This is a genomic window from Nocardioides hungaricus (genome assembly GCF_054782915.1).
In genome coordinates this window covers 451483-497471 of record NZ_BAAGRO010000016.1, presented here as the reverse complement: position 1 = coordinate 497471, position 45989 = coordinate 451483, and the positions used below count along the sequence as shown (strand labels likewise).

Below are 45989 nucleotides of genomic sequence, written 5' to 3'. Positions count from 1 at the left end.
CCCTCCCAGGAGGCCCTGATACAGACCGCCTAGACAACGACTGTCTCACCAGCCTTGACATCTTCCGGCCGAGCGTGCTGGGAATCAGTCCCGGATCCCCTCGATAGACTTCGGCGTGGTGACACCGGCCGTCGTGAATCGCTGGGAATCAGTCCCGGATCCCCTCGATAGACTTCGCCCGGACAGTGACCCTGCGGACGTACGGCTGGGAATCAGTCCCGGATCCCCTCGATAGACTTCTTGGCAGGCAACACGGGCTACACCCGCCGCTGGGAATCAGTCCCGGATCCCCTCGATAGACTTCTCGGCGGCCAGGCCCTCGGCAAGAAGGTGCTGGGAATCAGTCCCGGATCCCCTCGATAGACTTCGGATCGCGGCTCAGGCGGCGTACGAGCGGCTGGGAATCAGTCCCGGATCCCCTCGATAGACTTCCGCGCAGGGTGTGGGTGGACCCGAAGGAGCTGGGAATCAGTCCCGGATCCCCTCGATAGACTTCGGTGCCCGCGGCAGGGGTGACGCCGAGCGCTGGGAATCAGTCCCGGATCCCCTCGATAGACTTCGGGCTCCGTCTCCTACACGATCTCCGTCGCTGGGAATCAGTCCCGGATCCCCTCGATAGACTTCCGGCGTCCCGCCAGCCGAGCTGCTTCCTGCTGGGAATCAGTCCCGGATCCCCTCGATAGACTTCAGGTGTCCGGAGACGTGGCGCCGGTCTCGCTGGGAATCAGTCCCGGATCCCCTCGATAGACTTCGAGCGGGCCATGGTCGGCTACGCAAGTTGCTGGGAATCAGTCCCGGATCCCCTCGATAGACTTCAGAGAACCAGGAAAAGGCATCCTGACCAGGGCAAACGTCACCGGTCAGGCTCAAGAATCTGGCGTCTATCGAGGGGATCCGGCCCAGCGGACCACCACACGGCGCCAAAACCCCGCATCAGAACAGGGTCAGCAGGTCTGGCGGCTCCGAGGGCTCTTCTTGCTCGGCGTTGAAGAACCTGAGCGCCTTCGACCACTGGCGGTCGGTGATCGATACGATCTCCACCCTCCCCTGCCGAGGGACCTGGTCGCGCATCTGCATGATCTCGGGAACCACACTCGTCCCCGTCGGCACGTAGCGGACGTAGACGCTGTACTGCTCTCGTGACCAGCCAAGGTCGATGAGGAGCTTTCGGTACTTGTTCGCCTTCGTACGCTGAACCTTGGTCTTCACCGGCAGGTCAAACATGACGACGCTCCACATGCCAGACTCGTCACTCTTCGCCATTAGCGTCGACCGCCTGCTTGGGACCGGACCATGCCAGCACCCGGAGTTTCTCGACGTCTCCCTCGACGTAGCGACCCACCTGCTGAGCAAGATCATCGAAGACCTTGGGGATCCGATGCCCTTCACCGGAGAACAGCTGCGAAGCAGCCGAGACCAAATCGGCCTTGACCGACGGGTGGCGGATGCTCGCGCCCTCGCCAAACCTAGCAACGACATGATCAATGGCCGGCCGGAACGGCTCAATCAGGTCGTCGACAAGGTTGAAGTAGTTGCCTCGACCGTGATGGAAGAAGCCGATCGGCGGGGATAGCCCTGCCGACAGCGAGGCGCGCACGCCGTAGCCGCGAAGGACCATGTAGCCATAGTTGAGCATCACGTTGACGTCATCGCCGGAGCCCTGATCGCGTCTGAACTCACCGAACAGCAGAGACCAGTAGAAGCGGGCCGCTTGCGCCTCAAGGTTGTCCGGGTCGCCCGAGCGAACTCTGGCCGCCAGCCCGCGCAGGTGCTCCGACCCGAGATCGTCACGCTCGGCCAACACGGCAGCTTGGCCACGAATCTTGGCTCGGATCAACTGCATCCAGGCGTTCTTCCTACGCGGCAGGCTCAGCTCCGCCTGGGCGATGTGCCGCGCGGCCACTCGCCCGTGCTCGGCCCAGGGATAGAAGCCGGCGAACGGCACGCCCTTCCAATCGCAGGCCAGAGTCGCAATGTCGTGCTTCGCCAAGTAGTGGAGTGCCGTGGTCGAGAACTGCGTGTCGCTCCCCAGGAGGAGAACAGCGACCTCTTCCGCTGGGACCTCCCGGCGGCTGCCGTCGCGACCGTCGAAGGTAACGCGTCCGCGGGCGCCTCCAACAACCCCTTGAAACGAGGTCGCATCAAGAACCCGCCAACCGCGCGCCACGGCGACTACCCGGCAGACCAGGAAACAGGGAGGTGAGCATTCGACACGAGTCGTGGGCGGCCAAGCGCATCGCGTCGGACAACGCTTGGCCTGGTCGAACTGAACAGCGCATTCACACTCGGGCGCCACGACTTGGTAGTGAGTATTGACCTGGCCACCGCGACCTGTCCCTCTGACGCGCCAGAGAGCTCGGCGAATCGGTCCAGACCTTCGCCGGCCAGTTGCAAGGGACGGAGATTCACGATGGTCGCAGTTTCAAAGCCGCTCACGATCCAGCGTCGGATGGGCTCCTCGAAGGTCGACATGAATGTGCCGATGGCATCCCGATCCAACGCCGCCGGGTCGATTAGGAGCTCATCGCCTGGGACTAGCCACCCGACGTACTCAAGTTGGGACAGATCCGCGCGGCCGATCGACGGATGAGCGTTGCGCATCGAGATCCAGGACTGATCGGGCTCCACTGCGAAGAGATCCTCGCGCCGGTGCTTGTAGAGATCGGCAGCGAAGACCCGCAGCATCCCCCATTTCGGTTTGCCCTTGTCGGTCCAGCGATAGATCCGGGCGTGGTGGATCGAGTCCCCGAGCTGTGCCCAACCCTCGCGGACCAGCAACGCCGCCTTGCGCTGGATCTCTTCCTTCGAGGCATCTCCGAAGAAGCTGATCTCGTCGTCCGGGGCAAGGTGACTGCCGTGGAGGCGAAGCCGACGCTCCGGGTTCTCCGGCAATCCTTCGACTGGATCGAAGCCGCGATCGCGGGTCAGCGCGTGCCACAGCGCAGGAGTCGACGCCGCATCGATCTCATCTCGCGTGCACGCCGCGGAGACGAGCCGTCTCACGAGGGGGCGCACCGTGTCCTCATGAACGCGACCGTCGCCGAGCCGAAGTCGCAGGTTCTCCATGACGACAACCCTGTCATCGGCGAACGCCTCGCCCAGAAGCTCGGCCAGCTTTCCCATGGATGCCCGCCACTCGACGAATCGCGCCTTCGCGGCCGCACTGTTGCCGGAATAGGTCTTCCAGTCATCCTGCTTCTCTCGCGGCTCGTAGTCACGTGACGATCGCAGGCTGTTGCGCTCGGCCAACGTTCGAGCGACAGACGCATCCAGGAGCGTCACCACGGCCGCGTCTACCGCGTGGTGACGTCGGTCGAGGCGAGTCTTTCCGCCACCGCCGATGAACGGGATCTTGTCGGCGATGCCGGCCGCCTGACGAGCACCAGCAGTCACCGCACCCTGGTAGACCGACACCTCGGTGCCCGACCCGAAGTGCGCGGCGACTCGACCGCGCAACTCATTGGCCATCCAGGCCACCGACTCCATCGACCGGCCGTCGATCTCCGGGTCGGCTTCCGTCCGCTCCAAGCGCTCCTTCACGTCAGCGACGAAAGGCGACCAAGTACGTGGACTGAGGCCCTTGTCCTTGGTCCAGAAACGCAGCCGCGCAACGGCCTCTTCCACCGTCACCTCTGGGCGCCTACTCCGAGTCGCCCACACGCCGAAAGGGACGTTGCCCTTGGAGCGGTTGCAGGAGATGCAGACGGCAGCAAGGTTCGAGCGCGTGTTGGTCGATCCGACCCCCTTGCGCGGAACGATGTGGTCCAGCTCGGAGTTCTTGAACGTGATCGTATCTCCGCAGTACAGGCACTGTCCTTTCTGCCGGGTGATCGCGTCGTATCGCCGTACGTCGGCCATCGTGGTGCGGCCGCCATCATTCTCACCGGCCTTTATTCGCTGACGCTGGAGCTCATTGGCCTCCATGCGACGCTGCATCTCCTTGTCGCGGCTGTCGACCGTCGCTGCGCTCACGAACGCCTCGCGGACGTGCTCGAGCGTCACCTGAGCCGGGACGCCCCACTCAGCCTCCGCTGCCTCCGTGAAGCGGCCGACGATCTTGAGCACTCGGTCGACAGCCGGGTTTCCAACGGGCGCGTTGATGGGCTCGGCCGGCGGGGTCCAGTCCTCAGGCACATCGAAGAGTGCTCGACGCGCTACATAGAGGTCGCCATCGTGACCGAGCAGGAAGTCGATGATCTGCCGCATGGTGCCCAGCGAGTACGCCGCCCGGCCCGCCGGAAGGTCCAGGCTGTCGAGCGAGCCCAGCGCTTCCTCGTCAAGCCCGAAGATGACCTCACGCGCCGACGAACCGGCCGGGCTCTTGTCATCCTCGAACCCATCCGCCAGGAGCAGGATCAAAGCGTCCCGAGCGTCGCGATCTGCCGCATCCCACCACACCCGGAGCGGAGAGAGCGGCTTCTTGACCTCCCGCATCCGGGCATTGGTGACCATGGTCGGAGGTCGCTGAGGCAAGCGCTCCTGCCCGTCATGCAGCACGGCGGTGCCAGTAAGCGCACCGCGGGCCAGGTCGACAACCTTGGCGATGTCGGACCACGTCGGCTGGTCCCTCGGCTTCAGGTTCACGAGGTGTTCGTAGGCGCGCGTGCGCTCAACCAAGGTGAGCGGACGGACGCCATTCCCATCCTTCGCTCTGACGTTGGCGAGAGTCGTCAGTATGGTGAACCGCTGGAACGTATCCGTCGCCTTGGGAGCTCGCAGCTCACCGTTCAGTGGGTCCTTGCCGATCCGCTTGATCCACGATCCTCTCGGCGACTCGGCCTGGAACGTGACATCGATGATCTCCCGGAGCCGCTCGTTGGACAGTCCCTGCGTCCGCGCCCAGGCATGGATCTCGTTGGCGTTGTCCTGCTGCATCAGTTTGCCGCCGAGATAGCTGTCCGATGTGCGATCGTCACGGCGCTTCGCCGTCTTTCCCATCCGAAGCGCACGCCGGTTGTTGTGGTCGATCGCGGCGATCGCCAACTCCGCGACGGTCACGTCGTCAGCGAACGTCCGGCCGACTGCCTCCTCAACACGAGCTCTGTAGGCCACGAACTGTTCGCTTGGAGCCCCTGCGCGGTAGAAGGCATTGGCAGAGTGGTAGGGGTTGCGCCACCCACGATGACGGGCAAGGTGACGGAGCGCGCATACCAGTGTCTGGCCCAACTCGCGCTCATCGACGATCTCATTCGCCGACAGTCGAGCCCGCGCCCGCCATGGTGAATAAGGGTCGGAACTCCGACTGGGCTCGGACCAGCCCCACTCCTTGAACTTGTCCTCAAGATACTGCAATCGCCGGCGCCGGCGCCGCACCAGACGTCGCGTGCGCCGCGCCATCCCCGACGCAGCAAGCCTAGTCGTGTTGGTCTTCGGCTCTAGTACGCCGGAGTCGTGGAGATGGGAGATGGCGACCAGGATCTCCGTCGGTCGACCCAAGGCGTCGTACTCGATGGCAGCAAGACCCACCGAATGGGTGCCGACATCGATGCCGATCCTGTAGCAGCGCGGATCGCGCGGCGCGGTCTTAGCCATGCTCGAAGACTGGCAGAGACCCCCGACGTTCGCCGGAAAACTTCGCATGTACTCGGCAAGAGCCACCGCGGCAGGACCTCAGCGCGAACTTGGCCGGGACCGATGAACATCAACCGGCCAAACGCCCCCGCAGGTCAACGGGCGGCATTCCGAGTCTCCCGGGATGCGGGCTAGACATGCTTGGACGGGAAAGGCCCTCCGAACTGCGTTCTACAGATCGGAGGGCCTCGTCGTCGGCGACCCCGACGGGACTCGAACCCGCGGCCTCCGCCGTGACAGGGCGGCGCGCTAACCAACTGCGCTACGGGGCCAGGTGCCTCCATGCGGAAGCGGTGGAACTCTAGCCGACACACCACTCGGTTACACAATCGGCGGTGTCTCGCACCCCCAACGGGATTCGAACCCGTGCTACCGCCGTGAAAGGGCGGGGTCCTGGGCCGCTAGACGATGGGGGCCGGACGTGCACCGAGAAGCATAGGGTCCGGCCGACGGGCGCTCCAAAGCCGGCCGGGAGGGGCGGACGCGGTTTTCGTGGGCCGGTGAGGGCTCCTGTAGGGTGTGCGTCGCTCGGGCAGGTAGCTCAGTTGGTACGAGCGTCCGCCTGAAAAGTGGAAGGTCGGCGGTTCGACCCCGCCCCTGCCCACCGAGCACGATTCGGCCTCTGGTCTGCGGCTGCGCAGATCGGGGGCCGTTTCTCTCTGCGACTCTCTCTGTGACGGGAGGCTCGCTGGCAGGGCAGAAGACCATACCCGAGGCCACGCCCCCCTCGCGCCGTGCGGAATGTCGCCGAGCGACGACTTTCGGATTTGTCGTAGAGCGACTACATTTGGATCTGTCGCAGCGCGACGACATTGCCATCCAAAGGGAGACCACCGTGAAGGCCACCACCGTCCGCGATCTGGGCGCCCACGTGCGCTCCGCTCGCCGCGCCCAGGGGATGACCCAGGCCGGGCTCGCCGAGCGACTCAACGTCAGTCGCGACTGGGTCGTGCGGCTCGAACAGGGCCACCCTCGCTTGGAGGCTCAGCGCGTCCTCGACGCCCTCGTCGTGCTCGGCCTCAACCTCGACGTGACCGCCCCGGCGGCGGCGCCCCGAAGGACCGGGAAGCCTCCGGAGGCGGTGAGGGCCGCGAAGACCGCCCGGGCGAAGTCAGGTGCCTCCACCTCGAAGAGGCCCGGAGCCGCTCGCGCATCGAAGAACGCATCGCCGAAGAAGGACCCCTTCGACGTCGTCTTCCGGGGTCGCTGATGGCCCGCGTGCGGGAACTGCGCGTCTACCTCGACGGGATCCCGATCGGCACCGCGACGCAGACCCCTCAGGGCGCGCTCTCCTTCGTCTACGACGAGGACTACCGCCTCGACCCGGAGGCGACGCCCTTGTCGTTGTCGATGCCGCTGGCGCGGGCCGAGCACGGCACCAAGGCGGTGCGGGCGTACCTGGACGGCCTCCTGCCCGACAGCCCATCGGCTCGCCAGCGGTGGGCGCGCCAGTACAACGTGTCGCCCGGCAACCCGTTCGCGCTCCTGCTGCACGTCGGCCGCGACGCCGCCGGCGCCGTCCAGGTCCTTCCACCGGAGGTTGCGGCCGGCGACACCCTGGCGCGCGACGGCGACATCGAGTGGCTCACGGACGACGACTTCGCGGCCATGGCACACGACCTTGCCGAGAACGGCGAGAGCTGGGACCCGGGCCGCTTCGGCGGCCGCTGGAGCCTCGCGGGCGCTCAACCGAAGATGGCGCTGCACCGCGACCCCGACACGAGCCGGTGGGGCATCCCGCGTGACGCGACGCCGACCACCCACATCATCAAGCCCGCGATCGAGGGCTTCGCCCAGCACCACATCAACGAAGCGCTGTGCCTGCGCGCCGCGCACGAAGCCGGACTCTCGGCCGCAGAGGTGGGCCTCGTCGAGGTGGCAGACGTCCAGGCGGTGATCTCGCACCGCTACGACCGCTACCAGGAGGACGACGGGTACTGGGTGCGGGTCCACCAAGAAGACCTGTGCCAGGCGCTCGCGGTCCACCCGGAGCGGAAGTACCAGAGCGACGGAGGTCCCGGCGTAGGCGACGTCGCCGACCTCCTGGCCAGGCTGCCCATCGGCGACCGTGAGATCAGCGCGGAGCGGTTCTTCAAGTGCCTGGCCTTCAACGTCCTCGTCGGAGGCACCGATGCCCACGCGAAGAACTACTCCCTGATCCTCTCCGGGCCGCGGGCGCAGCTCGCTCCGTTGTACGACGTCGCCTCGGCAGCGCCGTACCAGCAGCACGAGCGCCTGTCCACGCCGATGAAGGTCGGGGATCACTGGAAGATGCTCGACGTCACCACGGGGGATTGGGCCAAGGTCGGCCGCCGCCTCGGGATCCATGCGGATCGGGCCGTCGCCTGGATCGAGGAGCTCCGCCGGGACCTCCCCGCCGCCTTCGCTCGAGCCGCGGGGTCCCTGCCCGACGACGCCGGAGCCGAAGCCGAACGGATGGCGAGCCGGATCGTCGAGCACGTCGAGGGGACATGGAAGCCCGACCTGACCAGGAACCCTTCGCAGGTGCTGGCCGGGACCTCGACTCCGGGGACGCGCGGCACCGGCACTCACTGAAGTCGCGCTCCGACGAACACCGGCGACCGCCGCTGCCTGGTCAGGCGCCCGGGTCAGGCGCCCGGGTCAGGCGCCCGGGTCAGGCGCCCGGGTCAGGCGCCCGGGTCAGGCGCCCGGGTCAGGCAGAGCGCTCCCGCGGCACCTCGAGGCGGGGTACGCCGCCGAGGCCGAGCCGGTAGCGGACGTGGTCGGCGTACTGCTCGAGGGTGCGGTAGAGCGTCTGGTGGGCGGACCAGGGCAGCGGCTCGGCGCCGTCGTACCAGCTCTCGCCGAAGGAGATCCACACCGGCGTCCACGCGACGGCGTCGTCCCAGGCGCCGCGCTCGGCCATCAGCATCCGGCGCCTGACCTGGAAGGCGCGGCGGGGTCCGTCCGCGCAGGTCGGCGCGGTCGCGATCGGCCAGAGCCGCAGGTCGAGGGACATCAGGTGCACCTCCAGCTGGGGCAGCACGCCGGGATCGACCAGGACGGTCGCGACGTTCTCGTGGGGCGCGCGCTCCATGCGCGCACGCTCCCCGCTCAGGTGGGGACACGTCAAGGAGCATCTGGGGTCAGAGCGCGCGGACGCGCAGGCAGCCCCGTCAGGACGGGCCGAACGCGAGCAGCGCCAGGACCGCGGCGACGACGGCCGCGACGTCGACGACCGCGTCCCCGGTCGGAGGGCGCGGCGGGCCGGTGAGCTCGGCGATCCGGTCGACGAACGGGTCGCGCTCGGGGCGGGTGCCTCCGCAGAGGTTGGCCTCCAGGGTCCGGCCGGCCGTCGACGCGAACACGACGTACGCCTGCCCGACCCGCATGCCCTCGAGACCGCAGGAGGCGCCCCAGCGGGCCGAGGTCACCTCGGCGGTCGTCGCGACGTCTCCCTCGAGCACCCGGTCGACGTCGAAGCGGTAGGTCACGGGATCGGTCGAGGAGACGACGCCGTCCTCGTCGGGCGGCGGCACGTCGGTCGCGGTGAGCGTGCCCGTGAACACGGTGTCGGCGTACTGGAGGAGCTGCCTCTCCCCCGAGATCGCACACGAGCAGGCGACGGACGATGTCGGGGTCAGGACCACGAGACCGAGGGCGGCGAGGAGGCCGGCGAGGGCGAGCCGGAGTGACGTCACGGCGGTACGACGCCGGCGCGACCCGACCGGTTCCGGCCCAACTCCCGGCCACCCTCGTGCGCCAGCTCCCGGCGGCGGGGTAGGAATGGAGCCATGAGCGCGGACGACGGCGACCTCGCCGCTCGCCTGTTCGCCCTGATCCCCGACGGGCTCTGGGTGTTCGACGACGAGGGCAGGACCACCTGGGCGAACGCCCGGATGGCCGAGATCCTCGGCCGCGCCCCGGAGGAGATGGCCGGGCTGTCGGTGTTCGACACCCTCGACGAGCAGGGCCGGGCCGACTTCCGGCGGGGGCTCGACGCGATGGTCGTCTCGGGCGAGCCGGGGGAGAACCTCGACTCCTACTTCGTCCGCCCGGACGGTACGGCGGTGTGGGGTCGCGTCAGCTACGCGCCGGTGATCGAGGGCGGCCGGCGTACCGGCTGGCTGCACCGGATCACCCCGGACACCGAGCGCAAGGAGCTGCTCGACGCGCTCGCGATCCGCGAGCACCAGCTCGCCACCGCCCAGCGGATCGCCCACATCGGCAGCTGGTCGTGGGACGTCGTCGACGACCGGATCGTCTGGTCCGACGAGCTCTGCTCGATCTTCGGGGTGCCGCAGGGCGTGCTCGTGACGTACGCCGACTACCTCGAGCACCTCCACCCCGACGATCGGCAGCTGGCGCGCGGCGTCATCGAGGACGCCGCCGAGCTGGGCACGGAGTACTCCTTCGACCACCGCATCGTCCGCCCCGACGGGGAGGTCCGCTGGATCCGCGGCCGGGGCATGATCGAGCGCGGCCCGGACGGTGCGCCCGTCCGGATGAGCGGCACGTCCCAGGACATCACCGAGATCCGCAACGCCGACGACCAGGCCCTCGACGCCAACCGGCGGCTCTACCTCCTCCAGCAGATGGCGATGGCCGCCAACCGCGCTGCCGGGCTCCGCGAGGCCCTGGTGATGGCCGGCGCCGGCGTACCGGAGCACACGACGTGGGCCGCGACCTGCGCCTACCTCTACGACGTCGAGGGCGAGCCCGAGGTCCTCGATCTGCGGGCCCCGGGGGTGAGCGTCGAGCACGACCGCGCGCTCGCGGAGGAGGCCCGCGACTCCGGCCGGGTCACGGTCGGTACGCCGTCCGAGCGGTCGGCCACGCACAGCCTGGTCGCGATGCCGGTGCACCTCGGCGGCGAGGTGGTCTGCGTCGTCGAGCTGATCGCCGATGAGGTGCCGCCGGACGAGAACTCCCACCAGCTGATGGCCCAGATCGCCCACCAGCTCGGTGTCGTCGCCGAACGCGAGCAGAGCGCGGCCCAGCTCGCGGAGGCGCGCGACGACGCGATGGAGGCGTCGCGGCTGAAGTCGGAGTTCCTGGCGACGATGAGCCACGAGATCCGCACGCCGATGAACGGCGTCATCGGCCTCACCGACCTGCTGCTGCGCACCAGCCTCGACGACCACCAGCGCAAGCTCGCGGAGAACCTCCAAGGCGCCGGCCTGACCCTGCTCGGGATCATCAACGACATCCTCGACCTGTCCAAGATCGAGGCCGGGAAGCTCGAGCTCGAGGCGGCCGACTTCGACGTCCGCGAGGTCCTCGACCAGGTCGCGGGCGTGCTCGGCGGGCCGGCCCACGAGAAGGGGCTCGAGCTGATCGTCGGCTGCGCGCCCGACGTACCGCACCTCGTGAGCGGCGACTCGGTGCGGTTCGGCCAGGTCGTGACCAACCTCGGCTCGAACGCCGTGAAGTTCACCGACAGCGGCGAGGTCGCGATCCAGGCCCGCCTGGACGCGCGGACGGCGACCGGCGCCGTGCTGCGCGTCGACGTCACCGACACCGGCGTCGGCATCGCGGCCGAGGAGAGCGAGCGGCTCTTCGACGCGTTCACGCAGGCCGACCCGTCCACGACGCGGCGGCACGGCGGCACCGGCCTCGGGCTCGCGATCTCGCGCCAGCTCGTCGACGCGCTCGGCGGCGAGATCTGGGTGACCAGCGAGCCGGGCAGGGGCAGCACGTTCTCCTTCACCGCCCGCTTCGCCTACGCCGACGGGGGTGGCGCGCCGACCGCGGGCCGGCGCGAGCTGCGCGGCCGCCGGGTGCTGGTCGTCGACGACAGCGCCACGAGCCGGGCGGTCCTCGGCGAGCAGCTCGAGCACTGGGCGATGCGGCCGGTCGCCGTGGCGGACGCCCGGGAGGGGCTGGCCACGCTGCGCGAGGCGGCCCGCTCGGGACAGCCGTTCGAGGTCGCGGTGCTCGACCTCGTCATGCCCGGCACTGACGGGCTCGAGCTGGCCCGCCGGATCCGCCGCGACCCGGCGCTCGCCGACGTCGCGCTCCTGCTGCTGCGCCCCGACCAGTCGGTCACCCGGGAGGAGGCCGAGGCCGCCGGGGTGCACGCGTCGCTGAGCAAGCCGGTGCGCCACGCCGAGCTGCGCGACGCGCTGCTGGCGCTGGTCGGCGCCGACGCCACGGGCCCCGAGCCGCGGCAGCGGAACAGGCCCGGGCTCGGCGTGCACGTGCTCGTCGTCGAGGACAACCGGGTCAACCAGCTGGTGGCGACCGGGATCCTGGAGAGCCTCGGCTGCACGGTCGACGTGGCGGACGACGGGATCGCGGCGGTCAACCTGCTGAGCCGCCCCCACGACTACGCCGTCGTGCTCATGGACTGCCGGATGCCGCGGCTCGACGGCTTCGACGCAACCCGGCGGGTACGCCGGCACGAGCCGATCGGCCGCCGGGTCCCGATCATCGCGATGACCGCATCCGCGCTGGAGGGCGAGCGGGAGCGCTGCCTGGCCGCCGGCATGGACGACTACCTCCCCAAGCCGGTCGACGCGGCCGAGCTGGAGCGGGTGCTGCGCGAGTGGGTGCAGCCGGCGGGTGGTCCGCCCTCGCCCGCACCCGAGCCCGTGTCCGAGCCGGCCGACGACGTCCTGGACATCGAGCGGACCGAGATGCTCGACGGGCTGGTCAAGGACGGCGTGAGCTTCTTCCAGCGCACGGCGACCTCGTTCATCAACCGGATCCCGGCCCAGCTCGTGGCGATCCGGGAGGCGATGGACCGCGACAACGCCAACTCGCTGCTGACCTCCGCGCACCTGGTGAAGGGCAGCGCGCTCAACCTCGGGCTCCCCCGCGTCGCCCGGTCGGCCCAGGCGCTGGAGTCGCTCGGCATCGCCGGGACCACCGAGGGCTCCGAGCCGCTGCTGGCCGAGCTCCATGCCGAGGTCGAGCTCGCCGTCGAGGCGCTCGAGCGTGCCACCGCCGAGCCCCGCTGACCTCCGCTTCGAGGTCGCCGGCCGCCGGCGACCGGTCGGCCTCGTCGTGCCCGGCTCCTCCCTGGCCGAGACGGTCGCGCCGTACGTCGCCGCGACCGGGCCGGGCGACCTGGCGCTGTCGTCGGGCCGCGACCGGCTGGTCGCGCGGTACGACGGGAGTGCGGCCTGGCTCGAGGTGACCGCGGGCGGCACGACGACGCGGCACCGGTCGCGGCGGTTCGCCCGGGCCGGCGGGCCGGTGCGCGAGGTCGGGCTCGCGCTGACCGGGACGCACCTGACCGTGCTCACCCGGGGACCCGGGCCGTGGCTCGCCCGCGGGCGGGTCGACCTGCGCGACCGGGTCGACACCCACGCCGAGGGCTGGCTCGCGGGGCTGACCGCGGACGCGCCCGTCACCGGGCGGTTCGGACAGCTCGGGCTGCGCGACCTGCGGGTCGTCGACGGCGCGCCGGACGGCCGGATCGTGCTGTCCGCGACCAGCGCCGGGCCGGGGTTCTTCGACACCGCGCACACCTCGCTGTGGGAGCTCGATCCGCGCGCGCTGACGCTGACCCACCTCTCCGACGTCTTCTTCCGTCGCCCCGACCGGCCCGGCGCGTACGGCGACCACGCGACCCACGTCCTCCGCGAGGGCGGCCGGTGGCTGGTGGCGACCAGCACCTGGGGCGACTTCGACGAGCGGCGGCGGCCGGTCGCGGCGACGATCGCGTCGACGGACGCGGACCTGCTGTCCGGCGTACACCTCCTCGACACGGCGCCGCTCGCGCTGCCGACCGACGGGCTGCGGTCGGTCGGGGTGTGGGACCCGCACCTGGCCCGCACCGAGGACGGGTGGCTGGTCGGCTACGTGAGCGCGACCCGCTACTTCCGCTTCCACCCGGTGCTCGCGGCCGGTCCGTCGCTGGACGCGCTGACGCTGCGCGCCGCGGGAGGAGGCACCCAGACCGAGGGCACCACGCTCGCGCGGCTCGCCGGGGAGTGGCGGGTGCTCGTGAGCGACGGCGCGGCCCGGCGGTACCCCGTGCTCGACCTCGATCTCCGCGAGACCGGCCGGCTCGCCGCGCCGTACCCCTCGAACATCCCGTGGCCGACGCTGGTCCGCGACGGCGACTCGTGGCTGCTGGTGACCTTCGACGGGCGGCGCAGCGGCGGCCCGCTCCCGGGATACGGGACGCACGGGGACGTGCTGTTCCTGCGCCCGGCCGCGGGTCCTATCGTGTGAAGCAGGGCACGGCGCCACCCCTGTCGTGCCCTCCGCCGCCACACCACCCCGTGGCCGACCACAGAGAGCAGGACCATCCATGTCCGACGCCATGACCGATGTCTTCGACCTGGGCTCCGAGCACGAGCAGGTCGTCTTCGCGAACGACCCCGCCACCGGCCTCAAGGCCGTGATCGCGATCCACTCGACCGCCCTCGGTCCCGCCCTCGGCGGCACCCGCTTCCACCCCTACGCCTCTACCGCCGACGCGGTGCGCGACGTCCTCAACCTCTCCCGCGCCATGTCCTACAAGGCCGCGCTCGCCGGGCTCGACCTCGGCGGCGGCAAGGCGGTCGTCATCGGCGACCCGGCGACCCAGAAGTCGGAGGCGCTGCTGCGCGCCTACGGCCGGCACGTGCAGTCGCTCGGCGGCCGCTACCTCACCGCCTGCGACGTCGGCACGGACTCGGTGGACATGGACCACATCGCGCGCGAGTGCTCGTTCGTCACCGGCCGCACCGTCGCGCACGGCGGGGCGGGCGACAGCTCGGTGCTCACGGCGTACGGCGTGTTCCAGGGCATGCGCGCGGCCGCGACCGTCGCCTGGGGCGGCCCGTCGCTGGAGGGCCGGGTCGTCGGCGTCGCCGGGGTCGGCAAGGTCGGCCACCACCTGGTCCGGCACCTGGTCGAGGCCGGCGCGTCCGTGATCGTGACGGACGTGGACCCGGCCGCGGTCGAGCTGGTGCGCTCGGAGCTCCCGTCCGTGCGGGTCGCGCCGGCGACCGCGGCGCTGGTCGCCTCGGAGCTCGACGTCTACGCCCCGTGCGCGCTCGGCGGCGCGCTCACCGACGAGGTCGTCGAGGTGCTCGCCGCCCGCATCGTGTGCGGCGCGGCCAACAACCAGATCGCGCACCCGGGCGTCGAGAAGACGCTCGAGGAGCGCGGCATCCGCTACGCGCCCGACTACTGCGTGAACGCCGGCGGGCTCATCCAGGTCGCCGACGAGCTCGAGGGCTTCTCGTTCGACCGGGCGCGACAGCGCGCCACCGGCATCTTCGACACGACGCTCCGCGTCTTCGAGCTCGCGGCCGCCGACGGCATACCGCCGGCGATCGCCGCCGACCGGCTCGCCGAGCGGCGGATGCGGGAGGTCGGCCGGCTGCGCGGGGTGTGGCTGCCGGGGGGCTGACGGCTCGTGCGCGCGGCGCGAGGACGAGCGTCAGTCGCGACGGGAGTCGGAGTAGTCCGACCACTTGTCGAGCTCGTCCGGCTCGAGCTGGCCGGTGTCGTCCTTGTTGGTCTGCCCGTGCAGCTCGTTGGCCAGGGCCCCGAAGTCCGTCTCGTGAGTGCGGTACTTCAGGTCGCGGGCGACCTTCGTCTGCTTGGCTTTCGCTCGGCCGCGCCCCATAGGGTCAGCCCCCTCGCACACTCGGCCGGGGCTCATGGCTCCCGGGCTGTCTCAAAGAGTTGTCGTGCGGCCAACGCTACCTGTTGGGCGGCTGTTCCCGCACATCGGATCGCGGAAGATCACCAACCGGGATGCCGATTCACCAGGTCGACCGCGCCGCCGCGCTCTCCGGCGGGGACCACCTCGCCCGCGACCCACGCGCGGACGCCGTGCTCCGACAGTACGCCGACGGCCGCGTCGGCGTCGTCGGGGTGGGTCAGCGCCACCATGCCGACGCCGCAGTTCAGGGTCGCCTCGAGGTCGGGCTGGGAGATCCCGCCGACCCGGCGGACCAGGTCGAAGACCGGCTGCGGGGTCCAGGTCGCGCGGTCGACGGTGGCGGCGAGCTCGACGGGGAGCACCCGCTCGAGGTTCGCGGCGAGGCCGCCGCCGGTGACGTGCGACATCGCGTGCGTGCGGGTGCGGTCGGCGAGCGCGAGGCAGGCCTTGGCGTAGATCCGGGTCGGCTCGAGGAGCTCCTCGCCGAGGGCGCGGCCGAGCTCGTCGACGTGCCGGTCCAGCGACCAGCCGGCGGTCGTCAGCAGCACCTGCCGGACCAGGGAGTAGCCGTTGGAGTGCAGCCCGGCGGACTCCATCGCGATCACGACGTCGCCCGGGCGGACCCGGCCGGGGCCGAGCAGCCGGTCGGCGTCGACGACGCCCGTGGTCGAGCCGGCGACGTCGTACTCGTCCTCGCCGAGCAGGCCGGGGTGCTCCGCGGTCTCGCCGCCGAGCAGCGCGCAGCCGGCGACGACGCACGCCTCGGCGATGCCCTTGACGATCGCCGCGATCCGCTCGGGCACGACCCGGCCGGTGGCGATGTAGTCGGTGAGGAACAGCGGCTCGGCGCCGCAGACCACCAGGTCGTCGACGAGCATGCCGACCAGGTCGAAGCCGATCGTGTCGTGCCGGTCCATCGCCTGCGCGACCGCGACCTTGGTGCCGACGCCGTCGGCCGAGGTGGCGAGCAGCGGGCGGTCGTACTCCTTCAGGGCGGAGGCGTCGAAGAGGCCGGCGAAGCCGCCGATGCCGCCGATCATCTCCGGACGCCGGGCCTTGTCGATCCAGACCTTCATCAGCTCGACGGCCTTGTCGCCGGCCTCGATGGAGACGCCGGCGGCGGCGTACGCGTTGGCAGGGCGAGGTTCGGACACGGAGCTCCTACGGGTTGTTGAGGACGGGCAGCGCCTTGTCGTACGCCGGCGCCCGGATCGAGGACTCCAGCAGGTGCTTGCCGAGCAGGCTCTCGTCGGGGAGCGCGATCGGGTACTCGCCGGTGAAGCAGGCCCGGCAGAGCCGGTCCGGCCCCTGTCCGGTCGCCTCGACCATCCCCTCGAGGGAGATGTAGCCGAGGCTGTCGGCGCCCACGCTCGCCGCGATCTCGTCGACGTCGAGGCCGTTGGCGATCAGCTCGGCGCGGGTGGCGAAGTCGATGCCGTAGAAGCACGGCCACTTCACCGGCGGGCTGGAGATCCGCACGTGCACCTCGAGCGCGCCGGCCTCGCGGAGCATCCGCACCTGGGCGCGCTGGGTGTTGCCACGGACGATCGAGTCGTCGACGACCACGACCCGCTTGCCGCGGATCATGTGCTCCAGCGCGTTCAGCTTGAGCCGGATGCCGAGCTGGCGCAGCGTCTGGCTGGGCTGGATGAAGGTGCGGCCGACGTAGGCGTTCTTGACGAAGCCCTGGCCGAACGGGATGCCGCTCTCGGCGGCGTACCCCGACGCGGCGGGGGTGCCGGACTCGGGGACCGGCATGACCAGGTCGGCCTCGACCGGGAACTCCCGGGCCAGCCGGCGGCCCATCTCGACCCGCGCCTCGTGGACGTTGCGGGCACTGATGGTGGCGTCGGGGCGGGCGAGGTAGACGTACTCGAACACGCAGCCCTTGGGGTCCGGCTCGGCGAACCGGTGCGAGCGCAGGCCGTTCTCGTCGATGACGATCATCTCGCCGGGCTCGACCTCGCGGACGATGCTGGCACCGACGGTGGCCAGCGCCGCATCCTCGGAGGCGACCACCCAGCCGCGCTCGAGCCGGCCGAGGACCAGCGGCCGGATCCCCTGCGGGTCGCGAGCGGCGTACAGCGTGTCCTCGTTCATCCACACGAAGCAGAAGGCGCCGCGCAGCTGCGGGAGGACCTCCAGCGCGCGCTGCTCGAGCGAGGTGTCCGGGTGGTGGGCGAGCAGCGCGGTGACCAGGCCGGTGTCGTTGGTCGAGTCCTCGACCGGCCGGGTGTGCAGCTCGAGCTCGTCGTCGGGGCCGGGCAGGTCGACGACCATCTGGTTGAGCTCGTGGGTGTTGATCAGGTTGCCGTTGTGCCCGAGCGCGATCGAGCCGTCGGCGGTCGGGCGGAACGTCGGCTGGGCGTTCTGCCAGGTGCTCGCGCCGGTCGTGGAGTAGCGGCTGTGCCCGATCGCGAGGTGTCCCTTGAGCGACTCGAGCGTCGTCTCGTCGAAGACCTGCGAAACCAGGCCCATGTCCTTGTAGACCAGGATCTGGCGGCCGTTGCTCACCGCGATGCCGGCCGACTCCTGGCCGCGGTGCTGGAGCGCGTAGAGCCCGAAGTAGGTCAGCTTCGCGACGTCCTCGCCGGGGGCCCAAACGCCGAAGACGCCGCAGGCGTCCTGGGGCCCCTGCTCGTGGGGATCGAGGGCCGCGGTCAACCGACCGTCGCCACCCTTGCGGGGGCTGCTCTGGAACGGCACGGCCCGAAGTCTACGGGCCCGCGCCGGGCCCGTCCCACCTCACCCGGCCGGGCGAACGGTTCGGGTCCGGCACCGTGTCCCCGACGTACCATGAGGCCCGGACCCCACCCAGACGAGGATGCGATGTCGCAGAGCGCAGCAGGCCTGGCGACGACCAGCCGTCCGACCGGCTGGTCGGACGCGGCGTCGCGAGACGCGCTCCAGCTGATCGCCGAGGGCGTCACGAAGGTGGCCGGGTTCGGGATCGCCGCGATCAGCGTCGTGCGGGGCGACGGCAGGCTCGAGGTGATGGCGGTCGCGGGCAGCGACGAGGCCCGCGGGGTGCTCGAGGGGCGCCGTACGCCGGTCGACCAGCTGTCGCGGGAGATCGAGAAGGCCGACGACTGGGGGCTGTTCCGCTTCGTGCCCCACGAGCGGCTCGACGCCGCCGCCGGCGAGCAGTGGGGTTGGGTCCCCGACATCGACCCCATCGACGACGCCCCCGACGCGTGGCACCCGCTCGACCTGCTGATCGCGCCGCTCCTCGACCACGAGGGCACGCTGCGCGGCACGCTCGCGATCGACGTCCCGGTCGACGGCCGCCGCCCGGGCGAGGGGCAGCGCGCCGTACTGAACGTGTACGCCGAGCAGGCCCGCCAGGCGGTCATCGTGGCCCTCGAGCGCGAGCAGCTCGCGGACAAGGTGCGGATGGCCGAGGCCGCGCGCCGCATCGTCCGCCGGGCCACCGCCCGGCTCAGCCTCGACCAGATCGTCGAGGACTGCACCGAGGCGCTGGTCGAGGGCTTCAACGCCGCCGGCATGTGGCTGCAGACCTTCGACCACGACGGCCACGGCGCGATCCACAGCGCCGCCGGCAACCGGATCGAGCTCAGCCCGGCGCTGGTCGCGATCGCCGAGGCCGCGGCCCAGCTCGCGTGGGAGCAGCAGCAGCCGGCGGTGGTCGCCCCCGGCCTGCCGTTCGGGTCAACGATCACCGAGGAGCAGGGCCGGCTGATCCTGGCGTTCCTCGAGGAGATCGGCGTCGAGTCGCTGCTGTTCACCCCGCTCGGCGCCGGGCCGGAGTGCCTCGGCAACCTGGTCCTCACGCGCCTCGCCGGTGCCCCGGAGTGGACCGAGGCCGAGGCGACCACCGCGCTCGACATCGGCCACGACCTGGGCCGCGCGATCCTCAACGCCCGCACCTTCGAGCGCGAGCACCAGTTGGTCGAGGAGCTCCAGGCGCTCGACACCTACAAGGGCCAGCTGATCGCGACGGTCGCGCACGAGCTGAAGAACCCGCTCACCTCGGTGCTGGGCCACCTGGAGATGCTGGAGTCGTCGCCGGACTTCTCCGGCACCACGAGGAGCTCGCTCAACGCGATGGACCGCGGCGCCCGCCGGATGGTCCGGGTGATCGACGACCTCCTGCTGCTGTCGAAGGTCGGCGACGTGGAGAACCCGGTCATCCCGACGCCGGTCGACCTGCGCAGGCTGGTCGACGACGCGCTCGACCTGGTCACGGTGACCGCCACCCGGAAGGGCGTGACCGTGCGCGCCGACGTACCCGACGAGGAGGTCCTCGCGCTCGGCGACGCGACGGAGCTGGACCGGGTGTGCGCGAACCTGGTCAGCAACGCGGTGAAGTACACGCGCAGCGGCGGTGCCGTGGACATCTGCGTGACCCGCACCGGCGCCGAGGCCGTGCTGATGGTCACCGACGAGGGCATCGGCATCTCGGAGTCGGACCGGGCGAGGCTCGGGACCGAGTTCTTCCGCTCCACCAACCCGGAGGCCGTCGCGGAGCCCGGCACCGGGCTGGGCCTGGCCATCGTCAGCAGGGTCGTGGCCCGGCACGGCGGCCGGCTCGAGATCGAGTCCGAGCTCGGCGCGGGGAGCACGTTCCGGGTGTTCCTGCCGGCGGCCTGACTGCCGCTCGGCTCAGCCCCGGCCGAGGTTGCGCAGCAGCAGCGCCTCGGCGAGCACGACCCGCTCGAACTCGGCGAGGTGCAGGCCCTCGTTGGCGCCGTGCGCGCGGGTGTCGGGATCCTCGACGCCGGTGACGAGGACGCTCGCCTCCGGGAACGCCTCGAGGAACTCGGCGATGAACGGGATCGACCCGCCGACGCCCATGTCGACCGGCTCGGTGCCGTCCCAGGCCTCGGCGAAGGCGGCGCGGGCGGCGTCGTACGCCGGTCCGGTGGCGTCGACCCGGGTGGCCTCGCCGGTGTCGACGACCGTGTGGGTCAGCGTCGCGCCCCACGGCACGTTGGCCTCGAGGTGGCGGATCAGGCACGCGGTCGCGTTGGCGGTGGTGTCGCCGGGCGCGATCCGCATCGAGATGCGCGCGCGGGCGGCCGGGACGAGGGTGTTGCTGGCACCGGCGACCTTGGGGGCGTCGAGGCCGGTGATGCTCAGCGCGGGCCTGGTCCACAGGCGCTCGACCGTGGACCCGTCGCCGATCCACTCGACGCCGGGGGCGGCGCCGGACTCGGCGCGCAGCCGCTCCTCGGGGTACTCGACGTCGGCGGCCGGGCCCGAGTGCAGGCCGGCCACGGCGACGTTGCCGGCGTCGTCGTGGAGCGTGCCGAGCAGCCGGGCCAGCGTCATCAGCGCGTCGGGCACGAGCCCGCCCCACATGCCGGAGTGCACGGCGTGGGTGAGGGTGCGGACCTCGACGTCGACGCGGACCAGGCCCCGCAGGCTGGTGGTCAGCGCAGGCACGCCGATGTCCCAGTTGCCGGAGTCGGCGATCACGATGACGTCGGCCTGCAGCCGCTCCTGGTGGGCCGTCAGCAGCGCGGGCAGGGTCTCGGAGCCGATCTCCTCCTCGCCCTCGACGAACATGGTGACGCTGACGGGCAGGTCGTCGCCGTACACGCGCAGCGCACCGAGGTGGGCGGCGATGCCGGCCTTGTCGTCGGCGGCCCCGCGGGCGTAGAGGCGGTCGCCGCGCTCGGTCGGCTCGAAGGGCGGCGAGTCCCAGTCGGCGTGGTCGTTCTCGGGCTGGACGTCGTGGTGGGCGTAGAGCAGCACGGTCGGCGCGCCCGCGGGGCCGGCCTTGTGGGCGATCACCGCGGGCAGCCCGCCGTCGATGCCGACGACGTCGACGGAGTCGAAGCTCTCCGCGCGGAACAGCGCGGCCACCGCCTCGGCGCTGCGGCGCACCTCGCCGGCGCGCTCCGGGTCGGCGCTGACCGACTCGATGCGGACCAGGTCCTCGAGATCCTTGCGGACGCTGGGGAGGACGGCCCGGACCCTGGCTCGGATGTCGCTCATGGGCCTCAACCTATGTGAGCGGGAGGTACGGCGAGAGGTCGGCCCGCTCGCCGCTGGCGCGGACGCTCGCCGACTGCTCGGCGTCGGCCCAGGCCAGCTCGCCGGTCGCGAGCGCGATCCAGGTGGCGGCGTCCATCTCCACCACCGCCGGGGGCGTGCCGCGGGTGTGGCGGACGCCGGGGACGACCTGGACGGCGGCGTACGGCGGGACGCGGACCTCGACCGAGTGGCCGGGCGCGCGCCGCTCGAGGACGGCGAGGAAGTGCTTGGTGAGCAGCCGCAGGTCGCCGCTCGCGAGGGCGTCGGCGACCTCGTCGGGAGAGGCGATCCGGAGGCGGGCGGGCATCAGCTCTTCTCGTCCTTCTCCGCGCGCTCGGGGTAGGGCTGGATCAGGGTGAGGATCGAGTACGTCGCCCGGTCGTCGTCCTCCGGCCGGCTGGTGGCGCGCCAGCGGTCGATCACCTCGCCGAACTCCTGGGCGAGCTGCTGGGCCTCGTCCTTGGTGAGCCGCAGCGCCCACTCCGAGATCGAGTTCTCTCCCCGCCGGTTGCGGTCGCGGGCGAACGCCCGGTCCACGAGGTGGCGGCCCCACGTGACCGCGCTGCGGCGGAAGACCTCGTAGGCCGCCTCACCGCCCGGCTGGCTGACCATGTCCTCGGTGCGGAACGAGATGCCGTCGGCGTCGGCGAGCCGCCAGACCCGGTCGCGCCGGTCGCGGGCCTCGTCGGGCGCGTCCTCGACCAGGCCGTACTTGGCCAGCTGGCGCAGGTGGAAGCTGGCCTGGTTGGCGGGGACGTCGATCAGCCGCGCGATGTCGGCGGCCCGCAGCGGGCCGGCGGCGAAGAGCTCGGAGAGGATCCGGTTGCGGGTCGGGTGGGCGATCGCGCGGAGGATGCGCGGGTCGTCGTACGTCGCCATGAGATGAGCCTAGCGAAGCTCGCACGCACTATTGCGCAACACTAGTTGCGCAACTTAGGGTGCGGATATGCCGACGTACCGCTCCCTCGCCCGCAACCGCGACTTCACGGCCCTCTGGATCGGTCAGACGGTCTCGGAGATCGGCAGCCGGATGACGCTGTTCGTCTTCCCGCTGATCACCTACCTGCTCACCGGGTCGGCGCTGCTCGCGGCGGCGGCCGAGGCGGTGCACCTGCTCGGCCTGGCCGGCGCGCTGCTGCCCGCCGGCGTGCTGGCCGACCGGCGCGATCGGCGCCGGATCATGCGGATCGCCAGCGGCGCCGGCGTGCTGGCCTACGGCTCGCTCGCGGTCGCCGGGATCGCGGGGTCGCTGACCGTGCCCCACCTCCTCGTGGTCGCCCTGCTGACCGGCGTCGGCGCCGGCGTGTTCATGCCGGCCGAGATCTCGGCCGTGCGCACGGTCGTCTCCGCCGAGGAGCTGCCGACCGCGCTCAGCCAGAACCAGGCGCGGCTGCACGTCGCCGCGCTCGTCTCGGCGCCGCTGGGCGGCGTGCTGTTCGCGGTCACGAAGTGGCTGCCGTTCGCCTTCGACGCGGCGACGTTCGCCGTCTCCTGGCTGCTGCTCGGCCGGATCCGGACCGACCTCTCCCCCGCGCCGTACTCGGGCCCTCGGCGGCGCCCGGTCCGCGAGCTCGCCGAGGGCGTGAAGTTCGTGTGGGCGCGGCCGTTCCTCCGGGTGCTGATGGTGTACGGCGCACTGGCCAATCTGGCCGTGAACGCGCTGTTCTTCGCCGCGGTGCTGCGGCTGATCGAGGGCGGTTTCGACGCGTGGCAGATCGGCCTGGTCGAGGCGGTCGCCGGCCTCGCCGGGATCGTCGGCGCGGTGCTCGCGCCGTGGCTGATCGAGCGGGTCGCGACCGGCCGGCTCACCGTCGTGATCGCCTGGTCGTTCCTGCCGCTGGTCGTGCCGATGGCGCTGTGGAGCGAGCCGCTCGTCGTCGCGGCCGCGCTCGGTCTCGGGATGCTGCTCAACCCGGCCGGCAACGCGGGCATCTCGGCGTACCGGATCGCGGTCACGCCGCCCGAGCTGATCGGCCGGGTGCAGTCGACCGCGCAGTTCGCCTCGATCTCCGCGATGCCGTTCGCGCCGCTGCTCGCCGGCGCGCTGCTCTCGTCGATCGGCGGCCCGGCCACGATCCTCGCGCTCGGCGGCCTCATCGCGCTGGTCGCCTGCGTCCCGACCTTCTCCCGGTCGGTGCGCGCCGTGCCGAAGCCGGCGCAGTGGGAGCGCTACGAGCCGGCAGCGCTCGCGGCCTGAGCGAACCGGGTGGTGGCCGAGGCAACCAGCTCGCGCAGCTCGGGCGGGCTCTCGAGGGTGAAGTCGGCGTCGAGATGGGAGAGCACCAGCGCGGCCGCAATCACCGCCGTGGTCGGGCTGGTCGATGAACCGGTCGAGCTAGCGCCTGACCGCCCGCAGGATCGCGTCCTTCACCGCGTGGGTGACGCCGTCGCGGGTCTCGCTGCGCTCCCGGTCCTCGACCTCGACGTCGAAGAGCGCGGGGTCGACGGCCGGGCGCAGGTCCTCGCCGGTGAACAGCACGCCCGGCGCCGACCAGCGCAGGCCCGTGGCGGCGTCGTCCTGGTGGTGGCCGACGACGAGCAGGGTGCCGCCGGGCGCGACGGCCGCGGCCATCTGCCGGGTCGCCTCGAGCATGCCCTCGTCGAGCAGGTGCAGGAAGTGCGAGGTGACCAGGTCCCACTGCTCGCCGTCGGAGGTCCAGGTGCGCAGGTCCGCGTGCCGCCACTCGATCCGGTCCGCGACGCGGCGCTCCTCCGCGTGCCGGGCGGCGCGGGCGAGGCCGGTCTCGGCGAAGTCGATCGCGGTCACCTGCCAGCCGCGCTCGGCCAGCCAGATCGCGTCGCCGCCCTCGCCGCAGCCGAGGTCGAGCGCACGGCCCGGCGTCAGACCGGTGGCGTCCGCGGCGAGCACGGCGTTCGGCCGGCCGCTCCAGATCCGGCCGTCGCCGGCGTACCGCTCGTCCCAGGCGGGCTGCTCGAAGCTCTCGGGGGTCAGTTCGTGACTGTGGCTCATGCGTCCAGTGTGGGAGGGTCGTACGCCGATCGACAACGTCCGTTGCCGATCTGGCAAACGCCTCGCGCGACGGGCGAGCTCACCCAGGTCGGCCCGCGGCTCGCGGCGCTGCGCCAGCAGCGGGGCGCTCGCGGCGCTGCGCCAGCAGCGGGGCGCTGTGCGACCTCGCCGTTGAGTTGGGCCTTCCTCCCGAACTCTGGCCCAACTCAGCGGCGAACGAGGCCCATCTCGACGAAGCGCTAGATCCCGTCGAGGATCGCCAGGATCCGAGCCCACGCGTTCGACTCCGGGTCGATGACGGTGAAGTGGTCGCCGTCGACCACGACGAGCTCCGCGTCGCCGGCGGCGACGTAGGCCCGCGACTGGCCGATCGGGACGATGTCGTCGTCGCGGCCGTGCACGCACCAGACGGGTACGTCGAGCGGCAGCATGCGGATCGGGTCGACATTGTCGTCCGCGGGGCCGGGCGGGTGTCCGAGGAAGCGCTCGACGGCGCCGCCGCCAAGGTTCTCCTCATACGCCGCCCGCAGGTCCAGCACGCCGGCCTGGCTGATCACGTGGGTGAGCCCGCCGCCGGCCGCGGCCCAGGTCGCGAGGTGGCCGCCGGCCGAGTGGCCGATGCCGGCGACGGTGTCCGCGGCCACCGGCAGCGCGTCGATCGCGGCCCGGACGTCGGCGAGCGTGTCGGCGGCGCCCGTGCCGCGGCGGTACTCGATCGCCCACGTCGCCCAGCCTTTGGCCACCAAGCTGGGGACGAGGGGCTGGGCGTACTCGATGCCGTACTGCGGCCTCCAGAACCCGCCGTGCACCAGCACCGCGACCCCGCGCGGGTCACCCTCGGGGAGGGTCAGCTCGGCGTACTGATCCGGGTGGTCGCCGTACGTGTGGCGGCCGCCGCTCACAGGCATCTCCTCGGGTCCCTCGTCTCGCGCGCACGCCGCGACCACGGCAGCGGCAGCGGGCAGTACGAGGAGCGTACGGCGTCGCACGGTGGTGATTCGGTGCGACGAGACCGCCAGATGGGTCCCGCCAACCCCACCGGTCAGGCATCTCCTGACGTTGTCAGGGGTTGCAACGGCTGACAACGTCAGGGATCCCCGGTCAGCCGGGGATCCCGACACTCCTCAACCCAGCGCACCCGGAAGCGTGGCGGCCCACGCCTCGCGGAGCTCGGGGAGCGGGATCTCGAACTGGCCGTCGACCGACAGCACGTCGCCCCCGGTCACGCCGAGGGGCGTGAGAGCGACGCCGTGCCGCTCCGCCAGCGAGACCAGGCGCTCCGCGTCGCCGTCGGGGACGGTGACGAGCACGCGGGCCGTGGATTCGCTGAACAACGCCACGAACGGGTCGCCCGGCACCGACACCGAGACCCCGACGCCGTGGCGGAGCGTGGTCTCGACCAGCGCCTGCGCCAGGCCGCCGTCGGAGAGGTCGTGCGCGGAGGTGACCAGTCCGACCGCCTCGCGCAGCAGCTCGGCGAGCGACCGCTCGGCCGCGAGGTCGACGCGAGGCGGCAGCCCGCCGAGGTGGCCGTGCACGACGTGCGCCCACTCCGAGCCGGACAGCTCCTCGCGGGTCTCGCCGAGCAGGAGGACGCGCTCGCCGGCGGACGACCAGGCCGACGGCGTACGGCGGGTGACGTCCTCGATCACGCCCAGCACCGCGACCACCGGCGTCGGCAGGATGGCGGTCTCGCCGGTCTGGTTGTAGAGGCTGACGTTGCCGCCGGTGACCGGGATGCCCAGCTCGGCGCAGCCGTCCTTGAGCCCGCGGCAGGCCTCGGCGAACTGCCACATCACCGCCGGGTCCTCCGGCGAGCCGAAGTTGAGGCAGTCGGAGATCGCCAGCGGGGTAGCGCCGCCGGTCGCGACGTTGCGGTAGGACTCGGCGAGGGCGAGCTGCGCGCCGGCGTACGGATCCAGCAACGCATACCGCCCGTTGCAGTCGGTCGACACCGCGACGCCGAGGTTGGTCTCCTCGTCGACCCGGACCATGCCGCTGTCGCTCGGCTGGGCGAGCACGGTGTTGCCACGGACGTAGCGGTCGTACTGGTCGGTGATCCACGACTTGTCGCAGAGGTTCGGGCTCGCCGCCAGCCGCAGCACCGTGGACCGGAGGTCGGACCCCGACGACGGGCGCGGCAGCGACTCGGCCGCGTCGGCCTGGAGGTCGTCCTGCCAGTCCGGTCGGGCGAAGGGGCGATGGTAGGTCGGGCCGTCGTGCGCCACCGACCGCGGGGGTACGTCGACGACGCGCTCGCCGTGCCAGTCGATCTCGAGCCGGCCGCTGTCGGTGACCTCGCCGATCACGACCGCCTCGACGTCCCACTTCGCGCAGATCGCCAGGAACGCGTCGACGTCGCCGGGCTCGACGACCGCCATCATCCGCTCCTGCGACTCGCTCATCAGGATCTCCTCGGGAGCCAGCGTGGAGTCGCGCAGCGGCACCCGGTCGAGCTCGACGTGCATGCCGCCGTCGCCGGCGGACGCCAGCTCGGAGGTGGCGCAGGAGAGGCCGGCGCCGCCGAGGTCCTGGATGCCGGCGACCAGGCCGGCGGCGAAGATCTCGAGGGTGCACTCGATGAGGAGCTTCTCCATGAACGGGTCGCCGACCTGCACGCTGGGCCGCTTCGCCGGGCCGCTGGGCCCGTCCGAACCGGCGTCGAAGGTCTCCGACGCCAGCACCGAGACACCGCCGATGCCGTCGCCACCGGTGCGGGCGCCGTACAGGATCACCCGGTTGCCGGCGCCGGACGCCTTCGCGAGGTGCAGGTCCTCGTGCCGCAGGACGCCGACGCAGAGCGCGTTGACGAGCGGGTTGCCGAGGTAGGTCTCGTCGAAGACCGCCTCGCCGCCGATGTTGGGCAGGCCCAGGCAGTTGCCGTAGCCGCCGACGCCCGCCACGATCCCGGGCAGCACCCGGTGGGTGTCGTCGGCGTCGAGCGGCCCGAACCGCAGCGGGTCCATGACCGCGACCGGCCGAGCGCCCATCGCGAGGATGTCGCGGACGATGCCGCCGACGCCGGTCGCGGCGCCCTGGTAGGGCTCGACGTACGACGGGTGGTTGTGGCTCTCGACCTTGAAGGTGACCGCGTAGCCCTGGCCGATGTCGATCACGCCGGCGTTCTCGCCGATGCCGGCCAGCATCTTGCCGACCGGGGTCTCCTGGCTCAGCTCGGAGAACTGCCTGAGGTGCACCTTGGAGCTCTTGTAGGAGCAGTGCTCGCTCCACATGACCGAGTACATCGCCAGCTCGCTCGACGTGGGCCGGCGGCCGAGGATCTCGCGGATCCGCTGGTACTCGTCGGCCTTGAGGCCGAGGTCGGCCCACGGCTGCTCTCGGGTGGGGTCCTCGGCGGCGAGGGCGACGGTGTCGAGCACGGCAGCAATCTACCGGCGCGGCACCGGCGTCACTTCAGCAGCCCGTCGGCGACGACCTCGATCAACGGACGTACGGCGCCCGGCTCGAGGTCGCCCTGGTCGGCCACCGTGGCGACGCCGCCGATGAGCCGGCAGACCTGGATCGGCTCGACGTCCTCGCGCAGCGCGCCGTCCTCGCGGAGCCGGTCGAGGACCCGCCCGTTGGCGTCGGCGAGCACCTGGCACTTGGTCCGGATCGGGGAGTCGGGGTCGCCCATCGCGGAGGTGAGCTTGGCCGGGCCGCCCTTGTGCTGGGAGATCAGCGCGACGTACTCCTGGAACCAGTTCACGAGCAGGTCGCGGTCGGAGCCCTCGTGGGCGAGCGCCTTGTCGGCGGTCTCGGTCACCCGGTCGACCCAGGACTGCATGATCGCGTCGAGCAGGTTCTCCCGCTTCGGGAAGTGCCGGTAGAGCGTGCCCGGCCCGACGCCGGCGCGCTTGGCGACCTCGTCCAGCGAGGCGTCGTACCCCTGCTCGCGGAACACCTCGCGCGCGACCTCGACGATGCGGTCGTAGTTGCGCCTCGCATCGGCACGCACCGGATGTTCACCTCGCACGGGGTTGCTAAACGGAGATAGTCTCCGTATTGTTCTGGATGGAAGCGGAGTCATCCTCCGGATCTACTGTACCTCGGCCCACCAGGCCAGAACAGGACCACCACCCATGTCGTCTCGCACCACTCTCCCCACCGAGCTCCCCGCGGACGCGGGCCGCGCGGCCACCGGCATCGCGATCGTCCTGGTCGCCCAGCTGATGATCGTGCTCGACGCGACGGTCGTGAACGTCGCCCTGCCCCGCATCGACGCCGACCTGGGCTTCGGCCCGGCGTCGCTGTCGTGGGTCCTCAACGCCTACACGCTCGCCTTCGGCGGGCTGCTCCTGCTCGGCGGTCGCCTCGGCGACGTCTTCGGGCGCCTCAAGGTCTTCGAGGCGGGCCTGGCCGTCTTCACCCTGGGCTCCGCCCTCGGCGGCCTCGCCCAGACCCCCGGCCAGCTCGTCGCCGCGCGCACCTTCCAGGGCGTCGGCGCCGCGCTCGCCGCCCCCAGCGTCCTCGCGCTGCTCACCACGAGCGCACCCGACGAGGCGGCCCGCAACCGGGCGCTCGCCCTCTTCGGCGCCGTCTCGTCCGGTGGCGCGTCGATCGGCCTGATCCTCGGCGGTCTGCTGACCGACGTCGGCTCGTGGCGCTGGACGCTGTTCATCAACGTCCCGATCGGGCTCGCCGTCATCGTGCTCGCGCCCCGCTTCGTCTCGGAGACCCCGCGACGCCCGGGTCGCTTCGACGTCGTCGGCGCGCTGGCCGCCACCGGCGGTGCGGTCGCCCTGGTCTGGACCCTCATCGGTACGCCGGAGCACGGCTGGGCCTCGGCCCGGACCCTGACCGGGCTCGTCGTCGGCATCGCCCTGCTCGGGCTGCTGGCCCGCACCGAGGTGCGTCACCCGCACCCGCTGGTGCAGCCGCGCCTGGTGCGGAACCGCAACCGGGTCGGCGCACTCGCCGCGATGGCTCTGCTGATGGGCGCGAACCTGTCGATGTTCTTCCTGGTCGTGCAGTACGTCCAGGGCGTGCTCGGCTTCGGCCCGCTGCTGGCCGGGGTCGCGTTCCTGCCGTTCAGCCTGGGCATCTTCGCCACCTCGCGCGTCGCGCCGGCGCTGCTGGGCCGCTTCGGTCCGCGCCGGATGATGCTCGTGGGCAGCGCGACGCTCGCGGTCGCCTACGCCTGGCTCAGCACCATCGGCACCGGCGACACCTACCTCGCCGCCGTACTCGGCCCGATGACGTTGGCGGGCATCGCCTCGGCGCTGATCTTCATGCCGGTCACCGTGACGGTGCTCTCGGGCGTCGAGCCCGAGCACGCCGGGTCGGCCTCGGGCCTGCTGCAGACCACCCAGCAGCTCGGCGGCGCGGTCGGCGTGGCCGTGATCGTGTCGGTCTACGCCGCCGGCGCGGAGCCCGGGCAGCTGGTCCCGGGCATGAGCGCCGCCTTCCTCACCTCGGCGACGTTCGCAGCACTCGCGCTGCTCGTCACCGGACTGGTCATCAGGTCTCCCCGCCCAGCCCCCACGCTGGACGAGGCCTCGAGTGCGGTGGCGGCCGAGGCCGCCTGACCCGGTCCCGGGGCCGAGTCGGCGCAGTCTCAGCTGAGACTGCGCCGACTCGGCGTCAGACGGCGACGGGCGCGGGCGTCCAGGCGTAGCCGTCCCACCACCAGTGGCCGTCGGTGCTCACCAACGGGACACCCGCGACCGGGTCGGCGTGGAAGTGGGGCACCAGGCCCAGGAAGGGCTGGACGCTCCAGTCGTCGTTCTCGCTCATGATCGTCTCCCCCACTGCGATCGGTAGGGAGCCAGCTTGCTCCCGATCGGCACCGCCGGGGCGGAGTTGAGGAAACCTTGCGGCGTACGCCGAATTACACGGCTGTAGTTATTGCGGATGCCTGTTACTCGTGTGATTTCTGAGGTTACAGTGACTCGGCCCGGGCACGTCCCCGCCCCGACACACTGGAGTCCGCATGCTTCGCCGCACCCTCGCCGCCCTCGTCGGCGGCGTCGTCGCTGCCGTGGGCCTCGCGGCGCTCTCTCCCTCCCCCGGCACCTCCTCCGCCGGCGTACGCCTGGCTGCGGCCGCCACCGGCAACGTCGTCACGCCGGGCGACTTCACCGGCTACGGCTTCGACCAGTGCGTGGCGCCCGAGCAGCGGAAGATGGACGCCTGGCTGCAGAGCTCGCCGTTCCTCGCGGTCGGCATCTACATCTCCGGCGACTCCCGGGGGTGCCGGGAGCAGCCCAACCTGACCCCCACCTGGATCCGCAAGCAGTTGGCCCGCGGCTGGCGGCTGCTGCCGATCACCCTCGGCCCGCAGGCCTCGTGCCAGCCGCGGTACCCGCGCTACGGCGACGACGAGACGATCATCCCCAAGCCCGGCAAAAGCAAGCGCTACCCGAAGGCCCGCCAGCAGGGCAGCGCCGAGGCCGCCAAGACCGTGGCCGCGGCGTCCGCACTCGGCATCGTCGCGGGCAGCACGCTCTGGTACGACCTCGAGGGCTTCGACCTGCGCAACACGCGCTGCCGCGAGTCCGCGCTGGCGTTCCTCAGCGCCTGGACGACGCAGATCCGCTCGCTCGGCTACGTCTCCGGGGTCTACTCCAGCGCCGGCTCCGGGATCAAGATGCTCGACGACGCCCGCTACAACCGGCGCCAGGGCGTGACCCTCCCCGACATGATCTGGGTCGCCCGCTGGGACGGCCGGGCGAACGTCGAGACCGAGGCGGCGTACCTGCGCTCCGACGGCTGGCGCGGCGCGCGAGTGAAGCAGTACCAGGGCGGCCACGACGAGACCTGGGGCGGCGTCACCATCAACATCGACCGCAACTACCTCGACGTCGGGCGCGGCTCGTTCGCCGACCCCGAGACGCACTGCGGCGGGGTGAAGATCGGGTACGGCGTCTACCCGGCGCTCGCGCCCGCGACCGCCGGGGCCGTAGCGCCGCGCGCCAAGGTGAAGGCGCTGCAGTGCCTGCTCCAGGAGCGCGGCCTCTACTCCGGCGCGATCGACGGCACCTACGGCAAGCGCACGATCGCGGCCGCCAACGCCTACCAGGAGTCCCGCGGACTCCCCGTCTCCGAGAGGTGGACCAGGCGGCACTGGGTCTCGCTGCTCACCGCCGGCGCGCGGCCGGTGCTGAAGTTCGGCTCCGCCGGCCCGGAGGTACGCCGCGTGCAGCGCGCGCTGAACGCGGTGACCGACCGCGCCACCCCCCTCAGGGCCACCGGCGTCTTCAACGTGGTCACCGGTGACGCCCTCCGAGCGTGGCAGCGCAGGGTCGGGCTCCCGGCGAGCGGGGTCGTGGGCACCGACGACTGGAAGGCGCTGGCCGCCGGCAGGCTGCGGAAGTGAGGTAGTCCCTGACGGTTCGGCCGGTGGAACACGGCGTGTCGCCGACCAAACGTCAGGGACTATCCCAGCAATCAGCCGGCGGGCGGGCCGACCAGCAGGGCGACACCGGTGAGGACGGCGACCGCGACCAGGCCGGCGAGGACACCGCGGAGCGGGTTGCGGATCAGCCAGGCGGCGAGCCGCTCGACCACACCGGCCGGCTCGGTGGCCCGCAGCCGCCAGGTGTCGCCGAGGATGCCCCGGCGCTCGGCGTACCGGTCGAAGAGGACGGTGCAGAACGGCGGGATCGAGGCGAGCAGGCCGACCAGCAGCCGGCCCGTCGACCAGCGCTGGTCGACGGCGACCAGGATCGTGGTCAGCACATAGGCGATGAACACCACGCCGTGTGCCATGCCGAAGACGCGGACGCCGAGGTCGGTCGTCTCGGTGACGTACTTGAGGAACATGCCGATGAGCAGCAGGGCCCAGGTCACCGCCTCGGCGATCGCGACGCGGCGGAAGAGATGCAACGGAGTCATGCGAAGGAGCTCTCCAGGAGGCTGGTGAAGAAGCCGAGGCCGTCGGTGCCGGCGCCGGTCAGGGGCTCGACCGCGTGCTCGGGGTGCGGCATCAGGCCGACCACGTTGCCGCGGTCGTTGGCGATGCCGGCGATGTCGCGCAGCGAGCCGTTCGGGTTGCCCTCGAGGTAGCGGGCGACCACGCGCCCCTCGCCCTCGAGCCGGTCGAGCGTGGCCTCGTCGGCGACGAACCCGCCCTCGCCGTTCTTGAGGACGATGGTGACCTCGGCGCCCTCGTCGTACGCCGATGTCCAGGGTGTCGAGGTGTTCTCGATGCGCAGCCGCTGGTCGCGGCAGACGAACCTGCGGTGGTCGTTGCGGATCAGCGCGCCCGGCAGCAGGTGGGACTCGCAGAGGATCTGGAAGCCGTTGCAGATGCCGAGGACCGGCATCCCCTTGTTCGCCGCCTCGATCACCTCGGCCATGACCGGGGAGAAGCGGGAGATCGCGCCGCAGCGCAGGTAGTCGCCGTAGGAGAAGCCGCCGGGCAGGATCACGGCGTCGACTCCGCGCAGGTCGTGGTCGCCGTGCCAGAGCGGGACCGCCTCGTGGCCGCCGATGACGACCGCGCGCTGCGCGTCGACGTCGTCCAGCGAGCCCGGGAAGGTGACGACCCCGACCTTCACGCCGTCTGCTCCACCCGGACCGTGTAGCTCTCGATGACCGGGTTGGAGAGCAGCGTCTCGGCCATCTGCTCGACCTCGGCGAGTACGGCGCCGGTGACCTCGCCCTCGACGGTCAGCTCGAAGCGCTTCCCCTGGCGGACGTCGGTGACGCCCGAGAACCCCAGCCGCGGCAGGGCTCCGTGCACCGCCTTGCCCTGGGGGTCGAGGATCTCCGGCTTGGGCATGACGTCGACGACTACGCGAGGCACGTGGCTCAGTGTAGGAGCCTGCGGCAGACTGGAGGGCATGAGCCTGCCCACAGGATTCCCGGGGACCAACCCGCTGCGCCTGGAGTTCCCCCAATCGCTGGCCGTGTACGACGACTACGCGGCCGCCCAGAAGTCGGTCGACTTCCTCTCCGACAACAAGTTCCCCGTCGAGCACCTGATGATCGTCGGCACCGACCTCAAGCGGGTCGAGCGGATCACCGGGCGGCTCAACGCCGGCCGGGTCGCCGTCGGCGGCGTACTGTCCGGCCTCTGGCTGGGGCTGTTCGTCGGCCTGATCTTCTCCTTCTTCGTCGACGAGAACGTCCTCGCGATGATCGTCTCGACGATGGTGCTCGGCGCGGTCTTCGGCGTCGTGTGGGCGCTGCTCGGCTACGCCCTCACCCGCGGCCAGCGCGACTTCTCCTCGGTCACCCAGGTCGTGGCAACGCGCTACGAGGTGCTGGTCGAGCACAAGGTCGCCGGCCAGGCCCGCGAGCTGCTCGCGCAGCTGCCCGGCGCGCTGCCGGACCCGTTCGCCTGAGTCGGCGGCGGGTTCGAGGGCGGCGCGGGCCGGGTAGCGGTGGCGATCACTGCCGGCGGGACCTCGGTGGGGCAGCCGGGAGATCCGCGAACCCGATCCGCTCGGAACGAGCGATGGTGTTGAAGGCGGTGACCGCCGGCGGCGTGAACGAGTAGCTGTCCGATGGTCTCACCAGAACCACTTCGTCGCCGAGGATGGCGCCGGTGTCCGGATCGACGAGGAGGAGCTGCTGGCTGTAGCCGTCGATCGCCGGTGCGCTGAGGACCAGCGCTTCGCGGTCCAGCCGGTCGTGGGTGGTGCCGAGCAGGGTGATGCCGGGCTCGCCGGCCAGCACCTCCAAGATGGCTGAGAGCAGCCGGGGTGGGAGGACGTAGGAGCTGGTGAGCGCGGTGACCTGGCCCAGGAGCGCACCGCCGGCGGTCTCTCTCAGGGTGGTGGGGTCGAAGCCGTCGAGGAGCGCGTCTCGGAGTGCCGTGGGCTCGGTGGGCAGGCTCTCGGCGTAGTCGGCACCCGGGTCGGGACTTGCGAAGGACTCGTCTGTCAGTGACGGACCTCCGGTCTCGATCGGAGTCGTGATGCGACCGTCCTGGTCGAGCGGCTCCCCCCTCCGCTCGATGCTCCGGAACGTGTCATCGGGCAGGAAGTAGCTCGCGCGCTGCACCGACCGCAGGACGGACCGAACCGGACCGCCTCCGATCTCGATGGCCGACTCGGAGAGCCAGGAGTCGACCACCACCTGCTGGACCGGCTGGGCGGCGTCGTAAGGAAGCCTCAGTGCCGTGGCGGCGAGCTCGCGCAGCGTGTCGCCCGCCGGTTCGCCGGAGGCCGGCAGCGACCCGGGCTGGACTCCGCTGAGTCTGAGAAGCGGGGGCGTGCCGGCTTCGGCGACGTACCCACGTCCTCCGGGCTGGACCACGACGACGAACACCGCCACCAGCACCGAGACTGTGGCCAGGACGGGCAGCGCGATCCGCCAGGTCCTTCGGCTGGAAGCGGCAGAGGTGAGGCGTCGAAGGAGGGGCGGCTTGCGTCGGGGCAGCGCCAGGATGCGCGTCAGCTCCAGCGCCACGCGGGCGTCGTCGCCCGGGAGAGGCGAGGCGTCCTGGACACGGATCCCGTGGGCGATCAGCTCTTGACGGAACCGCTCGTCGTCCTCGTCGACGTCAGTGCGTCTCGTCACCATCCACCTCCTGTCGCCAGAGTCGTCGGGCTTTCGCCTTCACCCGCTGGATCCGCGCGGACACCGCGGAGGGCTTGACGCCGAGGATCGGAGCGATCTCGGCGGGCTTGTACCCGTTGGCGTGGAGGCCAAGCAGTTGTCGCTCTTCGGCTCGCAGGTCGTTGGTCCATTCCGGCCAGTCGGGTTCGGCGATCTCCTCGGCAACGTCCGGCATCTCTGGTTGCAGCGCACGATCGGCGACAAGGGCGTGCTCTCGTCTGCGTTGGGCCAGCTCACCACGAAGGTGGTGGCTGATATGTCCACGCAGGATCGCGAAGGCGAGCCTGCGCAGCCGGTAGAACGAGTGGTCGTCCGTGGGTGCGGGCTCTGCGCGGCTCCAGATGTCCTCGAGTGTCCTCGAGGCCAGGTCCTCTGCGACCGACGGGTCGTGGAACTGCCGCACGTAGCGAACGAGTTGCGGGTAGACGGTCAGGAAGAACTCCTCGAACTCCTCTTGCCCCAAGATGTACCTCCCCTCCGCCAGGCCCAGAGTAGGCCGGGCGGAGGGATCGCTAGGAGCGCATGGTTGTCATGGGCGATCGCGGACTCGGTGAGGACGAGGACGCCGATGCGGCGACGCTTCCAGCCCATCGCGGAGCGAAGACCGAGTTCGCGCCGCCGCTGGTAGACGGCCATCATCAAGGTGTTGGCGACGGTGATCATGCCGACCAGGCCCATGAAGCCACCGAGGGCCGCGCCGATGCGGCGCAGGTCGGACCCGACCTTGCCGAGCAGGATCTTCCCATCGGGCGGTGTCACGTCCTCCAGCGTCAGCTCGCGATAGGGGTCGAGTCCGGCGACCATGTTGTCGCCGACCGCGCCCGCCGATCCCGGGCGCACATGGGCGATGACTCGAACGTTCTCTCCGGCGCCGCCCAGGGTGGCGACAGCAGTCCTGCGCGAGATCAGGACACCGGAGGACGCGTAGCCGAAGGCGTCGTCGTTGGCGACGACTCCCACCACCTGGAACGAGATGTCGCGGACCAGCACCTGGGTGTCGTCGAGATCCTCGCCTGTGGTGAGGCCGAGGTATCGCGCGAGACTCTCGCCGATCCAGGCGACGGCGACCAGCACCGGGCGACTGCTTCGCGCCGTGCCGTCCGCCCCCGAAACGGTCTCCGCGCCGGACCAGATGGAGAACTCACCCGCGTCAAGCACCGGCTCCAACGCGCACCTCCAGCGTGCGCGCTGTCCGGCCCTGCCACACGGTGACCCAGGTGCGACCTTCCCCGTCGGTCACGATCGCGCCTTCGGGCACCGCCACCACACCAGCACGTGAGCCTTCCGCGACGGCCGTCGTCGGTGGCGGTAGGTCAGGGATCGCGCGCTGGGCTCGCGCCTGCTCCGGAGTCGTCGCCGTCGCCAGCAGCACCGCCAGCAGCACCAACGAGACCGCCACGCCACCGAGCACGACTACCGCGAACCGGCGCCCCTGCCACGCACTGTCCGACCTGTTCAGGGCACGTATCCGATCGCCACGATCTCGCGTGCGAACTGCTCCAGCAACTCGCGATTCCGCTCGATCATCGCCGGCCGCTCGGCTTCCAACAGCTCCTGGGTGCGCCCGAAGTACGCCCTCCCGCACCTCGCGTAGAGCCTCGGCATCCGGCGCTCGCGCTCGCGAGTTGTCACCTTGCCACCGGCGTACGCCTTGTCCAACTGCGCGAGGAACGTCGGGGCCGGATCCGTGCTCGATACCACGATCCCGGTGCCCTTCGTGCCCTCGCGCAGACACTGCGCGAAAGGCCCCTTCAACGCCACCACGCTCGGATCCTGCTCCACCGTCGCGACCACGTCATCCCACGGCGCGCGCAGATCCACCCAGTCGTTGCGGGAGGGCACCTTCTCAAAGAGGTTGCCCTTCGACTTGGCATCACAGCCCGGCCGGAAGCCCGGCGGCGCCGGAAGATTGCCTTTCCGATCCACCCTGGGATTCTTCTCGGTGAAACCCTTGGCCCGGATCAGGTCCAGGTCGGGGAAGACGTCCTGATCGTAACGCTCCCACGTCCGGTCGATCGACAACCGCAACGTGGACCCACACGCGGCGAAGATGAAGTCGGTGACGAAGTTGTTGACCCGCATCATCCGCCGCACACTCGCTCCCGGAGCAGGGAACGCAGCGGCTGCGACATCGTCCAGCACCTGCGGGTCGACGTCGCCACCGACCCTCGACGACTGGCTCTGTCCCGCAGACGGCTCACCCTGTTCGCTGCCGGGTCCGCCGCCGGTGTCGGACGTGCACCCCGACACCAGCAGCGACCCGGCCACCAAGCCCGACAGGAGCAGCCTCGACATCCCGCTCACCCGAGCGGGATCAACCATGCCTGGCATCCGGTGTCCTCCGGCCCCTGGTCGCCGGGCCCAGTGCCACAGCATCACCCTTATCTGCCAACTGGCGATCGAAATCGAACGGTGGCGGCCCGAAGACTTCTGGTGCGCACGCCCGGAGGTGCGACAGGGTCGGGTCGCATCTCCCGTCTCTCACCCCGCGCATGATGCGGTCGAGGCGCGAGGAGCGAGGAGCGGCGAGCCCGCTCCGGTGGTGGTTTCGAGACAGGCGCCAGCGCGCCTTCCTCAACCACCGTGCCGGGCTCACGGCTGCGCCGCTCAGCTCAGCTCACGCTTGAGGATCTTGCCGGTCGAGGTCATCGGGAGGGCGTCGACGAACTCGACGATGCGCGGGTACTTGTAGGCCGCCATCTGCTCCCGGCCCCAGGCGACCAGCTCGTCCTCGGTGATCTCGGCGCCGGGGTTCCGGATCACGACGGCCTTGATCTCCTCACCGTGGCTCTCGTGCGGGACCCCGATGACCGCGGCCAGCGAGACCGCCTCGTGCGACATCAGGACCTCCTCGATCTCGCGCGGGTACACGTTGTAGCCACCGCGGATGATCATGTCCTTGGACCGGTCGACGATGTAGTACCAGCCGTCCTCGTCGCGACGGCCCAGGTCGCCGGAGCGGAACCAGCCGTCGCGGATCGCCTCGGCGGTCGCGTCCGGGCGGCCGTAGTAGCCCTTCATCACGTTGTGGCCCCGGATCGCGATCTCGCCGATCGAGCCGGCGCCCGCGACGTCGTTCCAACCGCCACTGGCGGGGTCGATCAGCCTCATCTCGACGCCCGGGATCGGCGTGCCGATGGAGCCGACCCGCACCGGCTCGCCGAGCCGCGAGAACGACGCCACCGGCGAGGTCTCGCTCAGGCCGTAGCCCTCGAGGATCGTGACACCGAACCTCCGCTCGAACTCCTTGTGCACCTCGACCGGCAGCGCCGAACCGCCGGCGACCGCGATCCGCAGGCTGTCCGCCAGGGCCGAGATGTCGGTGCCGTCCGCGAGCGCGCCGAGCAGTCCCCAGTACATCGTCGGTACGCCGGCGAAGAACGTGATGCCCTCCTCGAGCATCAGCCGCAGCGCCTCGTGCGCCTCGAAGCGCGGCTGGAGGACCACGGTGCCGGCGTACGCAAATGCGCCGTTCTGGCAGACCGTCTGGCCGAAGGAGTGGAAGAGCGGCAGCACGCAGAGGTAGGTGTCCGGACGGTCGGCGCTCGCGCCGAAGAGCGCCTCGCCGGCGAGGGCGTTGTCGCGCATGTTGCGGTGCCGCAGCTCGGCGCCCTTGGGCTGCCCGGTGGTGCCGGAGGTGTAGAGGATGACCGCGGTGTCGTCCTCGTCGGTGGCGACCGACTCGAAGGTGCCCGGCTGCCCGGCCATCGCCTGCGCCATCGTCTCGACGCCCTCGATCGGCGAGGCGTCGCCGAGACCGGCGGTGATCACGAAGAAGTGCTCGCACCCCTCGGCGTCCCGGAACCCGGCGTACCCCGCCTCGCCCATCGGCAGCTCCGGCGTGCCCTGGAAGCAGAAGTACGCCTTCGCGTCGGAGTCGCCGAGGTGGTAGGCGACCTCGCGGCCCTTGAGCAGCACGTTGAGCGGGACGACGGTCGCGCCGGCCTTGAGGATGCCGAAGTAGACGACGGTGAAGTACGGCAGGTTCGGGCAGGTGAGCGCCACCTTGTCGCCGGGCCGGATGCCGCGCGCGACCAGCAGGTGGGCGACCATGTTGGCGAACGAGTCGACCTCGGCGTACGAGAGCCGGGTGCTCTCCCCGTCAGGACGGGCGAGCACGACCGCGGCCCGGTCGGGACAGCGCGCCGCACTGTCCTCGAGGAGGCTGGCCAGGTTGTACGTCGTCATGGCGCCAATCTAGCGGCGGCGTGGCGGAGACTGCGCCGCGACGACTACCAACGCTCTCCGGTGAGCCGCTCGAACGCCTCGAGGTAGCGGGCGCGGGTGCGCTCGACCACCTCGGACGGCAGCGGCGGCGGGGGCTCTCCGGACGAGCGGTCCCAGCCGGACTCCGGCGAGAGCGCCCAGTTGCGCACGATCTGCTTGTCGTAGGAGGGCTGCGTCTGCCCCGGCGTCCACTCCTCGGCCGGCCAGAAGCGGGACGAGTCGGGGGTGAGGACCTCGTCGGCCAGCACGGTGGTGCCGTCGGGGCGGGCGCCGAACTCGAGCTTGGTGTCGGCCAGGATGATGCCGCGCTCGCGGGCGATCGACTCGGCCCGGCCGTAGACGGTGAGCGTGATCTCCCGCAGCTCCGCGGCGCGCTCGGCGCCGACGGTCGAGACGACGACGGCGTACGAGACGTTCTCGTCGTGCTCGCCGAGCTCGGCCTTGGTGGCCGGGGTGAAGAGCGGCTCGGGCAGGCGGCTGCCGTCCTCGAGGCCGGCGGGCAGCGCAATGCCGCAGACCTCCCCGGTCGCGCGGTAGTCGAGCAGGCCGGAGCCGGTGAGGTAGCCGCGCGCGACGCACTCGACCGGGTACATCGCGAGCCGCTCGCAGCGCACCGCGCGACCTCGTACGGCGTCGGGCACGTCGGTCGAGATCACGTGGTGGGGCACCAGGTCGGCGAGTCGCTCGAACCACCAGAGCGACATCCGGGTCAGGATCGCGCCCTTGTCCGGGATGGTCGTGTCGAGCACGAAGTCGAAGATCGAGATCCGGTCGCTGGCGACCATGAGCAGGTCGCCGTTCGGCAGCTCGTACAGGTCGCGCACCTTGCCCGAGTGCAGATGGGTGGCGCCGTCGATCGCGGGCGCGGTCGGGAGGTTCACATCGGCCACGAGGCAACTCTAGGGGTGGTGGTTTCGAGACGGTTGCTGCGCAACCTCCTCAACCACCGGGGCCGCCGCCGGGGGCCCGCGGTGCGCGGGCACGTCGGCGTTTGGCACAGTGAGGCCCATGCCGGAGTCTGCTGACGAGCTGTACGCCCGCGTGACCGCCGCCGCCGGGGAGGGCGGGCGCCTGCCCGCTCCCGGCATGAGCGCATGGGACGTCTTCCCGTGGGAGGTCGCCGACGGCGCCGTCGTACCGAAGGTGCTCGGGGCACCCGGCGAGGAGGAGCCCCGGGAGGGCGAGGCCGGCCGGTCCTGCTTCGCCTGCGACGGGTTCCCGCCGGAGCGGATCGTGTGGGAGGACGAGCGCTGGGTGCTGCTCGCCGAGGCGGAGCCGACCGGCCTCCCGCTGGTGCTGGTGCTGTGGACCCGCGAGCACCTCGACGTCGGCGACTTCGACGACGAGCACGCCGGCGAGCTCGGCCGGATCGCCAACCGGCTGGTGCGGATCGTCGAGGCGATGCCCGGCATCGGCCGCTGCCACGTCAACCGTTGGGGCGACGGCTCGGCGCACTCCCACGTCTGGTTCTTCGCGCGCCCGCAGGGCTTCTCCCAGATCAGGGGCTCCTACGCCGTCGAGTGGGACGACATCCTCCCGCCGGTCCCCGAGGACGTCCGTCGCGCCGACCTGCACACGGTCGCGACCAAGCTCGCCAACTGGGGCGGGCACGCCCGCGCCTGACGGCGCGCCTCCGGCCGGTCAGGGGGAGGGGCTCGGCGACTCGGTGTTCTCGCCCTTGCCGGCGCCCCTGCTGTTGTCCGCGACGAACGCGGCGAACTCCTTGGGGTCGCTCAGGCCCTGGGGGCCGGTGGGCTGGTAGCGCACGTCGTTGACGAGCACGGTCGGGGTGCCGAAGCCACCGCTCGAGGGGTTCGCGAGCTTCGGGTCCGACGTGACGGCGTCGGTGCGGGTCTGGATCCAGTCGGCGTAGCGGTCGTCCTTCACGCACTCGCTGAGATCGGACGACGGATCGATCCCGGCGTTGGACCAGAGGTCGAGGATCTCCTGGTTGGTGTAGCCCGGGCCGCCCTCGGTCGGCTGGTTCTGGTACATCGTGGTGAGCATCGTGAAGAACGACTCGGGCTGCAGGGCGGCCATGCAGGAGGCCGCGCTCGCGGCGCGGACGGAGTAGTCGCCGAGGATCGCGACGGGCTGCACCTCGAGGGTCGCGTCGCCGGACGCGACCATCTGCTCGATCTGCTTGCCGTTGCCGTCCTCGAACGCCTTGCAGAACTCGCAGCTGAAGTCGATGTAGGTGACGATGTTCGCCGGCGCGTCGAACTGCGAGGTGTCGGTGGGCACCGGGTCGGACCCGGAGGGCGCCCCGTCGGTCTCCACGATCTGGGCCTCGCCGTCGACGGCCGTGAAGACGGCGCCGCCGGAGATCATGTTGGCCGGTCCGGTCTGGTCGCTCGGGCGGGTGCCCTGGTAGACGCCGAAGCCGACCCCGAGGAACAGGACGAGCACGCCGATGGTGACTCCGATGCGGAGGAGGAGCCGGTTGCGCTTCGCGCGCTCCTGCTTCCGCTTCAGCTCGAGGCGGACCCGCTCGCGGTTGGCTCGGTTCGCGGCCTGCTTCTGCCGTTTGGTCGTACGCACCCCGGCACCTTAACCAGCAGACCTGAGCGGTGTCTTAAGAGTCCGGCCTCAGCCTGTCCTTCAGCCGACCTTCAGAGGCGGAACAGCGCGTTCAGCTCGACCTGGGCCAGCAGGACGACCAGGCCGTAGCAGATCAGCGTGATCGGGACGACCCAGCCGCGCAGCGCCGTACCGAACCGGACCCCGCCGCGGCCGTAGGCGCCCTCGGCCAGGGCGTGCGCGGTGACCGCCCAGAACGTCGGGATCGTCACGGTCCACACGACCATGCAGTACGGGCACAGCGTGCCGAGCGAGAAGATGCTCTGCGCGATCAGCCAGATCACGAACGCCAGGCCGGCGGTGACGCCGGCGTGGAAGGCGATCCAGTACCACCGCGCGTAGCGGGCGCCGGCGAGGAGCCCGGCGCCGACGACGATCGGGGCGACGAAGCCGGTCACGCCGAGGACCGGGTTCGGGAACCCGAACACCGCGCCCTGCCACGAGCCGAGGTTCTTCCCGCACTGCACCAGCACGCTGAAGTCGCACGCCAGGTCGGCGCCGGGGTTCTCGAGGACCTCGAACTTCTCGACGGTCAGGCTGAACGCGGCCCACCAGCCGATCGCGCCGGCGACGATCAGGAAGATCGCGAGGGCGAGCGGTGGCGCTGGTCGGGCGGCGGACTCCTCGGTCATGCGGCCATTGTCGCAAGGCGGGTCAACGTCCGGGGCCGGATGGTCAGAGGATGGCGCCCGGGGAGTACGCCGCCGCCTCGGGGTGCCGCGCGGTCACCTCGGCCACCCGGCGGACGACCGTCTCGACCTGGGCCACCGCGGCGCCGGTGAACGTGATCGGCTCGGCGACCAGGGTGGCGAGCTGGTCGGCGGTGAGGCCGAGGCGCCCGTCGGCGGCGAGCCGGGCGAAGACGTCGTTCTCGGCCTGGCCCCGGCGCAGGTCGAGGGCGGTGCCGACCGCGGCCTCCTTGATCGCCTCGTGGGCGGCCTCGCGGCCGACGCCGTTGCGGACCGCAGCCATCAGGACCTTGGTGGTGGCGAGGAACGGCAGGTAGCGGTCGAGCTCGCGCTGGATGACCGCGGGGAACGCGCCGAACTCGTCGAGGATCGTCAGGAACGTCTCGAACAGCCCGTCGGCGGCGAAGAACGCGTCCGGCAGCGCGACCCGGCGGACCACGGAGTCGGAGACGTCGCCCTCGTTCCACTGGTCGCCGGCGAGCTCGCTCACCATGGACAGGTGGCCGCGGAGCACGACCGCGAGGCCGTTGACCCGCTCGGCGGAGCGGCTGTTCATCTTGTGCGGCATCGCCGAGGAGCCGACCTGGCCCTCCCGGAAGCCCTCGGTCACCAGCTCGTTGCCGGCCATCAGCCGGACCGTCGTCGCGAGGTTGGACGGGCCCGAGACGAGTTGCACGAGGGCGGAGACGACGTCGAGGTCCAGGGACCGCGGGTAGACCTGGCCGACACTGGTGAGCACCCGCTCGAAGCCGAGGTGGTGGGCGACGCGCTCCTCGAGCCGCTCCAGCCTCGCGGCGTCGCCGTCGAGGAGGTCGAGCATGTCCTGCGCCGTACCCATCGGGCCCTTGATGCCCCGCAGCGGGTAGCGGGCGAGGAGGTCCTCGACCCGGTCGAGCGCGATCAGCATCTCGTCGGCGACGGTCGCGAACCGCTTGCCGAGCGTGGTCGCCTGGGCGGCGACGTTGTGGGAGCGGCCGGCCATCACGGTCGCCTCGTGCTCGGCGGCGAGCCGGGCGAGGCGGGCGAGGGCGGCGACCGCGTGGTCGCGGACGAGCAACAGCGACCGGCGTACCTGGAGCTGCTCGACGTTCTCGGTGAGGTCGCGGCTGGTCATGCCCTTGTGGATGTGCTCGTGGCCGGCGAGCGCGTTGAGCTCCTCGATCCGCGCCTTCACATCGTGGCGGGTCACCCGCTCGCGCGCGGCGATCGACTCGAGGTCGACGCCCTGCTCACCCCGGGCGACGACCTCGCGGTAGGCGTCGACGACGCCGTCCGGCACCTCGATCCCGAGGTCGCGCTGGGCCTCGAGGACGGCGACCCAGAGCTGCCGCTCGAGCACGACCTTGTGCTCCGGCGACCAGATCCGCGCGAGGTCGGCCGAGGCGTAGCGGGCGGCCAGGACGTTGGGGACGCTCACGACAGGTCATCCTCCCACGCCGTTGAGTTGGGCCTCGTTCGCGGTTCAGTTGGGCCTGGTTCCCGAGCAAGTGCGAACACGGCCCAACTCACAGGGGAACGAGGCCCAACTCAACGGAGGGAGGCGCCCTCGACGACGCCGAGCGGCTCGGCCGCGATGTCGCCGCGGCGCTGGAGGCCGGCGAAGGAGATCAGGTCGGCGGCGGCGTAGGCGCGGGCGCGGGCGTCGGCGACGTCGGAGCCCAGGGCGCGTACGGCGAGCACCCGGCCGCCCGCGGTCACCAGGTCCGGCCCGGCGGTCGAGCCCTCCGGCCCGGCGGTCGAGCCCTCCGGCCCGGCGGTCGAGCCCGTCGAGACCAGCGCGGTGCCGGCGTGGATGACGTCGACGCCCTCGTGCGCACCCGCCGCGGGGACGCCGGTGATGACGTCGCCCGTCGAGGACGACTCGGGGTAGCCGGCCGAGGCCAGGACCACGGTCACGGCGGCGCCGTCGCGGAAGGCCGGCGGCGGCACCTCGTGCAGCCGCCCGTGCGCGGCCGCCGCGAGCAGCTCGCCGAGCGGCGACTCCAGGACCGCGAGCACCGGCTGGACGTCCGGGTCGCCGAACCGGACGTTGAACTCGATCACCCGCGGACCGGCCGCGGTCAGCGCCAGCCCGACGTAGAGACAGCCGGCGAACGGCGTACCGCGCCCCGACATCTCGGCCAGCGTCGGCCGGACCACCTGGGCGAGCACCACGTCGGCCAGGTCGGGCCGCGCCCAGGTGAGCGGCGTGTAGGAGCCCATGCCACCGGTGTTCGGCCCGCGGCCGCCGTCGTGGATCCGCTTGAAGTCCTGCGCCGGCTGGAGCGCGTAGGCCGTCGACCCGTCGCAGATCGCGAACAGCGAGACCTCCGGCCCGTCGAGGAACTCCTCGACCACGACCCGCCCGCAGGCGCCGGCGTGCGCGAGCGCCTCGTCGCGGTCGCGGGTCACCACCACGCCCTTGCCGGCGGCGAGCGCGTCGTCCTTCACGACGTACGGCGCACCGAACGCGTCGAGGGCCGCCGCGACCTCCGCGGGCGACTCGCAGGTACGGGCGCGCGCGGTCGGGACGCCGGCCGCCGACATCACGTCCTTGGCGAACGCCTTCGACCCCTCGAGCCGCGCCGCTTGCATCGACGGCCCGAAGACCGCGATGCCGCGCTCGCGCACGGCGTCCGCGACGCCCGCGACCAGCGGCGCCTCGGGTCCGACCACGACCAGGTCCGCGCCGATCGCGACGGCGAGGCCGGCGACCGACGCACCCGACATCGGGTCGACGTCGTGGAGGGTGGCGACCGCGGCCATGCCGGGGTTGCCCGGCGCGGCGTGCACCTCGTGCATGCCGGGGTCGCGGGAGAGGGCGATCGCGAGCGCGTGCTCGCGGCCGCCGGTGCCGATGACGAGGGTCCTCACGGGCCGCCACCCTAACGGGCCCCGGCGGGGGTCAGGAGCGGCCGGCCGGCGACCCGGCCCGGGCGGTCCCGCGCCGGCCCCGCCGGGACTCCGCCACCGGCGGCAGCCGGCGCGGCGTGGCCACCGCGACGTCGTACCGGCGCCGGGCCCGGGCCACGGCGTGGCCCACCTCGCGGACCAGCGCGCCGATCGCGGCGCGCGCCAGCGTCCAGCTCACGCACAGGCCCGTGGAGGTCTTCCACTTCAGCTCGTCCTCGCCCACGAGGTTCTCGGTGCTCGCCCACCAGGACTCCTCCTGGAGCTCGCGCAGCCGCTGCCGCCGCTGCTCCTCGGGGAGCCCGTCGAGCCCGCGGATCTCGGCGACCAGCCGCACCGCGGCCTCCAGGTGGGCGTCGACCGCGGCGTAGGTGCGCTCGTCGACCAGCCCCGTCTCGTGCTTGAGGGCGTTGAGGCGGCGGCCGACCTCGTAGGTGGTCGCCACCATCTGCTCCCGGGTCATCTCGTCGGTCTCGAACGCGAGCATGTCCAGCCAGGTCGGGCCGAGCAGCGCCTGTCGATGGTCCTCCAGCGTGCGCAGGCGCGGGCGGTAGCCGAAGGACTCGGGGTCCTCGAAGACCCGGCTGCCCGGGTCGAGGAACGGCCCCATCGGCGCCACGTAGAACTGCAGCCGCGGGTCGCGGTCGAAGGTCTCGACCAGGCCGCGGCAGTAGTCGACGGTCCCCAGCGCGTTCTCCGGCGACTGCCCCGGCAGCCCGACCATGAAGAACAGGTCGAGCTTGCCGCAGCCGGCGTCCAGTGCCGCGCGCAGCGTGCGCTCCACGGCCGCGTCGGAGACGGCGTACTTGCCGTTGACCCGCCGCAGCGCGGGGTCGTGGGACTCGATGGTGATCTGCAGGCTCCAGGAGCTGGTCGCGTCGGCCACCATCTCGAAGAACGCCGCGTCGGCGGGCCAGAAGGTCTCGATCACCAGCTCGTTGGGGATCCGGGCAGCCCGGAACAGCTCGAAGAAGCGCCGGGC

43 protein-coding genes, 3 tRNA genes and 1 CRISPR repeat array (1 of these 47 running past the window's edge) are annotated in these 45989 nt (G+C 71.5%); of the genes, 12 read left to right on the top strand and 34 right to left on the bottom strand.

The features are described from left to right. Nucleotides 1-76: 76 nt before the first annotated feature. A CRISPR array of direct repeats spans nucleotides 77-816; the repeat unit is 36 nt; unit sequence GCTGGGAATCAGTCCCGGATCCCCTCGATAGACTTC. 117 nt (nucleotides 817-933) lie between these two features. The 5 genes from cas2 to ACYVKX_RS07375 form a co-directional block, all read right to left on the bottom strand. Next, the gene (cas2, locus tag ACYVKX_RS07395; protein ID WP_460830096.1) at nucleotides 934-1239 is read right to left on the bottom strand and encodes a CRISPR-associated endonuclease Cas2; all 306 of its coding nucleotides are present in this window, start codon (nucleotides 1237-1239) and stop codon (nucleotides 934-936) included. A 10-nt stretch (nucleotides 1240-1249) separates the two neighbouring features. Next, entirely contained in the window at nucleotides 1250-2167 is a 918-nt protein-coding gene (gene cas1, locus ACYVKX_RS07390) for a type II CRISPR-associated endonuclease Cas1 (RefSeq protein ID WP_460830095.1), read from the bottom strand. 5 nt (nucleotides 2168-2172) lie between these two features. Then, nucleotides 2173-5532: a type II CRISPR RNA-guided endonuclease Cas9 gene (gene cas9 / locus ACYVKX_RS07385; protein WP_460830094.1), complete on the bottom strand. Its 3360-nt coding sequence runs from the start codon at nucleotides 5530-5532 to the stop codon at nucleotides 2173-2175. A gap of 237 nt (nucleotides 5533-5769) precedes the next feature. Beyond that, nucleotides 5770-5843, bottom strand: a tRNA-Asp gene (locus ACYVKX_RS07380). Nucleotides 5844-5914: 71 nt separating this feature from the next. Next, a tRNA-Glu gene (locus ACYVKX_RS07375) sits at nucleotides 5915-5987 on the bottom strand. Nucleotides 5988-6101: 114 nt separating this feature from the next. Between ACYVKX_RS07375 and ACYVKX_RS07370 the strand changes: the two genes are divergently transcribed. The 3 genes from ACYVKX_RS07370 (at nucleotide 6102) to ACYVKX_RS07360 (ending at nucleotide 8127) form a co-directional block, all read left to right on the top strand. Further along, nucleotides 6102-6175 (top strand) — tRNA-Phe (locus ACYVKX_RS07370). Nucleotides 6176-6406: 231 nt separating this feature from the next. Further along, complete coding sequence (locus ACYVKX_RS07365) at nucleotides 6407-6781, top strand: helix-turn-helix domain-containing protein (protein WP_460830093.1); 375 nt, start codon at nucleotides 6407-6409, stop codon at nucleotides 6779-6781. Next, complete coding sequence (locus ACYVKX_RS07360; protein ID WP_460830092.1) at nucleotides 6781-8127, top strand: type II toxin-antitoxin system HipA family toxin; 1347 nt, start codon at nucleotides 6781-6783, stop codon at nucleotides 8125-8127. Before ACYVKX_RS07365 ends, ACYVKX_RS07360 begins: the two co-directional genes overlap by 1 nt. Nucleotides 8128-8245: 118 nt before the next feature. On the opposite strand, the gene ACYVKX_RS07355 is transcribed toward ACYVKX_RS07360, so the two are convergent. Together ACYVKX_RS07355 and ACYVKX_RS07350 are read right to left on the bottom strand one after the other, a co-directional pair. Continuing rightward, on the bottom strand, nucleotides 8246-8629 hold the full coding sequence (locus tag ACYVKX_RS07355) for a hypothetical protein (protein ID WP_460830091.1): 384 nt from the start codon (nucleotides 8627-8629) through the stop codon (nucleotides 8246-8248). Between the two features lie 79 nt (nucleotides 8630-8708). Further along, complete coding sequence (locus ACYVKX_RS07350; protein WP_460830090.1) at nucleotides 8709-9233, bottom strand: hypothetical protein; 525 nt, start codon at nucleotides 9231-9233, stop codon at nucleotides 8709-8711. A gap of 93 nt (nucleotides 9234-9326) precedes the next feature. On the opposite strand from ACYVKX_RS07350, the gene ACYVKX_RS07345 reads away from it, so the two are divergent. The 3 genes from ACYVKX_RS07345 (at nucleotide 9327) to ACYVKX_RS07335 (ending at nucleotide 14884) form a co-directional block, all read left to right on the top strand. Then, on the top strand, nucleotides 9327-12494 hold the full coding sequence (locus ACYVKX_RS07345; RefSeq protein ID WP_460830089.1) for a response regulator: 3168 nt from the start codon (nucleotides 9327-9329) through the stop codon (nucleotides 12492-12494). Further along, nucleotides 12472-13716, top strand: coding sequence for a hypothetical protein (locus tag ACYVKX_RS07340; RefSeq protein WP_460830088.1), 1245 nt, complete (start codon nucleotides 12472-12474; stop codon nucleotides 13714-13716). The genes ACYVKX_RS07345 and ACYVKX_RS07340 overlap by 23 nt, the downstream gene beginning before the upstream one ends. Nucleotides 13717-13795: 79 nt before the next feature. Further along, complete coding sequence (locus ACYVKX_RS07335) at nucleotides 13796-14884, top strand: Glu/Leu/Phe/Val family dehydrogenase (RefSeq protein ID WP_460830087.1); 1089 nt, start codon at nucleotides 13796-13798, stop codon at nucleotides 14882-14884. 30 nt (nucleotides 14885-14914) lie between these two features. On the opposite strand, the gene ACYVKX_RS07330 is transcribed toward ACYVKX_RS07335, so the two are convergent. The 3 genes from ACYVKX_RS07330 to purF form a co-directional block, all read right to left on the bottom strand. Further along, entirely contained in the window at nucleotides 14915-15103 is a 189-nt protein-coding gene (locus tag ACYVKX_RS07330) for a DUF3073 domain-containing protein (RefSeq protein WP_460830086.1), read from the bottom strand. Between the two features lie 119 nt (nucleotides 15104-15222). Further along, entirely contained in the window at nucleotides 15223-16296 is a 1074-nt protein-coding gene (gene purM, locus ACYVKX_RS07325) for a phosphoribosylformylglycinamidine cyclo-ligase (RefSeq protein WP_460830085.1), read from the bottom strand. A gap of 7 nt (nucleotides 16297-16303) precedes the next feature. Next, on the bottom strand, nucleotides 16304-17848 hold the full coding sequence (purF, locus tag ACYVKX_RS07320; protein WP_460830084.1) for an amidophosphoribosyltransferase: 1545 nt from the start codon (nucleotides 17846-17848) through the stop codon (nucleotides 16304-16306). Nucleotides 17849-17971: 123 nt separating this feature from the next. On the opposite strand from purF, the gene ACYVKX_RS07315 reads away from it, so the two are divergent. Then, on the top strand, nucleotides 17972-19753 hold the full coding sequence (locus tag ACYVKX_RS07315) for a sensor histidine kinase (RefSeq protein ID WP_460830083.1): 1782 nt from the start codon (nucleotides 17972-17974) through the stop codon (nucleotides 19751-19753). A 12-nt stretch (nucleotides 19754-19765) separates the two neighbouring features. Here the strand turns inward: ACYVKX_RS07315 and ACYVKX_RS07310 are convergent, their stop codons facing one another. Genes ACYVKX_RS07310 through ACYVKX_RS07300 form a run of 3 tightly spaced genes read right to left on the bottom strand, consistent with a single transcriptional unit; the run spans nucleotide 19766 to nucleotide 22021 of the window. Then, nucleotides 19766-21103, bottom strand: coding sequence for a M20/M25/M40 family metallo-hydrolase (locus tag ACYVKX_RS07310; RefSeq protein ID WP_460830082.1), 1338 nt, complete (start codon nucleotides 21101-21103; stop codon nucleotides 19766-19768). A 10-nt stretch (nucleotides 21104-21113) separates the two neighbouring features. Continuing rightward, nucleotides 21114-21449 (bottom strand): sterol carrier family protein, encoded by a 336-nt coding sequence (locus ACYVKX_RS07305; protein WP_460830081.1) that lies wholly within the window; start codon nucleotides 21447-21449, stop codon nucleotides 21114-21116. Continuing rightward, entirely contained in the window at nucleotides 21449-22021 is a 573-nt protein-coding gene (locus tag ACYVKX_RS07300) for an ArsR/SmtB family transcription factor (protein ID WP_460830080.1), read from the bottom strand. Before ACYVKX_RS07300 ends, ACYVKX_RS07305 begins: the two co-directional genes overlap by 1 nt. Nucleotides 22022-22088: 67 nt before the next feature. Between ACYVKX_RS07300 and ACYVKX_RS07295 the strand changes: the two genes are divergently transcribed. Continuing rightward, nucleotides 22089-23339 (top strand): MFS transporter, encoded by a 1251-nt coding sequence (locus ACYVKX_RS07295; RefSeq protein WP_460830079.1) that lies wholly within the window; start codon nucleotides 22089-22091, stop codon nucleotides 23337-23339. Here the strand turns inward: ACYVKX_RS07295 and ACYVKX_RS07290 are convergent. The 5 genes from ACYVKX_RS07290 to ACYVKX_RS07270 all read right to left on the bottom strand — a co-directional run bounded on the left by ACYVKX_RS07290 (nucleotide 23312) and on the right by ACYVKX_RS07270 (nucleotide 28071). Further along, complete coding sequence (locus ACYVKX_RS07290) at nucleotides 23312-23443, bottom strand: hypothetical protein (RefSeq protein WP_460830078.1); 132 nt, start codon at nucleotides 23441-23443, stop codon at nucleotides 23312-23314. The two genes, ACYVKX_RS07295 and ACYVKX_RS07290, sit on opposite strands and share 28 nt — an antisense overlap. Before the next feature lie 34 nt (nucleotides 23444-23477). Then, a complete protein-coding gene (locus ACYVKX_RS07285; protein WP_460830077.1) occupies nucleotides 23478-24113 on the bottom strand; it encodes a class I SAM-dependent methyltransferase in 636 nt (211 codons plus the stop codon). Nucleotides 24114-24352: 239 nt separating this feature from the next. Further along, nucleotides 24353-25015, bottom strand: a complete 663-nt coding sequence (locus ACYVKX_RS07280; protein ID WP_460830076.1) for an alpha/beta hydrolase family protein — start codon at nucleotides 25013-25015, stop codon at nucleotides 24353-24355. Nucleotides 25016-25237: 222 nt separating this feature from the next. Further along, nucleotides 25238-27493: a phosphoribosylformylglycinamidine synthase subunit PurL gene (purL, locus tag ACYVKX_RS07275; protein WP_460830075.1), complete on the bottom strand. Its 2256-nt coding sequence runs from the start codon at nucleotides 27491-27493 to the stop codon at nucleotides 25238-25240. 29 nt (nucleotides 27494-27522) lie between these two features. Continuing rightward, the gene (locus ACYVKX_RS07270; RefSeq protein ID WP_460830074.1) at nucleotides 27523-28071 is read right to left on the bottom strand and encodes a TetR/AcrR family transcriptional regulator; all 549 of its coding nucleotides are present in this window, start codon (nucleotides 28069-28071) and stop codon (nucleotides 27523-27525) included. Between the two features lie 124 nt (nucleotides 28072-28195). On the opposite strand from ACYVKX_RS07270, the gene ACYVKX_RS07265 reads away from it, so the two are divergent. Beyond that, the gene (locus tag ACYVKX_RS07265; RefSeq protein WP_460830073.1) at nucleotides 28196-29641 is read left to right on the top strand and encodes an MFS transporter; all 1446 of its coding nucleotides are present in this window, start codon (nucleotides 28196-28198) and stop codon (nucleotides 29639-29641) included. 55 nt (nucleotides 29642-29696) lie between these two features. On the opposite strand, the gene ACYVKX_RS07260 is transcribed toward ACYVKX_RS07265, so the two are convergent. Beyond that, nucleotides 29697-29849, bottom strand: a complete 153-nt coding sequence (locus tag ACYVKX_RS07260; protein WP_460830072.1) for a hypothetical protein — start codon at nucleotides 29847-29849, stop codon at nucleotides 29697-29699. Between the two features lie 196 nt (nucleotides 29850-30045). On the opposite strand from ACYVKX_RS07260, the gene ACYVKX_RS07255 reads away from it, so the two are divergent. Beyond that, nucleotides 30046-31431: a glycoside hydrolase domain-containing protein gene (locus tag ACYVKX_RS07255; protein ID WP_460830071.1), complete on the top strand. Its 1386-nt coding sequence runs from the start codon at nucleotides 30046-30048 to the stop codon at nucleotides 31429-31431. A gap of 71 nt (nucleotides 31432-31502) precedes the next feature. On the opposite strand, the gene ACYVKX_RS07250 is transcribed toward ACYVKX_RS07255, so the two are convergent. The 3 genes from ACYVKX_RS07250 to purS are packed head-to-tail and all read right to left on the bottom strand — an operon-like array spanning nucleotide 31503 to nucleotide 32862. Next, nucleotides 31503-31949: a DUF3817 domain-containing protein gene (locus ACYVKX_RS07250; RefSeq protein WP_460830070.1), complete on the bottom strand. Its 447-nt coding sequence runs from the start codon at nucleotides 31947-31949 to the stop codon at nucleotides 31503-31505. Next, nucleotides 31946-32614 (bottom strand): phosphoribosylformylglycinamidine synthase subunit PurQ, encoded by a 669-nt coding sequence (gene purQ / locus ACYVKX_RS07245; RefSeq protein ID WP_460830069.1) that lies wholly within the window; start codon nucleotides 32612-32614, stop codon nucleotides 31946-31948. Before purQ ends, ACYVKX_RS07250 begins: the two co-directional genes overlap by 4 nt. Continuing rightward, nucleotides 32611-32862 carry a phosphoribosylformylglycinamidine synthase subunit PurS gene (purS, locus tag ACYVKX_RS07240; RefSeq protein WP_460830068.1) on the bottom strand — a complete coding sequence of 84 codons (252 nt, stop codon included), beginning with the start codon at nucleotides 32860-32862 and terminating at the stop codon, nucleotides 32611-32613. The genes purQ and purS overlap by 4 nt, the downstream gene beginning before the upstream one ends. 37 nt (nucleotides 32863-32899) lie before the next feature. Between purS and ACYVKX_RS07235 the strand changes: the two genes are divergently transcribed. Further along, nucleotides 32900-33403 (top strand): YflT domain-containing protein, encoded by a 504-nt coding sequence (locus ACYVKX_RS07235; RefSeq protein ID WP_460830067.1) that lies wholly within the window; start codon nucleotides 32900-32902, stop codon nucleotides 33401-33403. 46 nt (nucleotides 33404-33449) lie between these two features. On the opposite strand, the gene ACYVKX_RS07230 is transcribed toward ACYVKX_RS07235, so the two are convergent. The 7 genes from ACYVKX_RS07230 to ACYVKX_RS07200 all read right to left on the bottom strand — a co-directional run bounded on the left by ACYVKX_RS07230 (nucleotide 33450) and on the right by ACYVKX_RS07200 (nucleotide 39739). Next, on the bottom strand, nucleotides 33450-34583 hold the full coding sequence (locus ACYVKX_RS07230; protein WP_460830066.1) for a CU044_5270 family protein: 1134 nt from the start codon (nucleotides 34581-34583) through the stop codon (nucleotides 33450-33452). Continuing rightward, nucleotides 34567-35025: a sigma-70 family RNA polymerase sigma factor gene (locus tag ACYVKX_RS07225; protein ID WP_460830065.1), complete on the bottom strand. Its 459-nt coding sequence runs from the start codon at nucleotides 35023-35025 to the stop codon at nucleotides 34567-34569. The genes ACYVKX_RS07230 and ACYVKX_RS07225 overlap by 17 nt, the downstream gene beginning before the upstream one ends. Nucleotides 35026-35051: 26 nt before the next feature. Continuing rightward, nucleotides 35052-35696, bottom strand: coding sequence for an ABC transporter permease (locus ACYVKX_RS07220; RefSeq protein ID WP_460830064.1), 645 nt, complete (start codon nucleotides 35694-35696; stop codon nucleotides 35052-35054). Between the two features lie 76 nt (nucleotides 35697-35772). Further along, nucleotides 35773-36033: a hypothetical protein gene (locus tag ACYVKX_RS07215; protein WP_460830063.1), complete on the bottom strand. Its 261-nt coding sequence runs from the start codon at nucleotides 36031-36033 to the stop codon at nucleotides 35773-35775. A 44-nt stretch (nucleotides 36034-36077) separates the two neighbouring features. Further along, nucleotides 36078-36917, bottom strand: coding sequence for a hypothetical protein (locus ACYVKX_RS07210; RefSeq protein ID WP_460830062.1), 840 nt, complete (start codon nucleotides 36915-36917; stop codon nucleotides 36078-36080). Between the two features lie 312 nt (nucleotides 36918-37229). After that, entirely contained in the window at nucleotides 37230-38810 is a 1581-nt protein-coding gene (locus ACYVKX_RS07205; RefSeq protein ID WP_460830061.1) for a long-chain-fatty-acid--CoA ligase, read from the bottom strand. A gap of 44 nt (nucleotides 38811-38854) precedes the next feature. Next, nucleotides 38855-39739, bottom strand: coding sequence for a phosphoribosylaminoimidazolesuccinocarboxamide synthase (locus ACYVKX_RS07200; RefSeq protein ID WP_460830060.1), 885 nt, complete (start codon nucleotides 39737-39739; stop codon nucleotides 38855-38857). 118 nt (nucleotides 39740-39857) lie between these two features. On the opposite strand from ACYVKX_RS07200, the gene ACYVKX_RS07195 reads away from it, so the two are divergent. Next, entirely contained in the window at nucleotides 39858-40472 is a 615-nt protein-coding gene (locus ACYVKX_RS07195; RefSeq protein WP_460830059.1) for a hypothetical protein, read from the top strand. Nucleotides 40473-40490: 18 nt separating this feature from the next. Here the strand turns inward: ACYVKX_RS07195 and ACYVKX_RS07190 are convergent, their stop codons facing one another. From ACYVKX_RS07190 to ACYVKX_RS07170, 5 genes are all read right to left on the bottom strand, one after another. Next, the gene (locus ACYVKX_RS07190) at nucleotides 40491-41390 is read right to left on the bottom strand and encodes a DsbA family protein (RefSeq protein WP_460830058.1); all 900 of its coding nucleotides are present in this window, start codon (nucleotides 41388-41390) and stop codon (nucleotides 40491-40493) included. A 71-nt stretch (nucleotides 41391-41461) separates the two neighbouring features. Further along, nucleotides 41462-42061 (bottom strand): vitamin K epoxide reductase family protein, encoded by a 600-nt coding sequence (locus ACYVKX_RS07185; protein ID WP_460830057.1) that lies wholly within the window; start codon nucleotides 42059-42061, stop codon nucleotides 41462-41464. Between the two features lie 43 nt (nucleotides 42062-42104). After that, nucleotides 42105-43535: an adenylosuccinate lyase gene (gene purB, locus ACYVKX_RS07180; RefSeq protein WP_460830056.1), complete on the bottom strand. Its 1431-nt coding sequence runs from the start codon at nucleotides 43533-43535 to the stop codon at nucleotides 42105-42107. Between the two features lie 110 nt (nucleotides 43536-43645). Next, nucleotides 43646-44971 (bottom strand): phosphoribosylamine--glycine ligase, encoded by a 1326-nt coding sequence (gene purD / locus ACYVKX_RS07175; RefSeq protein WP_460830055.1) that lies wholly within the window; start codon nucleotides 44969-44971, stop codon nucleotides 43646-43648. Nucleotides 44972-45002: 31 nt separating this feature from the next. Next, nucleotides 45003-45989: the 3' portion of a TIGR04190 family B12-binding domain/radical SAM domain protein gene (locus ACYVKX_RS07170; RefSeq protein WP_460830054.1), read on the bottom strand. Its footprint extends 936 nt past the window's final position; only the last 987 of its 1923 coding nucleotides appear in the window; its start codon lies beyond the right edge, outside the window; it ends in the stop codon at nucleotides 45003-45005.

Coding starts and splice junctions, on each gene's coding strand:
- cas2 (WP_460830096.1), bottom strand. CDS start 1,239: ATGTGGAGCGTCGTCATGTTTGACCTGCCGGTGAAGACCAAGGTTCAG.
- cas9 (WP_460830094.1), bottom strand. CDS start 5,532: ATGGCTAAGACCGCGCCGCGCGATCCGCGCTGCTACAGGATCGGCATC.
- ACYVKX_RS07360 (WP_460830092.1), top strand. CDS start 6,781: ATGGCCCGCGTGCGGGAACTGCGCGTCTACCTCGACGGGATCCCGATC.
- ACYVKX_RS07355 (WP_460830091.1), bottom strand. CDS start 8,629: ATGGAGCGCGCGCCCCACGAGAACGTCGCGACCGTCCTGGTCGATCCC.
- ACYVKX_RS07345 (WP_460830089.1), top strand. CDS start 9,327: ATGAGCGCGGACGACGGCGACCTCGCCGCTCGCCTGTTCGCCCTGATC.
- ACYVKX_RS07335 (WP_460830087.1), top strand. CDS start 13,796: ATGTCCGACGCCATGACCGATGTCTTCGACCTGGGCTCCGAGCACGAG.
- ACYVKX_RS07330 (WP_460830086.1), bottom strand. CDS start 15,103: ATGGGGCGCGGCCGAGCGAAAGCCAAGCAGACGAAGGTCGCCCGCGAC.
- ACYVKX_RS07315 (WP_460830083.1), top strand. CDS start 17,972: ATGTCGCAGAGCGCAGCAGGCCTGGCGACGACCAGCCGTCCGACCGGC.
- ACYVKX_RS07310 (WP_460830082.1), bottom strand. CDS start 21,103: ATGAGCGACATCCGAGCCAGGGTCCGGGCCGTCCTCCCCAGCGTCCGC.
- ACYVKX_RS07305 (WP_460830081.1), bottom strand. CDS start 21,449: ATGCCCGCCCGCCTCCGGATCGCCTCTCCCGACGAGGTCGCCGACGCC.
- ACYVKX_RS07300 (WP_460830080.1), bottom strand. CDS start 22,021: ATGGCGACGTACGACGACCCGCGCATCCTCCGCGCGATCGCCCACCCG.
- ACYVKX_RS07295 (WP_460830079.1), top strand. CDS start 22,089: ATGCCGACGTACCGCTCCCTCGCCCGCAACCGCGACTTCACGGCCCTC.
- ACYVKX_RS07285 (WP_460830077.1), bottom strand. CDS start 24,113: ATGAGCCACAGTCACGAACTGACCCCCGAGAGCTTCGAGCAGCCCGCC.
- ACYVKX_RS07265 (WP_460830073.1), top strand. CDS start 28,196: ATGTCGTCTCGCACCACTCTCCCCACCGAGCTCCCCGCGGACGCGGGC.
- ACYVKX_RS07260 (WP_460830072.1), bottom strand. CDS start 29,849: ATGAGCGAGAACGACGACTGGAGCGTCCAGCCCTTCCTGGGCCTGGTG.
- ACYVKX_RS07255 (WP_460830071.1), top strand. CDS start 30,046: ATGCTTCGCCGCACCCTCGCCGCCCTCGTCGGCGGCGTCGTCGCTGCC.
- ACYVKX_RS07250 (WP_460830070.1), bottom strand. CDS start 31,949: ATGACTCCGTTGCATCTCTTCCGCCGCGTCGCGATCGCCGAGGCGGTG.
- ACYVKX_RS07235 (WP_460830067.1), top strand. CDS start 32,900: ATGAGCCTGCCCACAGGATTCCCGGGGACCAACCCGCTGCGCCTGGAG.
- ACYVKX_RS07210 (WP_460830062.1), bottom strand. CDS start 36,917: ATGTCGAGGCTGCTCCTGTCGGGCTTGGTGGCCGGGTCGCTGCTGGTG.
- ACYVKX_RS07205 (WP_460830061.1), bottom strand. CDS start 38,810: ATGACGACGTACAACCTGGCCAGCCTCCTCGAGGACAGTGCGGCGCGC.
- ACYVKX_RS07195 (WP_460830059.1), top strand. CDS start 39,858: ATGCCGGAGTCTGCTGACGAGCTGTACGCCCGCGTGACCGCCGCCGCC.
- ACYVKX_RS07185 (WP_460830057.1), bottom strand. CDS start 42,061: ATGACCGAGGAGTCCGCCGCCCGACCAGCGCCACCGCTCGCCCTCGCG.